Below are 53,058 nucleotides of genomic sequence, written 5' to 3'. Positions count from 1 at the left end.
CTCGGTGATCGGCATCTCCACGTCGTGCTTCCTGGCCAGTTCGAGCACGGACTCGCAGGACTTGACGCCCTCGGCGGTCTGCTTGGTGGCGGCGATGACCTCGGCGAGCGTCATGCCGCGGCCGAGGTTCTCGCCGAACGTGCGGTTGCGCGACAGCGGCGAGGTGCAGGTGGCCACCAGGTCGCCCATCCCGGCCAGTCCGGCGAAGGTGTGCGGGTCGGCCCCGAGCGCCGCGCCCAGCCGGGAGATCTCGGCCAGTCCCCTGGTCATCAGCATGGCGCCGACGTTGTCGCCCATCCCCATGCCCGCGGCCACGCCGACGGCCAGCGCGATCACGTTCTTGACCGCGCCGCCCAGCTCGACGCCGACCACGTCGGTGTTGGTGTAGGGGCGGAACCACGGCGGCAGGTGGCAGACGTCCTGCAGCCGCGCGGCGACGCCCTCGTCCGCACTGGCCACGACCGTGGCGGCGGGCTGGCGCTGGGCGATCTCCTTGGCCAGGTTGGGGCCCGAGACGACGGCGACCCGGTCCTCGGGCACCCCCGCCACCTCGCGGATGACCTCGCTCATCCGCTTGGTCGTGCCGAGCTCGATGCCCTTCATCAGGCTGACCAGGACCGCGTCGCGCGGGATGTGCTCGCGCCAGGCGGCCAGGTTGGGCCGCAGCGACTGGGACGGCACGGCGAGCACCACGAAGTCGGCGCCGTCGAGCGCCTCGGCCGGGTCGGTCGTCGCGCGCAGCGAGGTGGGCAGCGCCACACCGGGCAGGTAGTCGAGGTTGGTGTGGCTGCGCTCGATCCCCGCGACCAGCTCCGGCCGGCGGCCCCACAGCACGGTCCGGTTGCCGGCCTCGGCCAGGATCATCGCGAACGTGGTGCCCCACGAACCGGTGCCGAACACGGCCACCTTCGTCATGCCGTCACCGCCCGGCTGGGTCGTAGGGAGCCTCAGGGGCCTTCTGCCCGCGCAGCTCGGCGAGCTGCGCGGTGATCGCCATCATGATGTCGTGGGTGGCCGCGCGCAACACCTCGGCCTCCGGCGGCTTGCCGGTGTACGCCGACAGGTCGACCGGCGGCCCCACCATCACGCGGAACGTCTTGCGCGGGAACAGCCTGAGCCGTTTGTCCCCATAAGGCAGCAGCTCTTGCGCGCCCCAGTGGGCCACCGGGATCACCGGCGCGCCACTCGCCAGGGCCAGCCGCGCCGCGCCCGTCTTGCCGACCATGGGCCACAGGTCGGGATCCCTGGTGCAGGTGCCCTCGGGGTAGAAGAAGATCGCGGCGCCGTCCTTCAGCCGCGCCGACGACTCGTTCAGCGACTTGGCCGCATCGTTGCTGCCCCGCTCGACCGGGATGGCCCGCAGCGAGCGGACGGCGTGGCCGAGGAGTGGCACCTTGAACAGCACGGACTTGGCCAGGATGACCGGCCAGCGCCCGTTGTTGTAGAGGAAGTGCGACAGCAGGACGGGGTCGGTCCAGGAGAGGTGGTTCGCCGCGATGATCACGCCGCCGGTGCGGGGGATGCGCTCGCCCCTGCGCCAGTCCTTCTTGATCAGGAGCCATGACAGTGGTTTCACGATCACTACGGCCAGGGTCTCCCAGAAACGCGATGGGCGCGTGGGGCGGCTCATGATCTCCTCCTACGGTCTGCGCCCCAAGTCTCCCGGTTGGCCGCATGGGATGTCGAGGCGCGATGCTTAACCCTATGAGCATCCGCTGGTCACTGGTCATTCCGGTGAAGACGCTGGTCGCGGCCAAGACGCGGCTGGCGGCCGCCACGGGCCCCCACCGCACCCGGCTGGCCGTCGCCGTCGCCTGCGACACCGTCGCGGCGGCGCTCTCCTGCCCGCTGGTGGCCCGGGTAATCGTGGTGACCGCCGACCCTGCCGCCGCCGGGCCGCTGACCGCGCTGGGCGCCGAGGTGGTGCACGACCCCGACCGCGGCCTCAACACCGCCCTGCGCACGGGCGCGGCGCACGCCGTGCGGCTCGCGCCCGGCGACGCGGCCGGCGCCCTGCAGGCCGACCTGCCCGCGCTGCGCCCGGCGGAGCTGACCACCGCGCTGGCCTGCGCCGCGGAGTTCGACCAGTCCTTCGTGCCCGACGCGCTCGATGTCGGCACCACCTTCTACGGGGTACGGCCGGGCCGCCCGTTCACGCCGCGCTTCGGCGGGGAGTCACGGGCCAAGCACCTGGCGGGCGGCGCCAAGGAGCTGTGCCCGGAGGGCATCGACTCGGTCAGGCGCGACGTGGACACCCCCGACGACCTGCGTGCCGCCATCGCCCTGGGGCTGGGGCGGCACACCGCCGCGGTGGTCGCCGACTTGTGGCCGCCTTCGTGACGCCCTCGCCGCGCCGGCCCGCACCGTTTACGCTGGTCCGCATGCAGGCGACGGTACGCAGTTTCGATCCGGTGACGCGTTCCGGCTCGGTCTTCCTCGATGACGGGACCGTGCTGGAGTTCGGTACGCCCGCCTTCGACGCGGGGCCGCTGCGGCTGCTGCGCTCTGGGCAGCGGGTCCGCCTCGCGATGACGGATGACGAGATCACCTACATAACGCTGTCGACCTTTCCGCTGCCCGCATAAGGAAACGCCCGGCCCCACGAAGGGGACCGGGCGCCCGGCTGCCTCTTTGCCTACTTCTTCTTCGCGAGCTTCTTGCCGCCGACGTTCACCAGTTCCTTGAAGTCCGAGCCCGGACGGAACTTGGGTCCCCAGCTCTCCGCGACCCGGATTTCGGCACCCGTTGACGGATTGCGAGCGCTCCTGGCCGGCTTGTGGACCATCTCGAAAGCGCCGAAGCCGGTGATCGAGACCTTGTCCCCGCTGGCGACCGCCTTCTGGACGGCGTCGATGATCGCGTTCACGGCCTCCGTGGCCGTTTTCCTGTCGCCCACCCGATCTGCGATGGCATCGACGAGTTCTCGCTTGTTCATAAAGTTCTGCTCCCCCAGTTACGGCTCGGGGTTCCAGCTCATGAATCTTACGTAGAAACCCCTTACGCGCTCGAAAGTAGGCGGGATCGCGAGGGAACTCAATCACCGAGCGTGTTTTCGGGTGCGCGTGGCGTGTCGAAATCGCTGTCGAGCGCGGCGAGAAACGCCTCGAGGCGGGCGGCGGCCCTTTCCGGATCCCGCTTGGCCAGATCGCAGATCGCGACGTAACGGCGGGCCAGCCGTTCCTTTTCGGCGGCGGGCAGCATGCGGACGCGGCGGTGCGCTTCGCGCAGCCGCCGCGCCAGTGCGTCGTCTTCTAGACGGTCGTCGGCAGCCATGGCTGCCGACCATTCTCGTACGCCGCCACATCCTCGGCATGACGCAGGGTCAGCCCGATGTCGTCGAGGCCCTCCATGAGGCGCCAGCGGGTGTAGTCGTCGATCTCGAAACCGACGACCTCATCGGCCCAGCGGACCTGGCGATCGGCGAGGTCGACGGTCACCCGCAGCCCCGGCTCGGCCTCGATGGCCGCCTGCAGGGCCTCGACCTTCTCGCCCGGCAGGATGACGGGGAGCAGGCCCATCTTGGTGGAGTTGTTGCGGAAGATGTCGCCGAACCTGGCGGCGATCACGACGCGGAAGCCGTACTGCTGCAAGGCCCACACGGCGTGCTCACGCGAGGAGCCGGTGCCGAAGTCGGGACCCGAGACGAGGATCGAGGCGCCGTCGTAGGACGGGTCGTTGAGCACGAACGTCGGGTCCTCGCGCCAGGCGGCGAACAGGCCCTTCTCGAACCCGGTCCGGCTGACCTGCTTGAGCCAGACGGCCGGGATGATCTGGTCGGTGTCGACATTGCTGCGGCGCAGCGGCACCGCCGTACCGGTGTGGGTGGTGAAGGCGTCCATCGGAAGGCTCTCCTAAACGAGGTCGGCGGGGGCGGTCAGATGGCCGGTGACGGCGGTCGCGGCGGCGACCTGCGGCGACACCAGGTGGGTGCGGCCACCCTTGCCCTGACGGCCCTCGAAGTTGCGGTTGGAGGTGGAGGCGCTGCGCTCGCCCGGCTGGAGCGTGTCGGGGTTCATGCCGAGGCACATCGAGCAGCCCGCCTCGCGCCACTCGGCGCCGGCGGCCCTGAACACCTCGTGCAGGCCCTCCTGCTCGGCCTGGGCCTTGACCATCATCGAGCCCGGCACGATCAGCGTGCGGGTGGTGACCTGGCGGCCGCGCAGGATCTCGGCGGCGGCGCGCAGGTCCTCGATGCGGCCGTTGGTGCACGAGCCGACGAAGACCGTGTCGACCTGGATCTCGCGCAGCGGCGTGCCCGCCGTGAGACCCATGTACGCCAGCGCCCGCTCGGCCGCCGACCGCGCGGTCGGGTCGGCGAAGTCATCGGGGCTGGGCACGGACGCGTCCAGCGGCAGGCCCTGGCCCGGGTTGGTGCCCCAGGTGACGTACGGCGTGAGCGTGGTGGCGTCGATCTCGACCACCTGGTCGAACACGGCGTCGTCGTCGGTGCGCAGCGACTTCCAGTATTCGACGGCCTGGTCCCACGCCTCGCCGGTCGGCGCGTGCCGGCGGCCCTTGAGGTAGGCGAACGTGGTCTCGTCGGGCGCGATCAGGCCCGCGCGGGCGCCGGCCTCGATCGACATGTTGCAGACCGTCATCCGGCCCTCCATGGAGAGCTTGCGGATGGCCTCGCCGCGGTATTCGACGATGTAACCCTGGCCGCCGCCAGTGCCGATCTTGGCGATGATGGCCAGGATCAGGTCCTTGGCCGTGACGCCGACGGGCAGCTCGCCCGAGACCTCGATGGCCATCGTCTTCGGCCGGTAGGCCGGCAGCGTCTGGGTGGCCAGCACGTGCTCGACCTCGGAGGTGCCGATGCCGAACGCGATGCCGCCGAACGCGCCGTGCGTGGAGGTGTGGGAGTCACCGCACACGATCGTCATGCCCGGCTGGGTCAGGCCGAACTGCGGGCCGATGATGTGGACCACGCCCTGGCCCGCGTCACCCATAGGGTAGAGCCGGATCCCGAACTCGGCGGCGTTCTTGCGCAGCGTCTCGACCTGGGTCTTGGACACCGGGTCGGTGATCGGGCCGAGCACGGTCGGCACGTTGTGGTCTTCGGTGGCGATGGTGAGATCAGGCCTGCGCACGGGCCGGCCGGCGAGACGGAGACCGTCGAACGCCTGCGGGCTGGTCACCTCGTGAATGAGGTGCAGGTCGATGTAGAGGAGGTCGGGTTCGCCGTCGGCGCGGCGCACGACATGCTGCTCCCAGACCTTCTCCGCCAATGTGCGGGCCATGATCTCCTCCTGGTTGATTCCGACTTGCCTTCTCATATGTCGAGACGGCAGTATCGGTGTATGGACAACTCTAGCGGAGTCGGCGTACTGGACAAGGCCGTTCTGGTACTCAATGCCCTCGAAGCGGGTCCCGCTTCGCTGGCTCAGCTCGTCCAGGCCACCGGCCTGGCCAGACCTACGGCCCACCGGCTCGCCGTCGCACTCGAGCATCACCGCATCGTGACTCGTGACACACAGGGCAGGTTCGTGCTCGGCCCGCGGCTTTCCGAGTTGTCCACGGCGGCGGGCGAGGACCGGCTGCTCGCGGTGGCCGCGCCCGTGTTGATGCAACTGCGCGACCTGACCGGCGAGAGCGCGCAGCTCTACCGGCGCCAGGGCGACGAGCGGGTCTGCGTCGCCGCGGCCGAACGGGCCAGCGGGTTGCGCGACACCGTGCCCGTGGGCTCGGCGTTGCCGATGACGGCGGGTTCCGCCGCCCAGATCCTGCTGGCGTGGGAGGAGCCCGACCGCCTGCACCGGGGACTGCGCGGCGCCAAGTTCACCGCGGCCACGCTGGCGTCGGTGCGGCGCAGGGGCTGGGCGCACAGCGTCGGCGAGCGCGAGCAAGGAGTGGCCAGCGTTTCCGCGCCGATAAGGGGCAGCGGCGGCAAGGTCATCGCGGCGGTCTCGGTTTCGGGACCCATCGAACGACTGACGCGAGCCCCTGGCCGACTGCACGCCGTGCCCGTGATGGCAGCGGCTGAGCGCATCACCGAGGCCATGCGTCGCACGTCATGATCAGCAAAAGCGCTTATTTGGGGAGCCGAGTGCCTCGCGGGCGCACTAGCCTGAGTGCGTGACAGATCGCATCGAGGTAGCCGCCACTGAGCTGCGACCCCTGCTCGAAGAGTTCATCATCTGGGCGCGTGCCAACGCGCCCGAGAGCGACCCCGAGCTCGTGGGACCAGCGGCGCTGTGGCACCGCCTCGCCTTCTCCCAGGATCTCGGCACGTGGAAGCGTGCCGACCTGCGCAACCTGCTGCTCGACCGCATGCCCAAGGTCGTGGAGGACCCCGACGCCGCCGCCGACGGAATGCTCCCCGCCGTCGACGCGTACCTGACGTTCCTCTCCCAGACCGGACGGCTCACCGAGGGTTCGGACTCCCTCTCCGACCTGCAGGCCGAGCTCGACGACGTCGAGGACGACTTCGTCGAGCTGATGGAGGACCTCCTGGACGACGACGCCGAAGGTGACGACGACGAGGAGGAGGAGATCGGCGACCTGGGCGACTTCGAGCCGTTCGCCGACGCGCTGGCCGACCTCGACACGATCAGGCTGCGCCCCGACTCCGAGCTGGCCGCGGCCGCCCGCGCCGTGCCGCTGATCGCCCAGGCCCGCGACCTGGCTCTGTGGGTGGGTTCGGGACGCCGGGTGGGGGAAGACACCCTGCTCTCCGACGACGAGGTGGCCGAGGCGCTGGCCGCCGTCGGGCTGCCCAGGCCGGAGACCGACGGCTCGCTCGCCGAGGCCGTCCCACAGCTGTGGAACGTCTGGAACCTCGCCGTCGACCTGGAGTTCCTGGAGCCGGGTGACGCCAACACCGTGGGCGTCCAGGACGACACGTCCGAGTGGCCGTTCGACGACGACGAGGACGTGCTCGACGCCTGGATGCTCGGCCTGCACTCGGTCGACTACGGCGACCCCGAACTGCCCGACGAGGACCTCACCATGGCCCTGGCGGGCCTCACGCGGGGCGTGCTGGTCCGGCTGCTCCTCGGGGGCGGCTCCCGCGACCTCGACGAGCTCGGCCAGGAGCTGTCCGAGGCCGCCGCCGAGCTCGACGAGCTGGGCGCCGACGCCTGGGAGGCGGCGGGCGACCCGCTCGCCGGGGCGATCGCCTGGCTGACCGGCTACGGCATGGTGGAGGTCGGCGGCCGGACGGTCAGCCTCACGCCGCTCGGCACCGAGGGCGTCGTCCACCTGGTCGACGACTCCGACATCGAGGTCGACGCGCGCCCGGCCATCGATTCGATGAGCGCCCACGAGCTGCTCGCGCTCAGCGCCGAGCTGCCGGAGGAGGAGGCCGACGCCGAGTTCGCCGACTGGATGCGGCTGCGCGAGCCGGGCAAGGCGGCCGAGGAGCTGCTGGAGGCCGCCGCCCAGGACGAGTCCGACGCGCTCATCCGGGTGCAGGCGGCCAGCGTGGTCGGCACGCTCGGCGAGGCGGCCATCCCCGCCTGGCAGGAAGCCCTGAAGCAGTCGTCGCTGCGCCCGTACGCGGCCACGCACCTGAGCCAGCTTGAGGTGCCGGACGCGCCGGAGCCGACGCAGGACGACACCCACTGGCTGATCCTCGACATGTGGACGATCTCGGCCGGGCTCGGCAGGTCGGAGTTCGTCGGCAGCCTGCGGGACATCGGGCCCGAGCTGCTCAACAACCTGCTCGAGGTGATCTGGAAGATCCCGCACGCGCACGTCGAGGAGCTGCTCGACCTGATCTCGCAGGTCCACCCCGACAAGCAGGTCGCCAAGGCGGCGCGGCGGGCGCTGTTCAAGGCCCGCTCCAACTCCTAGGCAGTCGTACGAATGGCGCCGCTCCAGCAGCTGGAGCGGCGCCATTCGCGTGCTTCCCGGTGGGGCCAATAAAAAAAGCCCTCGGCGCTATGCGCGACCGAGAGCGGTGAACAAATGTAGTCCCGACCGGATTCGAACCGGCGCTACCGCCTTGAGAGGGCGGCGTCCTGGGCCACTAGACGACGGGACCTTCGTGAGCTTGTGTGACAGTGGTAGTCCCGACCGGATTCGAACCGGCGCTACCGCCTTGAGAGGGCGGCGTCCTGGGCCACTAGACGACGGGACCCTGTCCACAAGCGATCGTGCCGGGTTCCCCCGGCAACGCAGGTAACTCTACCGCACCCTAGGAGCACCTCCAAACCACTATCAGGCCAGCAGATCGGGCCTATGGCGGCGCACCCAGTCGCCCATCGGGCCGCGTTCCCAGAGCGGGTCGATGGCGCCGAGCGGGATGCCGAGCCGCTGGAGGCCGGTCCGCGGATCGACGGGCACCCCGGCGAGCTGCGCCCGCATCCAGCGGGGCACGCGCGGCGGCACCTCTCGGGTGCCCCAGCCGATCAGCCCGGCGGACCGCAGAGCGCCGGCACGCACCCGGACGCCGCCGAGGCGCCCGATCGTACGGGGACTGGCCATCCGGCTCTCCACGACGTCAATCCGCTCCATCCGGGCCCACTCCAGCCGGAGGCGGAAGCCGTAGGCGTCCGCCAGCTCCACGCCCTGCGGGGAGAAACGTACGACGGTGCCCGCCACCATCCGGCGGTGCTTGACCGCCAGCACGCCGACGAGCGCGCCGACGCCGAGGAGGCCGATCAGCACTCCGGCGATCGAACTGCCCGTCAGGATGGCGCCGAGCAGCAGGCACACCGGGAAGAAGAGCACGAGGGGCATCAGGAGCGGGGCCACGAAGGCGGGGAACGATCCCCGCCGGATCCGGAACTCATCCATAAGCAAAAAACGGATGTCTCTGCGAGACATCCGTTGAACGCTGGGGTACCAGGACTCGAACCTAGACTAACTGAACCAGAATCAGTCGTGCTGCCAATTACACCATACCCCACCGGCCCGAACCCCGTGGGGCGCGTTAAGGCGACGTCCGAAAGAATAGCCCAGTTGGGGTGCAAGACCAAAACGATTGCCGAACCGTCTTCCTCCGGGGGGCGGGAGGGGTCCGATCGTGCCAAGCTGAGGGGGACAAAGCACCACGTGGAGGAGCCCAAGCGTTGCCAGAGAACCCCTTCTTCGCCCCCAGCAACCTGCCGTACCAACTGCCGCCTTTCGAGGAGATCCGCGAGGAGCACTACCTCCCGGCGTTCGAGCGCGGGATGGCGGAGGGGCTGGCCGAGGTGGAAGCGATCGCGGACAGCACCGAGTCGCCCACCTTCGACAACACGATCGCCGCGCTGGAGCGTTCCGGACGCGTCCTGGAGCGCGTGTCCACGGCCTTCTTCAGCATCGTGTCCTCCAACTCCACCGACGGCGTCCTGGAGCTGGAGAAGCAGATCTCGCCCGCGCTGGCCAAGCACAGTGACGCCATCCGGCTCAACCGCGCGCTCTGGGCCCGCATCAAGCAGGTGGCCACCGACGACCCCGAGGAGTCGTGGCTGCTGGAGAAATACCGCGAGGACTTCGTCAGGGCCGGCGCCGACCTGTCGGAGGCCGAGCAGGGCGAGCTCAGGCGGCTCAACGAGGAGCTGTCCCGGCTGTCCACCGAGTTCGCCCAGAACCTGCTGAAGGCGCTGAGCGAGTCCGCGCTGGTCGTCGACGACGCCAAGGACCTCGACGGCTTCGACGAGGCCACGATCCAGTCGCTGGAGAAGGACGGGCGCTACGTCCTGCCGCTGCTCAACTACACCAACCAGCCGGGGCTGGCCCAGCTCACCGACCGTGACGTGCGCCGCAGGCTCTACACGCTGAGCGTGGAGCGGGCGCCGCGCAACTTCGAGCTGGCGATCAGGATGGCGACGCTGCGGGCCGAGCGGGCCGCGCTGCTGGGCTTCCCCAGCCACGCCGCCTACACGGTCGCCGACCAGACGGCCAAGACCGTGGAGGCGGTCGAGGCCATGCTGGGGCAGCTCGTCGGGCCGGCCGTACGCAACGCCAAGAAGGAGGCGGAGGCGCTCGCCGAGCAGGCCGGGTTCGCGATCGAGCCGTGGGACTGGTCCTACTACTCGGAGAAGGTGCGCCAGGCCCGCTACGACTTCGACGCCGCGGCGATGCGGCCCTACTTCGAGCTGTGGCGCGTCTTCCGGGACGGCGTGTTCCACGCGGCGACCCGGCTCTACGGCGTCACGTTCACCGAGCGGCCCGATCTGAAGGGCTACCACGAGGACGTACGCGTCTACGAGGTGTTCAACGAGGACGGCGGCGCGCTCGGCCTGTTCCTGCTCGACCCGTACGCCCGGCCCAACAAGCGCGGCGGCGCCTGGATGAACAACCTGGTCGACCAGTCGGGCCTGTTCGGTGAGCAGCCGGTGGTGATGAACAACCTCAACATCACCAAACCGGCCTCCGGGCCGACGCTGCTGACGTACGACGAGGTCAACACGGCCTTCCACGAGTTCGGGCACGCGCTGCACGGATTGTTCTCCGAGGTGCGCTTCCCCCGCGTGTCGGGCACCAGCGTGCCGCGTGACTTCGTCGAGTATCCGTCCCAGGTCAACGAGATGTGGGCGACCTGGCCGGAGATCCTGGCCAACTACGCCAAGCACCACGAGACGGGCGAGCCGATGCCCGCCGAGCTGGTGGAGAAGATGAAGGCCGCGGAGAAGTTCAACCAGGGCTTCATGACGGTCGAATACCTGGCCGCCACGCTCCTCGACTGGGCCTGGCACAAGCTGGCCGCGGGCGAGGCGGTGGCCGACGCCGAGGCGTTCGAGTCCGCGGCCCTGGAGACGGCCGGGATCGCCCTCCCGACGGTCCGGCCGCGCTACCGGACCAACTACTTCGCGCACATCTTCGCGGGGGGCTACAGCGCCGGCTACTACTCCTACATCTGGAGCGAGGTGCTCGACGCCGAGAGCGTCGAGTGGTTCAAGGAGAACGGCGGGCTGGAGCGGGCGAACGGCGACCACTTCCGCCGCGAGCTGCTGTCCAAGGGCGGGAGCCTCGACTCGCTGACCGCCTTCCGCAACTTCCGCGGTCGCGAGCCGAGCATCCAACCGCTCCTGGAGCGCCGCGGCCTGCTCTGACGCTCGCACGACGGCTCAGGGGTGCGACGGACGCCGTCGTACCCCTGAGCGCGGCGGCGGTCAGCCCTGGAGCCGGGTCAGTGCGGCGCGGATCCGCTCCTCGGTCCGCTCGCGGCCCAGCACCTCGATCGACTCGAACAGCGGCAGACCCACCGTCCGGCCCGTAATAGCAACGCGCACGGGCGCCTGGGCCTTGCCGAGCTTGAGGCCGTGGGCGGCGCCGACCTGCTCCAGCGCCTCCTTGAGGGACTCCGGGTCCCAGCTGACGCTCGCCAGCCGCTCCAGGTAGCCGCTGAGGATCTCCACCGGGGAGTTCTTCATCGCCTTGTCCCAGGAAGCCGCGTCGAACACGGGCTCGTCCAGGAAGAGGAAGTCGACGTTCTGCCTGATCTCGGCCAGCACGGCGATGCGGGTCTGCGCGAGCGCCGCGACCTTGCTGAACATCTCCCGGTCCCAGTCGTCCTCGAGGTAGGGAGAGCAGCGCTCCTCGAAGGTCTCGACGGGCAGGGCGCGGATGTACTCGCCGTTGAAGGCCCGCAGCTTCTTCTCGTCGAAGAAGGCGCTGGCGGAGTTGACATCCGCCAGCTTGAACAGCGGCACCATCTCCGCCCACGGCATGATCTCGCGGTCGTCGCCGGGCCCCCAGCCGAGCAGCATGAGGTAGTTGACCATGGCCTCGGCCAGGTAGCCGTCGGCGCGGTAGTCCTCCAGCGCCACCTTGTCGCGGCGCTTGGACAGCTTCTTGCGCTGCTCGTTGACGATCACCGGCAGGTGCGCCCAGACCGGCGGGTTGGCGCCGAGCGCGGGCCACAGGAGCTGCTGCTTGGCCGCGTTGCCCAGGTGCTCCTCACCGCGGACCACGTGGGTGATGCCCTGGGTGATGTCGTCGACCGCGTTGGCCAGCACGTAGAGCGGCGAGCCGTCGGTGCGGGCGATGACGAAGTCCTCCTGGGCGTCGTTGGGGAACTCCACCCGGCCCCTGATGACGTCCTCGACGACGGTGACACCCTCGTCGGAGGTACGGAAACGGACGGCGCCCTCGGTCAGACCCCGGTCACGGCAGAAACCGTCATAGCCCTTGTGCTCGGAGCCGGTGCGGGCGACGAGCGCCTCGCGGGTGCAGTCGCAGAAGTAGGCCTTGCCGTCGGCGAGCAGCTTGGCCACGGCCTCGCGGTGCTGCGGCTCGTAGGCCGACTGGAAGTAGGGGCCCTCGAACACCGGGTTGGTGCCGTTGATGCCGATCCAGTCGAGCGCCGAGATGATGCCCTCGGTCCACTCGGGGCGGTTGCGCGTCGCGTCGGTGTCCTCGACGCGGAGCACGAAGCGGCCGCCGGACTGCTCGGCCAGCGCCCAGTTGAACAGCGCCGTGCGGGCGCCGCCGACGTGGAACATACCGGTAGGCGACGGGGCGAAACGCACCCGTAGATCAGTCACGGGAGACCACCTTGTTCGTCAGAGTGCCGATGCCTTCGATGCCGACGCTGACCTCGTCACCGACCTCGACCGGGCCGACGCCCGCCGGGGTGCCGGTGAGGATCACGTCGCCGGGGATCAGCGTCATGACCGCGCTGACGTAGGCGACCAGCGCGGGGATGTCGTGGATGAGCTGGTTGGTGCGGCCGCTCTGCCGCACCTCTCCGTTGACCGTCGTCGTGAGCGCCAGGTCGGAGGGGTCGAGGTCGGTCTGGATCCACGGCCCGAGCGGGCAGAAGGTGTCGAAGCCCTTGGCCCTGGTGAACTGGACGTCCTTCTTCTGCAGGTCGCGGGCGGTGACGTCGTTGGCGCAGGTGTAGCCGAAGATGACGTCCTTGGCCCGCTCGACCGGCACCTCGCGGCAGAGCCTGCCGATCACCACGGCCAGCTCGCCTTCGTAGTCGACGCGGTGGGACAGCGTCGTCGGGTAGGCGATCGGCTCGCCGTGGCCGATCACAGAGGTGGACGGCTTGATGAAGATGAGCGGCTCGTCGGGGACCTCGTTGCCCAGCTCGCGGGCGTGCTCGGCGTAGTTTCTGCCGATGGCCACCACTTTGCTGGGCAGCATCGGGGCCAGCAGCCGGACTTGGGACAGCGGGAAGCGCTCGCCGGTGAACTGAACGTCCCCGAACGGGTGGCCGGAGATCGCGGACACGAACTCCTCACCTGGCCCACCCTCGACCACGCCGAACGACACGCCTTCGCCTGTGGAGAACCTCGCTATACGCACCTGACAAGGCTATCGCCGCCGTCCCGCGCTCTGCCCGCCTAATAAATCGGTCACAAACGTACCTAAAGTCCGTTTTGCCACGCATCGTCAGTCGGCTGGAGGTTACGGGGGCCTTAAGAGCACATCGAGTGCGGGAGGTGACGGACCGTGGCTGACACGGTAGTCAATCAGCAGGGCACCGTACCGCGGGCCAGGACGATGGAGGACAGCCCGGCCGGCTCGCTGGTGACCGACAAGGGCACCACCACCATCGACGACGCGGTCGTAGCGAAGATCGCCGGACTCGCGGCACGCGAGGTGCCGGGCGTCTACGACATGGGAGCCGGAGCCGCGAGAGCGTTCAGCACCATGCGCGGCATGGTCGGCGCCGACAAGAGCTTCGCCCAGGGCGTCTCGGTAGAGGTGGGCGAACGGCAGGCCGCCGCGGACCTCGACCTGGTCGCCGAGTACGGCATCGCGATCCCCGAACTGGCCGCGGCCGTGCGCAGGAACGTCATCAACGCGATCGAGCGCATGTGCGGGCTCGAGGTCACCGAGGTGAACATCAGGGTCGACGACGTCCACCTCCCCATGCGGGACACACCCGCCAAGGAGATCGGCGGTACGAGCGGCACGGGCGACACGGGTGGCACGGAGCGGGAGCCCAGAGTCCGATGACCGGTGCCCGGGCGAGCGGCGCTCCGCCGACCGGCCCTCAGGTGTCCGCTGCTCGGACAGCGGGCCCTCAGGCGACTGGCGCCCAACCGCCTGAAGCCCAGGCGGATGACGCCCAGGTGACCGAGGTCCGGCTGATCGGCGAGCGGGTCGTCGCCTGTGCGGGAGTGGCCGGGCTGTCGGGTGGTCTCATCGAGACGGTGGCGACCTATCTGCCCGGCGAGCGCCTCACGGGCGTGTCCGCGGACGACCGCGAGGTGAACATCGCCATCGTGGCGCGCCTCGGCCGCCCCCTCCCCGAAACGGCCGAAGAGGTACGGCGGGCGGTGGCCGACCTGGCCGGCGACCGACTGGTGAACATCCGGATCGACGACGTGGTGCCCGAAGAGGAGGCCTCATGAACAACATCTCGTGGCTGCCCGTGATCGGCATGTCGGTAGGCATGGTGCTGGGCATAGTCGGAGCATTCGGCGGGCTCGGCGCCTTCCTGCTCGTGGTCGTACTGGGCGCGGTCGGTCTCCTGGTGGGCCGCATCATGGAGGGCGGCGAGGTGAACCTGTCGAACCTCACCGTGAGGCGCAGATGACCACCGATCTGCCCGCGTCCGAGACGGCGGTCGTGGCGGTACCGGAGCAGCGCCCCGCTCCGGTACCGCCCGAGCGGCGTGGCCGTACCGAGGTCGCGGACCGCGTGGCGGGCAAGATCGCCGGCCATGCCGCGCGTGAAGTTGCCGGGGTACGCGAGGTGAGCGAGCGCGGCGGGCTGCGCAGGACGCGCCCGGCGAGCGCCGCGGTGCGCGGCGGCGACGTCGAGATCGGGCTGACCGTGTCCGTGGCCTACCCGGTGCCGCTGCGCGCGGTGGCCGGCCAGATCAGGAACCACGTGGCGGCCAGGGTCGCCGCGCTGACGGGCCTGCGGGTGTCCCGCGTGGACGTCACGATGACCGAGTTCACGATGACCGACTTCACGTCCCCGCAAACGGCCACGTGGGAGGAACCGCGCGAAACAGCGGGGCAAGCCCCGCAAGGCTCCTCGTGGGAGGCGACACGCGAGGTTTCGCGAGCGGCGCAGCAGGAGGGACCGCGCGAAACGCCGGGACAAGCGCCGCGAGAGTCCTCACCGGAGGCGACACGCGAGGTTTCGCGAGAGACATCCCAGGACGCACCGCGAGAGACCTCGCGAGAGGCACCGCAGGAGGGCACGCGGGGGGTTTCGTCATGAGTACCGGTGCCGACCGAGCGGGCAAGCCGGTGACGAGCCTTGCCGACGAGGCGACAGACGCCCCGCTGGCCGGGGAAGGCGGCTGGATGACAGACGGCCGCACAGTGACCGGCGCCTCCGGCCGGGCGGCTGATCGTGCGGCGGTGCGGGCGTTCCGGCCGCGGCGGACCGTGCCCGCCGTCGTGGTGGCCGCGCTGCTCACCGTGCTGGGCGCGGTGGTCGCCGCCGAGACGGTCTCGGCGCTGGCCGGACGACCGCTGCGGTGGGTGGCCATAGATCGGCTGCTGATCTGGGCGGCGACGACTCCGTGGAACGACCCGCTGTTCCTGCTCGGCACCGCGCTGGTCACGCTGATCGGGCTGGCGCTGGTGGCGACCGCGCTGGTGCCCGGAAGACCAAGATTTGTCCCGGTACATACCGGAGACGCGGACCTGATCATCGGCATGCGGCGCAAGAGCTTCGCCAGGGCACTGGCGCACGCCGCCGAAGGGGTTCCGGGCGTGCACTCGGCCCGCGCCTCGGTCCACGGCCACACCGCCTCCGTCACCGCGACCACCTCCGGGTGGGATCGGGAGCGGTTCGGTGAGGCCGTACGGGCGATGGTGCTGTCGAGGCTCGCGGCGCTGAACCCCGTCGAGCCCTACCAGGTGAAGGTCAACGTGAGGGAGCGCAAGTGAACCGCAGAACCAGCCGCGGCAACCGGTGGGGCCTGGCCCTGACCGGCATCGTGCTCGCGGTACTCGGCGGCTGCGCGCTGGCGCGTGGCCTGGGGGCGTTCGGGCGATACGCTGCGGGAACGGCGATCGCGGACGCTCCCGTGCGATTTTTCCTCGTGGCCTGGAGCCCGTGGATCTGGTGGGCCGTCGCGCTGGTGGCCGTGATCGTGGCGCTGCTCGGCCTGCGCTGGCTGTTCGTTCAGGGGCGCCGGGACAGCCGCGACTCGCTGCGGATGGAGACCGGTCCCGGGGGCGTCACCGACGTCACCGCGAAGGGCATGGCCGCCGCGGTCGCGGCGGACGTCGCGACCAGCCCGGCCGTGCTGAACGCCGGGGCCGACCTGGGGGGTTCCGGCAACCGGCTGATGGTACGGCTGCGCGTGGTGGCCGACGAGCAGGCGTCGATGAGCGAGCTCAGGGACCACCTGGCGGGCGTGGCGATCCCGCACATGCGCAGCGCGCTGGAGGCGGAACGCGTGCCGGCGGTGGCCCGCGTGACCCTGGAACCCGCCCCGGCCTCGCACCGCGTCGTCCATTGAGGCGCTAGGCGTCCAGCGGGTTGCGCGCGATGCGGTCCGTGATGCCCGCCCGGACGAACTGGCCCGCGAGGCTGGACGGCTTGCGCGTGCCCTGGTCCGTCACGCAGGCCGCGAACTCCTTGGCGATCTCCAGCCGAGGGTGGCGGGCGAGCACCTCCTGCCGCAGTTCCGGGGGGATCTCCTCGGTACGGCGGCCCGAGATGTCCATGCCGGTCGAGAGCTCCAGCAGGTGCCCCTCGGGGTCCTCCGCCAGCGGCACCTCGTCCCACATGTGGCGGATGATCACCTCGGCGGCCCGTACCCTGCGCTCGACCGGCCACCCGGCTCCGGCGGCGAACGCCCAGGCCACGTGCCCGCCCGCCTCCTCGAACGGCACCGTGTGGCTGTCGAACTCCGCGGTCAGCCCGATGTCGTGCAGCATCGACGACACGTAGAGAAGTTCGGCGTCGAACGCGATCTCGTGCAGCCCCGCGTAGGCCGCCGCCCACAGGTAGGCACGGACGGAGTGGTTGAGCAGCGAGGGCGAGTGGTACCTGGTCGCCACCTCAAGGGCACCCCGGCAGACGGCGCTGTCCGGGATCACGATGTCGTCGAGTCTCATGCGTCCAGGATGTCGTGAATTGACCGGTCCGGAAACCGAGCCGCATCGAGCGGCTAACGATACGGCACCCAACTTGACCAGTTGATCGAGATTCGGTCAGCATGTTCCGCCCCCATCTTTTTGGCCCGGAAGGAACCGGCGTGCGCCGCCTTGCGATCCCCCTTGCTCTCATGCTCGTTTCAAGCGGGCTGGTGAGCACAGCGCACGCCGACACGTCGGTGAAGCGCACCGCGCAATGCCAGGGCGACTGGCTGCCCGGCACGCCCACGGCGGACGAGGTCATGCGGGGTGAGCTGCCCTTGGTCGAGCAGCCTCCGGTGAAGATCGGTACGAAGGTCAACTGGGCCATGAGCCCGTACCACAACCGTTCGTGGGAGTTCGTCTTCCAGTCGCTGCGCTGGATGGGCACGCTGGTCGTCGCGTACGAGAACAGCGGCGAGGAGCGCTACCTCGACCGGGCGAAGGAGATCACCAAGGACTGGGTCGACCACAACAGGCGCGGCGCCCGCGGCACCCCGTCGTACGCCTGGAAGGACCACCCCGTCTCGCTCCGCTCCCAGGCGCTGGTCTGCCTGAGCATGCACGTGAAGGAGGCCTGGCTGAAGCAGACGCTGGCCGAGCACGCCAAGCTCCTGTCCGACTCGCGGCTCTACAAGAAGGGCCACAACCACGGGATCGACCAGGACATCGCGCTCATGGGCATCGGCTGCCGCTACGGCCGCAAGGACTGGACGGGCCTGGCCGTCAAGCGGCTGACCGGCACGGTCAAGCTCGACGTCGACTCCCAGGGCGCACTCATGGAGCAGGCGCCGCGCTACGCCGTCTACGTGCACAGCAGGCTCATGGTCGCGATGACCAACATCAAGGACTGCGGCCGCAAGGTGCCCGGCGAGATCTCCAGGCGGGCCGACGCGCTCAAGGCGTTCGTCGCCCACTCCACCCAGCCCAACGGCTTCATGGTGCCGATCGGCGACGGCAGCGCCGTCGTCGAGCCCAAGATGGAGACCGGCACGCCCAAGGAGAACGTCAAGGTCTACAAGGCCGGCTACGTGTACGGCCGGACGGACTGGGGCAAGCCCGAATCCGCCTTCTACTCGATCAGGTTCGGCCCCGGCCTGAAGTTCCACGGCCATGAGGACCACCTGGGCGTGACCTACTACGCGCAGGGCCGCGACATCCTGGTCGACGGCGGCTTCAACTCCTACGAGAAGAGCTCCTACCGCTACTGGACGCTCTCCCCCGAGGCGCACAACGTGCCGTCCGTGGTGGGCGCGCGCTTCCGCCCGCGCACGGCCAGCAAGCTCGTCAAGACGTCGTACGGCAAGGACCGGCAGGCCTTCCGGCTGACGGACAAGGCCTACGGCGCGAGCCGTACCCGATCGGTGCTGGTGAACCACGGCCAGGACGTGATGGCGGTGCTCGACACCGCGTCCGGCGGCAAGAAGGTCACGAACCTCTGGCGGTTCGCCCCGTCGCTCAAGGTGATCTCCAACGGCGGCGGCCGGGTCGTGCTGGGCGACGGGAAGTTCCGGGTCACGCTGGTCCAGCTCGCGGGGTGCAAGCCGGTGGGCGGGCAGAAGGTGCAGCGGGGCGGGAAGCTGGGCTGGGTGTCGCCGACGTACCTGTCGAAGGAGCCGACGAACGTGGTCGTCTCCCCTGCGGCCAAGTCGCTGCTGACCGTCATCGTGCCCGACACCGACTCGCCGAAGGTGTCCTGCTCGGGAGGGAAGGTCAAGGTCCAGGGCCTGACCTTCCCCGCCGGCCTGCTCTAGCCTGCCTCGTGGCCCGCGCGGAGCAGGCCGTACGTCACCGCCTGCTCCAGCGCCTGCCAGGAGGCGTCGATGATGTTCTCGGCGACGCCGACCGTGGACCACTCGGCCGTGTCGTCGCTGGAGGTGATGAGCACGCGGGTGATGGCGTCGGTGCCGTGGGTGCCTTCGAGTATGCGCACCTTGTAGTCGATGAGCTCCAGCCGGGCCAGCTCGGGGTAGAGCTTCTCCAGCGCCAGGCGTACCGCCCGGTCGAGGGCGTTGACCGGGCCGTTGCCCTCGCCGGTGGCGACGATGCGCTCGCCCTTGGCGTGCAGCTTGACCGTGGCCTCGCTGACCAGCTCGCCGCCCTTGGCCCGCTCGACGATCACCCGCCACGACTCGACCTCGAAGTGGCGCGTGCGCTCGCCGTGGACGGTGTCGCGCAGCAGCAGCTCGAAGGAGGCGTCGGCGGCCTCGAACGTGAAGCCCTTCGACTCCAGGTCCTTGACCCGGTCGACCAGCGTCTTGGTGGCCTCGGGGGTGAGTTCGTAGCCCAGCTCGCGGCCCTTGAGCTCGACCGAGGCGCGGCCGGCCATGTCGGAGACCAGCATGCGCATGTCGTTGCCGACCTGGGCGGGGTCGATGTGCTGGTAGAGGTTCGGGTCGACCTTGATGGCGCTGGCGTGCAGCCCGGCCTTGTGCGCGAACGCCGACATGCCGACGTAGGGCGCGTGGGAGTTGGGCGTGACGTTGGTGACCTCGGTGATCGCGTGGGCGATGCGCGTCATGTCGGCCAGCGACTCCTGCGGCACCAGGTCGAAGCCCCGCTTGAGCTGGAGGTTCGCGACCACGGTGAACAGGTTGGCGTTGCCGGACCGCTCGCCGTACCCGTTGGCGCAGCCCTGCACGTGCGTGGCGCCGGCCTTGACGGCGGCGAGCGTGTTGGCGACCGCGCAGCCGGTGTCGTCGTGGCAGTGGATGCCGACGCGGGCGCTGGTCTGGACGGCGGCGTGGACGATGTCGGCCAGCTCGTCGGGGAGCATGCCGCCGTTGGTGTCGCACAGGGCGATGACGTCGGCGCCCGCCTCGGCAGCGGTGCGCAGGACCTCCAGCGCGTAGGCTGGGTTGGACTTGTAACCGTCGAAGAAGTGCTCGGCGTCGAGGAAGACTCGCTGTCCCCCCGCACGAAGGTGGGAGACCGTGTCGCGGATCATCGCGAGGTTCTCCTGGAGAGTCGTGCGGAGGGCCAGCTCCACGTGCCGGTCGTGGCTCTTGGCGACAAGGGTCACGACCGGCGCGCCGGATTCGCGCAAGGCGGCCACCAACGGGTCGTCGGCTGCCTTCACACCTGCTCGGCGGGTCGCACCGAACGCGGCGAGTTGCGCGTGCTTCAGGTCGAGCTCTGTTTGAGCGCGCCTGAAGAACTCTGTGTCCTTGGGGTTGGCTCCTGGCCAGCCCCCTTCGATGAAGCCGACGCCCAGGCCGTCCAGCTGTCGCGCGACGGCGAGTTTGTCGGCGACGGTGAGGGTGAGGCCCTCCTGCTGTGCGCCGTCACGCAGCGTCGTGTCATACACGTGAAAGCGGTCGTCGGCCATGGTGTCGTCTCCCTGGAAAACAAAAAGACCCCTCACGGACGTGAGAGGTCTGCGCGCTGGCGGTGTCCCTTTGTCAGCCAGCGCGCCTGCTGATAATGAGCAGACCGTAGAACATGGTGCTTGCGAGTCTGCCACACCTATCCACTGGTCGGCACACCGGTCTCAACCTTTGGGACGTTTCTGGGGCCGTTGTTTCAGACGGTGACGCCTGTGCCTCCGGTGATGGCCCGCTCCAGGGAGGCCGGGTCAAAAGCCTCGTTGCCCAGCTGCTCGCCGTCGAGGAGCAGGGTCGGCGTCCCGTCGATCTTTATCTTCGCGCTCTCCCGCAGGTGCTCGTCGGCGTACGACTGCGAGGTCACGCACTGGTCGACGGACGCGCCGACCTTCCTGGCCGCCTCGGCCAGGTCCTGGACCTTGAACCCCGACGCCATCCCGTGCGGCGAGGGCTGCATGGCGTACAGCTCGTCCCTGAACGCCAGCCAGCTCTCCTCCGGTACGCAGCGGGCAGCGGCGGCGGCGCGGACGGAGTTGGACCGCATGGGCTCGTCCTCGAAGACCGTCACCGGATGGAAGACGACCTTGACCTTGCCCTCCTTGGCCAGCCGCTCGATCGTCGCGTTGACCCTGGTGTGCAGCTCCTTGCAGACGGGGCAGTCGAAGTCCTCGTACAGGTCGAGCACAGGGGCGTCGCCGCCCCTGTCCGCGAGCACCATGGAACCGTCGGGTTGCCGGGTCAGCCGCACTCCCTGCGCCGACGAACTGCCTGGCTCGGAGAACGCCACGACAGTCAGCAGCACGACGAGCGCCACGCCCGCGGCCACGACGGCCGCCAACCTCTTGTTCATTTTGCCCGCCCTTAGCTCATTGATCGCCGAGACCTTACCCGAAGAGGGCGGGCGGACGTCGTTCAGCCTCCGGGCGAGCCGTTGCCGTTGCCGTTGCCGTTGCCGTTGTGATGGTGGTTGCCGTTCCCGTTGCCGTACGCGCGCATGAACGTGCGGACCCCGGCGGCGATGGAGGCGTCGAGTTCGTCGTCCCGCATCGTCACGTCACCGATGGTCCAGCCGACCTGGGCGTCATAGGTGATCAACGCCAGGAAGTCGCGCGCCGCCTGGTCGGGATCGGCCAGGGAGAGCTTTCCGGCCAGCGCCAGCCGGGCGAACCTGGCGGCCAGGGACCCCGCGAGCTGGTCCTGACCACGTAACCGCCACTGCCTGGCGATCTCGGGACGCCGGGATCCCTCTGCCTGGACGAGTGTGCGCAGAGCTCGCGCCCGCTCGTCCATGAGACAGCCACGCATGAGATCACCGGCGAACGTCGTGAGCTCCGCCATGAGGTTCGCCGGACGATCGGGAAAAGTCTCGATCATGGCGAATTGCTGGGCATTGACCCGATCGAAGTTCTCGTCGATCAGGGACTCGAACAAGCACTGCTTGTCGCCCAGATGGTTGTAGATGGTCTGTTTGGATACCGCCGCTTCAGCGGCGATGGTTTCGATGCTCGCACCCGAGTAACCGTCCCGGACGAACACCCTCATTGCAGCGGTCATGATCGCTTCTCGTTTGGCGATACGCCCGCGCGGAGCAGCCTTCCCGGTTGCCCCTAGGCCCCTCGCCGAGGTCACCGTTTCACCCACCCCGTAAGGGTACCCGTTTGACTTATCGGACGTTTTATGTCTTTAAACATGGGGGATTATGTATTTCCGCATTGCGGCCTGCCGACCGTCCTGAGCCGCTCCGATGCCCGTTGGGAATAACAATCATGAAATCTGAATTTCTCGACCCCACCGTGGCCCGCTACATCGTGGACCACTCCAGCCGGCCCGACCCCCTGCTGGAGCAACTGATCGCCGAGACGCTCGCGGCGACGGGTGACAGCGCGGGCATGCAGATCACAGCCGACCAGGGCGTGTTCCTCACGATGATCACGCAGCTCACCGCCCCGGAGGTGGTGGTGGAGGTGGGCACGTTCACCGGATACTCGTCGCTGTCCATCGCCAGGGGCCTGTCCGGCGGCACGCTGCACTGCTTCGACGTCAGCGACGAGTGGACCTCCATCGCCCGCCGCTACTGGGAGAAGGCCGGTGTGGGCGACCGCGTCACCCTCACCCTGGGCCCGGCGCTGGAGACGCTCGCCGCCTTCCACCAGCCCATCGACCTGGCCTTCCTCGACGCCGACAAGGGGAACTACCCGGCGTACTACGAGCTGCTGATCGACCGGCTGCGGCCGGGCGGCCTGCTCATGGTGGACAACACGCTGTGGAGCGGGCGGGTGGCCGACCCGGCCGAGTCGGATCCGGGGACCGTGGGGATGCGTGAGTTCAACGACCTGGTGCGGGAGGACCCCCGGGTCACCGTGGTCATCCTGCCGATCGCCGACGGACTCACCATGATCCGCCGGAACTAGGAGTCGTTCCAGCCACGGCCGGAGGCTCCCAGCGTCCGGCCATCAGCTTTCGGGGCGCCGCATCAGCCCGTCCAGGGTGAGGTCGAGGAGGCGTTCGGCCTGCTCACGCTGCTCGGGCTCGGCCGAGGTGAGGGCGATGCCGGCGAGCGCGGCGAACATATCGGTCGCGCTGATGTCGGACCGGATCTCGCCGGCGGCCGCGCAGGCGTCCATGAGCGAGGAGAGGGCGGCCCCAATCAGCTCGCGGCTGCGGGCGTAGGGGTTGGTTCCCGAGGCGACGACGGCTCGCAGGGCGTCGGCCATGCCCAGCTTGGCGGTGGCGTAGTCGATGAAGCGGCGCGTCCACGCGCGTAGCGCCGCACGTGGCGGCAGGGTCGCCAGGAGCTCGGGGACGGCGTCGCACAACCGGGCCACCTCGTTGCGGTAGGCCGCCTCGATCAGGATCTCCCGGGTCGGGAAGTTGCGGTAGAGCGTGCCGGTGCCCACACCCGCTTCCTTGGCGATGCGCTCGAAGTGCGCGTCCAGCCCCTCTTCGGTGAACACACGCACCGCCGCGCTCAGGATCTTGTCCCGGTTGCGCTGCGCGTCAGCCCTCAGCGGACGTTCTGCGTCGCGGGCCATCAGCGGCTCTCCCCTCTCCATTTGCTAAGTGGAGGCGCCGCCACTTAGGGTGGGACGAAGTGGCGGCGCCTCCACTTTCACTGTAGAGCACTCTCTGGAAGGACTGCCAATCATGTCGGGTATCGAAGGCTCGGGTATCGAAGGCAAGGTCGTAGCGATCACGGGCGCCAGCAGCGGCATCGGCGAGGCGATCGCGCTGCTGCTCGCCGAACGCGGCGCGAAAGTCGTCCTCGGGGCACGCCGTACGGAGCGCCTTGAGGCGCTGGCCGCCCGCATCGAAAAGGCCGGCGGTGCGGCAGCCTGGGCCCGTACGGACGTGAAGCGACGCGAGGACCTGGCCGGCCTCGTCGGACTGGCCCGTGATCGCTTCGGCAAGATCGACGTGCTCATCAGCAATGCCGGGATCGGTCTGATCTCCCGCCTGGACGACCTCCGCGTCGAGGACTGGGAGGAGATGATCGACGTCAACTTCAAAGGCGTCCTGTACGGCATCGCCGCGGCCCTGCCCGTCTTCCGGGAGCAGGGTTTCGGGCACTTCGTCAACATCCTTTCCACCTCGGGCCTGCGCATCGTTCCGCTCCAGTCGGTGTACGCCGGGACGAAGAACGCCGTACGCGCCGTCTCCGAGGGCCTGCGCCAGGAGGCCGGCGACAGCCTGCGCGTGACCGTCGTCTCGCCGGGCGTCATCAAAACGGACTTCGCCGAGCGCATGAGCCCGGAGGTGAAGGCCCAGATCCTCGACACGATGAGCACGATCGCCATCTCACCGGACGCGGTGGCCCGCGCCGTCGCCTTCGCCATCGAGCAGCCGGACGGCGTCGACGTCGGGGACATCGTCGTCCGCCCCACGGCCCAGGCCTAAAGCCCGTACCTGAACCAATGTTCAAGTACGGGCTAGGCTCGGAGCGTGCCCGAAGCGATCGCCCAGGAACTGACCATCGGTGAGCTGTCCGAGCGCAGCGGCGTGCCCGCGTCCGCGCTGCGCTTCTACGAGCGGCAGGGGCTCATCGACAGCCGCCGGACCACCGGCAACCAGCGTCGCTATCACCGCACCACGCTGCGGCGGGTGGCGTTCATCCGGGCGTCCCAGAGCGTCGGCATACCGCTGTCGGTGATCGGCGGTGTGCTGGACCTGCTGCCGGAGGGCGTCCCGCCGACGCGGGAGTTCTGGATCCGGGCGTCCGAGTGCTGGAGCGAGGAGATCAACGCGCGCATCGAGCGGATGGAACGGATGCGCGACCGGTTCACGGAGTGCATCGGGTGCGGGTGCCTGTCGTTCGAGCAGTGCGCACTGGTCAATCCCGGCGACGCCCTCGCCCAGCAGGGCCCGGGCCCGCGTCGCCTGCTGGAGCCTTGATCAGGAGCTCGACGGGATCCCGAGGTCGGCGAGCAGCCGGGCGGTAGCCTCGCGCAGCTTCGGCGCGTCGGCCGGATCGACCGGCCCGGTAATCTCCTTGCGGCCCTTGAAGGCGCTCACCGGTGCGGCGGGCGGCTGGTCGACCAGGTCGACGATGGGGGCGATCGCCTTGGCGGGCGGAGTGGCGGCCAGCTTTCCCAGCAGACCCATGATCGCCCTGGTCGGCCGGTTGAAGTCCCCCGCGAAGCTGGTCTCGACGTACCCCGGGTTGTACAGGACGTACGTGAGCTCGGGAAAGCACGTCGCGATGAGTTCGTTGGCCCGCCTGGCCTGCCGGTTCGCCTTGAGCGAGGTGAACCCCGACCGCAGCCCGAGATCGTCCCACTGGATCGCGTCCCGGGGCGCTCCCGGCACAGAGACGTTCACCACGATGGGTCGTGGCGCGGCCCGCAACCGATCGGCCAGGCCGTGCGTGAGGATGTAGCGGCTCAGGTAGAACAGCGCGAAGGTGTGCTCGACGCCTTCGGCCGTCTCGTGACGGCGGGTGCTGACGTACGCCGCGCACATGATCAGCCCGTCCACGCGCGGGAATTCGGCGGCGATCTCGGCGGCGACGCGTTCGCTCTCGCGCGCCAGCGCCAGATCGGCCCGCAGGAAACGCAGCCGCCCGGCGGCCGTTGCGGCTTCGGCACGGATCGCGTCCGCTTTGGCGGCGCTACGGCCGATGATGACGACGGTCTCACCGGCACGCAGGTAGTGCAGGGCCAGGGCCCGGCCGATACCGTCCGTGCCGCCGGAGATGACGATGGTTCTCATATGGATGACCCCGATGGTTACTTTTTGTGGGTAGCCATATGCTTTGTCACCATAGCCGCTAAGCACAAGACGGCACATTGATGTCAGAAACCCACAAGGATGTAACTAATGGACACGTCATCCGTGTCGTGGCCCCCGTTCCCCATGGACGGCTCGGACGATTCGGACGAGGAGATCTGCCGCCAGGTGCTGCGGATCCTCTCCCTGGTCGGCGACAAGTGGAGCCTGCTGATCATCGGCACCCTCCGCGAGCGCACGCTGCGCTTCGGGGAACTGCAACGCGCCGTCACCGGCATCTCCCAGCGCATGCTCACGCTGACCCTCCGCCAACTCGAACGTGACGGCCTGGTCTCCCGAACGGTCCACGCGAGCGTCCCGCCACGCGTGGACTACGCCCTCACCGAACTCGGCGGCACGTTGCTCGCCCCCGTCACCGCCCTGGGCAGCTGGGCGGCCACGCACCGCCGGACCATTCACGACAACCGCCGCCGGTACGAAGCCGACCACCCACCGACCGCTCCCGGGAGCGGGGCGGCGTTCTGAAGATCATCGGTAAGGTGTCGCGCAAAAGGAGGCGTAATTTGTCGCGATTAGCCTTGCTGATCTGGGTGGCCGCCCTGACCGCCGCGGCCTATCCCACCTGGGACACCTGGCGTCCTCAAGCCGAGGAGACCGGGGTGTTCTACGGCTGCTTCGGCAACTACGGGGACGAATCGCCATCGCTGATCCAGCCGCTGCGTGGCGATCTCGCCACGATGACGGAACTCGCGACGACGTGGGCCGTTCCCGCGCTGGTCGTGCTCGCCGCTCTCGGCCGCTGGCACTCGGCCGCGGCGGGCCGTCGGGCGGCGGCGGTCCTCACCTTCATCGCGGTCGTCAGACCGCTCACTCCCGTGTACGCCGGGGACGACCCATGTGGGGGAGGGCTTCCCCTGTTCAGCCTGGGCTGGTTCAAGGCCGTGGCCTGCTCGTGGGGATCGTACGAGCTGGCCCTCCTGACAGCCGCCCTGCTGGTGCTCCTCGCGACGCACGCGTTCGGCCCCGCCGAGGAGCCGATTGTCACCGCGTCCTCTACGCCTGCGTGGCGCCGGGGGCTGACGCTCCTGATCGACTACTTGGCCGTGACCGCGCTGCTCACCCTCGCCATCCGGGTGACCGGGGGCTGGTCGACCGAGCTGACGAGCGGCCTGCTGCAGTGGGTCAGTCTCGATCAGGTACTTAACGACCCCGCCCGGCTGCTGTTCTACCCGGCGATGGCCCTCTACATCCTGGTCAGGTGGCGCTTCACTCGCCGTCCCGCCTTGGCGCGATGAAGGCGGGGCTTCAGGAGGTGGCGGTTGAGCGCTGCTTCAGTACGGCCAGGGCCCACTCGCCCCACCGGTGGTTCTCGCGTTCGAAGGCCAGGCCGCGCATCAGGGTCAGGTAGGGGCCGATGCGGTCGGCGTGCGCGAGGTGCTCCTCCTCGCTGCGGCCGTTCAGCAACCGGGCCCGTAGCCGTTCGTATCGAGCGATCTTGGCTTCGGCCCAGTCCATGCGTTCCTCGATGGCGGCGCGCACGGCCTCGGTGTCGCCGGCGTCCACGGCCTGGACCTTGACCATCAGCTCGTCGCGGATCGCGCCCGGGCGGGGTGGCGTGGCGGTGAATGCGCGCAGCACACGGTGTCCGGCCTCGGTCAGGGAGAACAGTCGCTTGTTGGGGCGGCGTTCCTGCTCGACGACACGCGCCTGGACCAGGCCCTCGGCCCGCATCCTGTCCAGCTCCCGGTACAGCTGCTGGGGCGTGGCCATCCAGAAGTTGGCCACCGACGCGTCGAACCCCTTGGCCAGGTCGTATCCGGACGCTTCGCCCTCCAGGAGCGCGGCCATCACCGCGTGACGCAACGACATCTGCCAACGATATCGCCGGAGTGATTAACCATCCCGTTTCCTAGTCAACAATATGACTATCGGCGGCCCCGGCCTTGGCGCGTCTGTCGTCGAACGGAAGCACATAGGCTGGCGGGATGATCTACGTCAAGACGCCCCTTACCCGTGAGATCCGCGAAGCCGTGGCTCTGACCTGGGGCGTCACGGGAGAGGGTGAGCGGTTGCACGGCGGCGAGGAATCCGCCGCCTACCGCCTCGACGGGCACGTCATCCGCGTCGGCCCAGCGTGGCGTACCGCCGGCGAGTCGGAGTGGTGCCACGCGATCGCCCGGCACGCCGCCGCCGGCCTCCCCGAGGCTGTCGCCCCACTGCCGGCTGCCGAAGGGACGACGGTCATCGTCGTGGGCGGGCGCCCGATCTCCTGCTGGCCCTATGTCGAGGGCTCCTGGCCGGACTCCGACATACCAGCCCAACGCGAAGCCGGTGCCCGTCTGCTGGCCAGGCTGCACAGGTCCCTGGCCGACTTCCGCCCCGGCCCGCGCCCGGTGCCCGCCTTCCAGGAGTCCGGCCTGTACGGCGATCCACCCCAGGACGCCGCCGAACTGGACGACCCCGACCTGGACCGCTGGCTGGCCGCCTTCCACGCCGAGCACCCCGTGCGTCACCCCCTGCACGGCGACTACTACACCGGCAACACACTGGCCAGGGACGGCCGGATAGTGGCGGTTCTCGATTGGGACGAGACCTTCGTCGGCGCCCCTGAGCTGGAGCTGGCCGCCGCCGCCCTGGAATGGGGCGACGACCTGGCCGGGCCGAGCGAGGAGTTCATGGCCGCCTACCACCAGGCGGGCGGCACGGCCGCCCGCCTGGACGAGGGGTCACTCGCTCAGCTCGTCAGGCACAAACTCCGCAGGGAGCATGCCTACTTCCACAAGGCCGTCCGCTCGGGGGTGACGCACGACGAGGCGGACGTCGAATACCACCGCACCCGGGTAGAGCTGTTCCACCGGCTGCGCCCCTGATCGTCGGCTGTCAGCGCAGAACCAGGAGGTCAAGCCAATTGGCTCTGGGTTCCGTGCTGGAAGTCCGCACGGCGCGACGGAGCTGCTCCTTCCCCCGCTGGAACTCCTCCTCGGTGAGGCCCCGCATGATGGTGGCGGAGCGGCGGAAGACATCCACCTGGGCGAGGAACTCGGCAAGGCTGAACATTGTCTCGGGGACCGGCTCAAGCGCGTCGAGGTGGAATCCCGCGGCGGCGAACGCCTGGCACGTCTGCTCAAAGGAGGGAAAGGTGTCGGTCGTCCGGACGGTCTCGGGAAAGAACTCCCAGGGAAAGGTGCGCGTCGTATAGGGCCGGTCCGGATATCCCTGCCGGATCAGAACGGGAGCGCCCGGGCGCAGAACGCGGCGGATTTCCCGTGCGGCGGCTTCCATGTCGGGGATGTGGTGGATCATGAGGGACATCCAGGCGCCGTCCGCCGAGCCGTCTGGGAGCGGGAGTGCGCCGGCGTCGCCCTCCAGCACCTGGATGCCCGAGCGGCGCGGAATCTGGGCCCGCATCGCCGCCGACGGTTCGACCGCGAGGACGCTGAGGCCGAACCAATCGCTGAATGCGGTGGCGAACGCGCCGGTCCCCGCGCCGATGTCGATCACGGCCATCCCGGGCGACGGGCTGAGGTGACGTCGTATCGCTTCACGCCATTCTTCGAGCCCGTCCTGGGGAATCTCACGGACCGCCTTGTACGCTGCCGCGGTCTGGTCGTCGTAGGCGATTCTGGCCATGTCGCGCCTCCTGATTCACACTGCTTCGAGATCGCGCCGCTTGGTTGTCATTCGACTGCGACCCGTTTCTGCCGTATTCCGGTGGCACCCGTCATAGGGGTCGTAGATCTGTCAGTCAGCCCTTTTGGCCTGCCTCTCCGCTGCGGCGCGGAGCCGCCGACGATCACCGTGCCGGGCGGCAGGTGCTCGCGAAGTTCGTCCATGTGTGATCCGAACGGGCCGCTCTCCCTGCCAGGACGATCCGCCGGTGCCGCGCTGGTCCAGGCACAAGTCGTCGACGACGCCGTCGCCCAACTCGATCATGGTCGCGAGTGTAATGCGATCAAGGTCCAATAAGAAGATCCCTAACGGACACTCGCCAGACTGGGAGCGGGAAGCCGATTCCCGAGGCCAGGGCCTATATGACCCCTGCTCCACTGGACGTCGTTGCACGTTGGAGCTACTGTCAAGCGCGCATAGTCAACTAATTGAGTAGGGGTAGGCATGCATGCTTTCCGTCAGGCCGTCGAGGCCCATGACATGGCCGCGATCGAGGCGCTGCTCGCCGAGAACGTCGTGTTCACCAGCCCGATCGCGTACCAGCCGTATCCGGGCAAGGCGCTCACCGCGGCGATCCTCCGTGGCGTCTCGCGGGTGTTCGAGGACTTCCACTACGTCCGGGAGATCGCCGACGCGGACGGCCGTGACCTCGCGTTGGTGTTCCAGGCGAAGGTGAACGGCAAGCAGGTCCACGGCTGCGACTTCCTGCACTTCGACGACGACGGCCTCATCGACGACCTGACGGTCATGGTGCGGCCCCTGTCAGGGGCGAACGCCCTGGCCGAGGCGATGGGCGCGCAGTTCGAGCAGATCAAGCAGGAGGCGTTCGGCGCGTGAAGGTACCGCCACGCTGAGGACGGACATTTCGCTCAGGTGGCGCCGATAGTGCCGGCCAGGAGGGTGTCGATGAGCGTGTCCCGTGGAGGCCAGGGGACGTAAGGGCGGGCCGCTCGCAGCGTGATGATCCCGTGGAGGGCGGCCCACAGGCACACCGTGGCCGCGTAGGGGTCCGTACGGGGCAGGCGGCCGGCCTCGATGCAGTCCTTGATGATCTCATGGACGGACTCGAGGACGGCGACGCCGGGTAGCTGGTCGTCGGAGATCGCGCGGGGCAGTTCAGGCACGCTGGGCACCGTGAACATCACGCGATAGACGTCAGGGTGATCGTCGGCGAACTCGCAATAGGCCGCCGCGACCGCGCGTAGCCGGGCCACAGGGTCGGTGTGCCGGGCGACGGCCTGGTCGATGTGGTTGATCAGCTCGACGAAGTGCCGCTGATAGACGGCCAGCAGGAGCGACATCTTGTCAGGGAAGTGCAGATAGACGCTGGTCGCAGCAATCCCGACCTCCCGGGCGACAGCCCGCAAGGACAGCGATTCGTGAGTGGCGCCGTCCTCCAGCAGGCGGTTGGCCGCAGTGACCAGATCCTGCCGCAGGCGGTCGCCTGAACCCCGCGGATTACGGGTGTGACGTGGGGTGCCGTCGGGTCGTGATGCCATCGCCGTGCTCCATCTGCGCGATCGTTCGGACACTCGTCGAGAAGTCTTCAGAAGACCCCTTGACGCATGCCCCGCTCTCGCTAACACTACATGTAAGGCAACAACGTTGCGCTACAAGTTGCCTTACATGATAGGCCATCAGGGGACTGGAGCGCAGCGGGTGAGCGGGGACGGGCCGGGGTAGCGTCCGCCCCCTTCCCTGCCGAACGACCCAGAACCTCCGGCCTGTCCACATCCATCAAGTCCGCGTTTCCTCAGGAAACCAACAGGAAGAGAAAGGTGATCAACATGGCTGACAGATCAGTGTGGGGCTGTGTCGGCAGCAACGGTTCGACGATCTACTCGGGGACCGGCTTCAAGGTGGATCGTGTCGCTACGGGTGTCTACACGATCCTCTTCGACGTGCCGTTCGCTAAGTGGCCGTCCGTCGTCGCGACGCAGATGTACCCCGGCACCATGAACAGCAACGGCGGAGACACACGGGACAACGCCGTCGTCATCGCCATCTCCACGGACCGCTTCCGCGTCACCACCGGTGGCAGCGACGGCAAGCAGTCGGACCGGGACTTCTCGTTCATCGCGATGGGCACCGCGTAGGCGCACCTGCCGGTTGTCCTCCCCCAGCCTGGGCGGGGGGCAACCGGCCTCGCCGCGCAAGGAACGTCTACGACAACAGACAGTCGCCGCGATTCTGGCCGGTGATCAGGGGAGGCGCCGTACGGTGTCGCTGACCTTGCCATCGTTCATCTCGGCGGAGAGCTTGAACGAACGGGACTTCACCTCGGCGGAGAACCAGCGGACGCCGCCCGGACCGCCCGCCGGTCCGAGCGGAAGCTCTGCCGAGGTGCCGTCCGAGTAGCTGATGCGCACCTTCCTCACCCCGGTCCCCGCGAAGCCGATGAGGACGTTGTCGCTGGGCAGGCCGAGCTCCCTCACGTCATGCATGATCGTCAGCGGCACCCGACCGTACTTCGGCTTCCACGGTTCGAAGGTCCCGCCGCCACCGTCCACGATCTCGGCCCGGCGGGAGAGCACGCGGAGCGCGGACGTGAAGGTTCCATCCTGTAGTCCGGCGCTCATGGCCCAGGCTCGTTCGGCGTTCCTGCCGTGCGTGACGACACGCAACGGACGGTTCTCATCGTCGACGGGCGGGAACAGCAGGTCCGGAGGGTACTCCAGGATCTGGCTACGCGCCCGCTCGACGGCTTCAGGACCGGCCGGGCGCAGATCTCGTACGAAGGCGTCCACCACCTCGTCAGCCAGCCCCAGCGCGGACACCTTGACGATCATGCCGTTCTCCCGCCAGAGCCGGACCTTGGGCTTCATGAGGGCCTGATCCTCGTGCACCCAGTCCATACGGAGCGATCCGCTGGACAGGAGGTCGCCACCCGCCAGGCCGGTGGTGCCGCGGATCTCCCGAGGCTCTCCCCTGACCGTGGTACCGGCGAGAACCTCCATGCCGGCATCGCCGGGCAGCTGACTGACGGAGACTCTGGCCCGCGCCCGCCGGTTGGTCCAGATCTGCTCCGTTCCGCCGAGTTCCAGGTGCCAGCCGCTGACGGGCAGCGAACCGGTCTTGACGAGGTCCAGCCCCTGCGGCAGATGCGCGGCGTCGATCCGGGGGCGCCGCAGATCCTCTGCCACTCCGTTGGCCGCCCTGGTCAGCTCGGCGTCCGACAAGCCGTGGCCCAGCACCGCGAACGACTCGAACTCCTGGCTCGCCTTGACCGGCCAGGCGATCCAGCGGTGCTGTCCCGATCCGCCCATGGTCGCCTCGTGCTTGTCCAGCTTGACCGGCTTCCCACGGTACGGCTGCTCCCAGTCGTACGGCGGATCCCAGTCCTCCGACTCTGTCACCAGGACGGCCAGCGTCCTGTCGCCGGGCGTGTCACCCTCCGCGTACGCCGTGACCGGATCCTGCTCGGCGTCCGATGCGACCAACTGCTCCAGATAGAGGCCTCCTGGCCGCTCCGGCAGAAGCAGCACCGCGGAGGCCGCCACGGGGCTGCCGCATCCAACGCCCAGGACGATGAGAGCAGCCGCCAGGACCACGCGTAAGGATCTCATTCATGCTTTGACGCGATCTTCCGCGCGCGAGTTCCCCACATGCAGTTCGGAGGACAAGGCCGGGCTTTCCATTTGCCACCGGAACGCGCAAAGCGCCCGCCAGACGGCACAATGATCGTGTGACGGATGCGATCCAGGCCGAGCGTATGCCGGCCGTCGTACGAGCCGGCCAGTTCATCATGACCCTTGAGATGGCCTTCAGCCTCGTGGGGCTCGCCATCATGATCGGTACCGTCGCTTTCGCCTTCAGCGGCGCGTTCGTCCTACTGATGCTCTACACCGTCGTGATCACAGCGCTCATGGGTTGGCTGCTCTCCCGCTGGCCCTCCCGAAGGAAGCCAGTGCGCTGGGGCGTCATCGGCGTCGAAGTGGTCGCGGCCGGTGGTTACCTCATCATGAACGCGATCGACGGCGACCTCAGCTGGATCAGGCTGATCGCCCCCAGCACGCTCTTCCCGATCGCGGTCGTCGCCACTCTGCTGACACCTTCGGCAACACGCTGGTTCGACCGCTGACCTGGCGCCGATCGCCGCGACGGCCGCGAGCGTGGCCCGTCGCGGCGGGCGCATCACTACGGCTGGCCGGGCCGATCACTCGCCGCCAGCCCCGTGGCCCCTGCCTGAAGCCCCAGCACGGCCTGGGCGACCAGCTCGGGCTGCTCGGCGATCATGTTGTGGCTGGCGGCCAGTTCGAGCACGCGCAGGTGCGGCCGGTCGGCGGTGAGGGTCAGCAGGTCCCGGCGGATTCCCGCGCGCAGTGCCGGCATGAGCTCGCCGACGCGGCCCGGCAGGCCGGGCAGGTTCTGGGTGGCCAGGACGAACAGGGCGGGACAGCGGATGCCGGCCACCGCCGCGACGCTGTCCTGGAAGTGCGGGTCGTACCTGATCTGCCCGGCCAGCGCGGCGTCCGGACGCAGGTGGACACCCCGGTCCGTGGTGCGCAGTGCACGCTGGGGATACATCGCGGCGTGAGCTTCGGGCAGCGGCTGGGCCATCGCGGCGGCTTGGGCGTCGAAGACGGCTTTCAGTTCCGCCAGGAGCGTGGTCAGCTCCTCTTCCCCGATGCCGATGTAGTGCCGCGGTGCGGTCTCGGCCGAGCGCAGGCCGTCGAGGTTGACGATCCCCGGGCTGTCCGGGTGACGCAACGCCCACCGCACCGCGATCATGCCGCCGAGGGAATGGCCGACCACCTGGGGAGCGTCCAGGCCGAAGTGGTCGATCACCGCCTCCACATCGTCCAGGACCTCCTCCCAATCCCATGTTCCGTCGCCGGACAGCCCGTGGCCGCGCAGGTCCATTGCGATGACCCGGTGTGCGCCGGTCAACAGCGGCGCGACCGCGTCCCAGTGCTGGAGGGTGCCGCCCAGGCCGTGGAGCAGCAGCACGGGAGCCCGGTGGCCGCCGTGGTCACGGACTGCCAGAGGGACCGGACGGTTGCTGATGATCACGTCTTGTGGTGCCACGGGGTGCTCTCCTGAGGTCGGTTGAGCCGGTCGCGGATGGAGGAGGTGGTGACGCCGCCGTCGGGATGCTTGTCGAGCTTGCCGCGTTTGACCAGGTCGTGGACGCCCTGCCGGGTGATGCCGAGCATCGCCCCCGCAGTGGAGTAAGACACCGTCACGGCCGCGGGATGGCCGGCCGCACGGGCCACAGCCCGTCCCAACGCGGTACGCCACCACGACTCGGGCGGGTCGAAGGGGCCGTCGCCGGGGAACAGTGCGCCAATGAGCCGGGCCGCGGTCATAGTGGCGCCTTCCCGGTCGGCGCCGAGCAGCTGGGCGGCCCAGACCTCGGCCTCCACGCGCAGCCGTGCCCTGATCGGGTGGAGAAGCTCGTCGGAGGTCAGCAGGATCTCCAACGGGTCGAGGACCCGTGTCTCCAGCAGCCGGACCAGCTCGGCCACCAACTCGACATGGTCTTTCGTGGTCGTCACTTGACAGACCATAGCAAGTACTTGCTGTTGTACGTCAAGTAGTTTCGGCCAGCCACTACTGACGCCCAGCTTCGCGACGTGGCAGCGTCGGCGGCAGTCAGCGCCGTCGTCGTCACCTCCGTCACCCTCAGCGTGACCCTGCTGCTCCGCCCTCCGGGAGGAGACCCGAGCCGAGCCACGAATCCTCTCGCGGACGGCGCCACGAGCTCACCGGTCACCGAGCCCCAGGGGAACCAGGCACAGGGTTCCTCCACGAGGTCTCCCACGAGTTCCCCCACCGAGCCCTCGCCGTCCCCGGCCAAGCGTCGCCCGGGTGGCCAAAGAGGCACGCTGCTGCGCCGCCTGCCGAACCTGCGGCTCGCCGTACCGCTGGAGGAGATCCGGTTCCGTAACGACATGAGCATCTACGGCGTCCACGAACTGCCCGTCACCTGGGAGTAGCGTGGTCGTTGCGGCCTTTTCGGGGTCGCCGGATTTTGTCGGCGGTAAGCGCCGGGAGCGGTGCCGAAGTGCCGTTTGAAGGCGGTGGCGAACGCGTACTCCGAGCCATAGCCGACCTTCCGTGCCACCGTCTCCAGCGGCTCATCGGACGCACGGAGCGTCTGAGCCGCCGCGTTCATCCGTACCCAGGTGAGATAGCTGAGTGGCGGCCGGCCGACGAGCGCGGTGAAGCGGCGGGCGAACGCGGATCGCGACAGCCCCGCCTCCGCGCCGAGATCGTGGACCGTCCACGGTCGGCCAGGATCGTTGTTGATGCGGCACAGCACGTGACTGATCGCCCGATCGTTCAATGCCGGTCCCCAGCCGACCATGGCGCCATGCTCCCCGTACCAGGCGCGTAGCGCGAACAGCAGCAGTGCGTCGAGCAGTGAGCCGATCGCCGACTCCGTACCGATGCCCGGCTTGTCCAGCTCCGTGGACAGAAGGTCGATGACATGGCGCAACGGCGGCTCGTGGCCCAACTGGGCCGGCAGGTGGATGAGGTCCGGCAGGTCATTGACGATCGGATGGCAGCGGTATTCGTCAACGGGGAACACTCCGCTCAGCACCACTGCGGAGACCGGCCTGCCTGAGAGTCCCAGTGACACGGTCCGCGGTTCGAGCTGGAATTCCTCTCCCCTCGTGAGTGGAACGTCTTCCGGCTCCGCATCGGGACCGCCGGCCAACTCGTGAGCGTGCCCGTTGGGGAGCAGCACGACATCGCCCATGCTCAGCGCGACGGGATCGCCCGCATGAGGCATCAAGGTGCAGACCCCCCGCAGCACCACGTGGAACGCCACGCCTGCGACGGGCTGGAGCCGGCCTCCCCACGGAGCATGCCCCGCGATGCGGGCGAACCGGGGCCGGCCTGAGCGCATGGAATCGATCACCTGACTCAGCACGTCCATCGACGCAAGGTACATGAGTCCTTCGTCAGGCGGCAGTCGAGGACGATGACGCATCTACGGGGGATCCTGACGCATGGATCATCTCGGCAACCCTTACGTACGCTGGCTGCCGCCGGCGTCGGACGCCGGCCCGGAACATGAAGCGAAGGGCAATCTAATGATCAATGTTGGCATCATCGTCGCGAGCACCCGTCCCGGACGCGTCGGCGACGCGGTGGGCCGCTGGGTTCTCGACGGGGCGGAGCGGCAGGGCGGTGCGCGGTTCGAGCTGGTGGATCTCATGGACTACGACCTGCCGCAGCTCGATGAGCCGGTGCCCGCGTTGATGGAGACGGACTACAGCCGGCCGCATACCCGCCGCTGGGCCGAGAAGGTCGCCTCGCTGGACGCCTTCGTCTTCGTCACTCCCGAGTACAACCACAGCTTTCCCGGCGTTCTGAAGAACGCGCTCGACTTCGTCTATCACGAGTGGGGGAACAAGGCGGCGGGCTTCGTCGGATATGGCATGGAAGGCGCGGCCCGGGCCATCCAGCACCTGCGTAGCACCATGGCCGCACTCGGAATCGCCGACGTCCGCCACCACGTGGCGCTGCAGATGCACCACGACTTCATCGACTTCAAGGAACTCAAGCCACGGTCACACCAGGACGACGCCGTAAGCGCCATGCTGGCGGACGTCATCGCCTGGGGCCGGGTGTTGAGACCCCTGCGCGACAGTTGACCGTCGACGAACGGCTGGTCCCGATTTCTGGGACGAGAAGACGCGCCGCATATGACGAGTGGCGTCACTCAGAACTGCAGTTCTGACCAGTCGATCACCATAGGGACCGAGTTGCTGACGCTGAGAACGTCGCCGGACTCGTCGTCATTCGGCATCTCCTCGCCACTGTCCACAACCTCAGCGCCCCGGCTGGCCCTCCACCTGCGACAATCGAGGCCAGCGTAAAGCCCAACCGACATTTGACGGCGCAAAAACCGGCAGACCACGGGCTACTACCGACGTCCGAGACGACGGACGTGGCGCTGGGCAGAGCGCCTGGGGGCCTGGGCGGGACTGAGGATGCGCGGTCAACGACGAGGGCCGCACTCTGTGTGTCACCCGCGCCGGGATTCGAGGCTCCGGACCTCAGCAACGCCCTCACCAGCCCCCTGGGCGACGCACGGCAGGCGCCGCCCTCGTGGCCGGTCCTCTAGACCCTCATGGTCCAACCCGCCAACCCGGCGAAGCGTTCGGAACCCCACCTGGCACAACCGGCGACGACGCCCCCAACACCCGCTGGTTCCACCAACGAATCCGCTTCACTCGGCGATGACAAAATTCACCATCTCCGACTACCCCGACAGGTGGGCCAGCAGCATATCCAGCGGCTGCGGCACGCGATCGAGATCGAGTGCCGCGACGAGCGGGCCAGCGTAGCGGATCTTGCGGCCACTGCCTGATCCCATGAACCGGCGCAGTTGGTCGTGAGTGGCGCTCCCGCGCCATGCCAGTTGCTTCTGGAGCGTACGAAATGAGCTGAGCTCGCCCTCGGCATCGACAACGCGCTCAACCGTGGCGGTGCCGAGGGCGCGGATCAGCTCGTCTTCCAGGTCAGCGACGCACACGAAGAATCCGAGCGCCTCCAGATCGCTTCGGCTGAGATCGGATCCAAGGCCGGCGCGCTCAAGAGCCTTCCGGAAGTCGCCTTCCTCCCCGACGTCGCACAGGCCGGCCAGCCGGAGATTGCGACCGTGAGGGCCGAACCTGCCGAGATATGTCCCGATGTTCGTGGCACCGCCCATCGCCACCAGGGAGATGCCTTCGGCCGCCAGGTTCCGGCCACGGCGCTCGGCCAACGCTTCGATGGCCGACTTGTCACTGGCTCCCTCGACCAGGACCACGGTCTGCGTGTCGCTCACGAGCCCAGCCTTGCATCGAACCTAGAGAGGTTCATCCCCTTTTACGCGTTGAAATTCCTCCTTTCATCCTCGCCGGTGCAGCAGCGCCATAGCGATGGCGACTTGGGCCGGTTCGAGCGCGACCTTGGCGTCTTCGATATCCCACAGTGCGTTCTGCAGCACGCGGCCGAGACTCCAGCCGAGTGCTCGCCCCCGCTCCAGGCCAAGGACCTCGGTCAGCAGGTCGAAGCGGCGCAGCACCGCGCGAGCCACATCGCCGGTGGCCTCGACCTCCTCCCACCGGTTGTCCAGCGCCGGCAACAACTCGAACCCCGGGTCCCCGGCCAGCGGTTCAGGGTCAATGGCCAGCCAGGGTTCCCGTTCTCCGGCCAGCACGTTGTCATAGTGCAGGTCCCAATGCAGCAGACAGTTGCCAGACTCACCGACCAGCTCAGCCACGGCGGACGCGCAGGTGCGCACCAACCGCTGCTCGCCGGGGTCGCGCAGCGCCGTCACCGCCTGCGGGACCTGGTCGAGCATGGCCGCGGCGACATCGGACAGCCGTCGCAGATCCCTTGGGGCAGGTACCGAGGTCAGGCGGGCCATCAGCTCGCCCAGGATCTGCATGGCCGCATCATCGTCGGCCACTGAGGACAGAGACCGGGCCGCGTCCAGGCGTTCCAGTAACTGAGTGCCGCTGTTCTCGTCATAGTCCAGCAGGCGCACAATGCCGTTGCCGCCCCACGCCCGCAGCCCGGTGGCGGCGCCGGCGGTCTCCTCCCGGAGCTGCTGGAACTTAAGGACGGCGGGTGTCCCGTCGGCCTGAAGCACAGGCAGGACCAGCGAGGCCATGCCGTACGCGGCCGGGCCGTCGGGCCGCAGCTCCCAGCGGTCCAGGAACTCGCCGCCGAGGCGAGGCAGATCGGCGATCCAAGCGCGCGCCTCGGCGCCGTTCGCACCATAAGACGCGGCGAACAGATCAGGAACGTCGATGGAGGTCGACGTGTTCATGAAAGGCATCTCCTTCGTGGGTCCAGGTCGATCTGCGACGAACGAAGGAGATCACGGAGGCGCCCGATTACCGGGCAGGCGTCAAAGCATGCCCCTACCCTACCCGGACACGCCACCGCTGATGATCACGCCGCCCACGAGCCGGTAGACGTCAATCTACCCAGGTCAACTACTCCTTAAGGGGGAACTACACCCATCGCCGTAAGCGGGTGTGCACACCCGTTGACCGTTTTCCACATCCGCTGAAGGTCCACGATGAGCCTCCCGTCTCCCCCATGAGCCGACTCTGGCGAAGCATTCGGGAAGGCGGTCCCAGGGGAGCGAGGTCCTCCAGGGGGCGGGCCGTAAGCAGCCTCCTCGGCGAGGCGCTTCCCGGTCGCGGTCTTGAGGGCGGCAAGAGAGCTGTCGATCCACGGCTGCGCGTTCTGGTGCCCCTGCTCGCGATACTCAACGGCTTGCAGGAGACATTCGAGCTTGTCGGCGTCGCGCCGCCAGGGGGATGGCAGACTGCGACCATGCGGCCACCCCGAGCGAGATTTTTCAACACCGCCGGCCCATGCGGCCCCCAGCAGCACTACATGCTGCCCCCCACACAGCGGCTCCCGCAGGCGCGAGAGCTCATCGAGATGGACCGTTACTTCGTGCTGCACGCGCCCCGGCAGACCGGGAAGACGACCGCGCTGCGCACCCTGGCGTCCGAGCTCACCGCCGACGGTGATGTCACCGCCCTGATGTTCTCCTGCGAGCGCGCCAAGTCGGCCGGTGACGACTACGCCGCCGCGGAGTCACTCCTGCTGGATTCCCTCCGCGAGGCCGCCAAGTGGTCGGGATGGCCAGAGGAGCTGCTGCCGCCGGATCCCTGGCCGCAGGTCACGCCGGGCTGCCGGTTCGGTTCGGCGCTGACCGAATGGTGTCACCGCAGCCCGCGCCGGACCGTGCTGTTCCTCGACGAGATCGACGCCCTGCAGGGCAACAGCCTGGTCAGCATCCTCAGCCAGCTCCGCGACGGTCACAACACGCGGCCGGGGGGCCAGCCGTTCCCCGCGTCCGTGGTGCTGTGCGGACTACGCGACCTGCGAGACTACAAGGTCGCCTCAGGCGGCGAACCCGGCCGGTCCAACCCGGCCAGCCCGTTCAACATCGTCGAGTCACTACGCCTGGGCGACTTCACCGCCGACGAAATCGCCGAGCTGTACGACCAACACACGCAGGCCACCGGCCAGGAGTTCACCAAGGACGCGGTGGACCGGGTCTTCGAACTCACACAGGGACAACCGTGGCTGGTCAACGCCCTCGCCTATGAGATCACCATTCAGATGAAAGTGACCAGTGCCATCACCGCCGGGCAGGTGGAAGACGCCAAGGAGCGGCTGATCCGGAAGCGCGCCCCCCATCTGGACGCGCTGGTCGCCCGGCTGCGCGAGCCCCGGGTCAAGCGGGTGATCGAGCCCATCCTTGCCGGGGACTTCCCCGACGTCGACCTCACCTTCTCCGACGACCTGTCCTACGTCTGCGATCTGGGCCTGGTCAAGCAGAAACCCCCGCTGGAGGTGGCGAACCCGATCTACCGGGAAGTCATCCTGCGGGTCCTGGGCGACCCGTCGGAACAGTACGTGATGGCCGATCCGCACAGCTTCGTGCTGCCCAACGGCCGTTTCGACCTGCCGCGACTGCTGGAGGAGTTCGTCGTGTTCTGGCGCGAGCACGGCGAGGTACTCATCCGACAGGAGGGCTACCACCAGGCCGCCTGCCAGATCATCCTCATGGCCTTCCTGCACCGCCTGGTCAACGGCGGAGGCCAGCTCGACCGGGAGTACGCCGCCGGCACCAAACGCCTGGACGTACTGGTCCGGTGGCCCTACACCGGCCCCGAAGGCGAACGGCTCACGCAGCGCGAGGCCATGGAGCTCAAGGTCTGGCGAGCAGGCGAGAACGACCCGATGCCCGACGGCCTCATGCAACTAGACCGGTACCTGGACCGCCTCACCCTCACCACCGGCGCGCTGGTGATCTTCAACCGGCGCCCCGAAGCCCCACCATGGAAGGAACGAGGCGCTTTCGAGCAGGCGACCACACCGTCCGGCCGTCAGGTCACCGTTCTGCGGGTGTGACGGGTGCCTTGCCTTCCGGCTCGCACGCGATTTGATCAACACGCAGCGAGCGTTTGAAGCAGGGTGGTCTTACCTGACTTCCTCGGCCCATTGACGATCACCACTCGGAAGGCGTCGAGGAACTCCTCGGCATGGCCGGTCACCTGGCGTGAAACCAACTCGGACATGGCAGCTCCCTCCTGCGCCGATCCAGACCAGCGTAGAGCCCAACCGACATTCGATGTCCTGGTCAATCAGTCGCCGTCAAGGACGCGGGTCATCCACTCCAACGTCCCCGTGCGGAGAGCCTCCTCGGCGAGGCGCTTCCCGGTCGCGGTCTTGAGCGCGGCAAGAGAGCTGTCGATCCACGGCTGCATGTTCTGGTGCCCCTGCTCGCGATATTCAACGGCTTGGAGGAGACATTCCAGTTTGTCGGCGTCGCGTGCACAGATTGCTTCGAGGCTGACCTTCTCCTCGTACTCACCGACCGCATCGCTCACCATGCCCAACACGGGCTCCGGCACGCCCCGCATCTGATCGGCCGTGACTTCCTCGTTCGGGGCCGCCCTGAGGTAGCGCTTGCCGATGTACGGGATGTCGGTGATGCGGGTCTCCTGGGTGTCGTGGAACAGGCTCATGAACGCGGCCCGTTCGGGGTTGCCCCCCTCGAGTGCGGCGATCACGCTGGCGATGATCGCCGCACGGAACGAGTGGTCGGCAATGCTCTCCGGGTCACGCACGCCCGCCACGAGCCATCCGGTGCGCTTGTAGCGCTTGAGCAGCCCGATCTCGTACAGCAGGTCCGTCAGCCCAACCAGGTCGTCCGCCATGAAGGCCCCCTTTTCAGCTGTGGTACATCATGCGCTGAACGGCCATGCCACGAGGTCGGTGAATGGGCGCGTGATCACCCAGGTCGCCAGCGGGTGATCGTCAGCCGTGGCGTCACCGGGATTGGCGCTTAGCACGTAGCCGATGAACCGATCCGCTTCCAAGGCGGTGTCCAGTTGAAGAAGCAGACGTGGTTGCGCGCCGAGGCACAAGAGGGAGTGACGCAACCCTAGATAGGTGCCGGTAGAGGTCGCCATCAACGGCCGGCGTCCGGACTCCCATCCCTGGACGGTCGTGATGTCCACGCTCAACCGTTCGGCGAACCGCTCCTGCGTCAACCCTGCCGACTCTCGGATGACCTTGAGCATATGACCGGACACGCGTCCCTCGCGCCCTCGATCGGCATAACCACGACCAGTGGTCAGGGCTCTGGAACCAGGGGGATTCATGAGGTGGTCACCGCCGCCGGTAACTCGTACTTCCGGTCACTTCTATGTCATCAGCGCCGCACCTAGCGTCTTCACCAGCGTACAGCGTAGCCATTGCAGCACCCAGAGTAACTGGACCCTACTGGTGAGAGTAAATGGAATCGCGACTCGGAACGCAGCTCGGCATGGAACATCTCGCCTGTCCTGCATACCCGCCCCTGTGGATCACCTCCGCCGAACAATTGAAGCGCGAGTTGGCAGATCTAAATATCACGGCCGATGTTCACGACGGCTATCGCCTCGCCCTGGTATCTGTCTGGGCCGGGCTGGTGGTGTGGTGCGATGGCGCGTGGTTCTGGTGGCGATCGGGCTGGGACGACCGCCGCAAGCGGGTCGTGTATGCCCGTCATCCCGCGACTGAGCCACCACGGGCCGCACGGCGGGTCGCCTTCCGCTACACCGACCTACGTGAAAAACATCAGTCGTCGGAGGTGACCGCCGATCCCGCATGCGCTGATCCGGGACCACCGGGCAAGGCCGCACCGTGACGGCGCCACCGCGTACGTCAGGGGCTCGGGCTAGGATCGTGGACCTGGTGCACAGTCCCGCTCGAACCCGTGCCTCTGGCGCATAGTTGATCGGCCGCCGAGGAACCGTGGTCAGCATCCTGCGCAACGGAACCTTGGCCCTGCTCGAACTAGACGTTGAGGACGAAGGGCTGACGGGCAGGGTGCGGCGCTGGCCGGTGCACTGGGATGACTTGGTCGTGGACACCATGGAACCTTGTCCAGACGATCCCGCCGACGGCTACCGGCTTGGGTTGTCAGATGTGGGCCGGGAGGCTGTGCAGCATGCCACACTGCTTGGCACGAAGATCAGCTTGTGCGGGAAGTCGGTGTATCCCCTGCCGGTCTGCGGTTGGTCGATGCGGTTCTCACCCACGGCTGCCCGTGCCTGCCCGGCCTGTATCCGCCTGATAAACGCCGATACCCAGTCGGTGAGCCAACCAGCCGAGGGCAAGAAGGAAGACCAGACGACACTGACTGACCGCAGATAGCAGCCCCGTGGCCAATACGCCAGAGTTACCGTTTCCGCATCGGCTGAAGGACCACCATGGGCCTCCAGCCAAGTTTCCGTTTTCCCCATGGCCCAACCTGCCAACTTCTGGCGAAGCGTTCGGGAAGGCAGTCCGAGCGGAGCGAGGGCCTCCAGGGGGCGGGCGGTAGCCCGCCTGGGAGAACGTCCGGAGCGAAGCGGAGGGCCTTGCAGTGCGCGTAAGCGCCAAAGGAAGAACGTCGAGCTTCCAGGGCGCGAAGCGCCGATTGCGAGCCCTTTGTGGAAGGGCGGGCGTCAAACGGCCAACCACCCAAACGGGTAAGGGGTGGGTTGGAGAAGGACGCCCGGAGCGAAGCGGAGGCCCTTTTCGGGGGGTTAGAAAAGGGGACCGTTTAGCTGATCTTGTGGATCCAGCTGTGGGTGTCGGGGCGGGAGCCGTACTGGATTCCCACCAGTTCCTCACGGATCCGCATCGTCACTTCCCCAGGGGTGCCGTCTCCCACCGTCCATGCCCGGTCCGAGCCCTTGACCGAGCCGACCGGTGTGACCACCGCCGCCGTCCCGCAGGCGAACACCTCCGTGAGTTCTCCCGACTCGCAGCCCGCCTGCCACTCGTCCGTCGAGATCAGGCGCTCTGAAGCCTCCAGGCCGAGGTCGGCGGCGAGGGACAGGATGGAGTCGCGGGTGATGCCGGGCAGCAGGGTGCCGGTCAGTGCGGGGGTGACCAGTTTGTCGCCGAAGACGAAGAACAGGTTCATTCCGCCCATCTCCTCGACGTACCGGTGCTCGTGCGCGTCCAGCCACACCACCTGGTCGCAGCCCTGCTCGACGGCCTGCCGCTGGGCGACGAAGGCGGCGGCGTAGTTGCCGCCGCACTTGGCGAAGCCGGTGCCGCCGGGCGCGGCGCGGGTGTACTCGGTGGAGAGCCAGACGGAGACGGGCTGGACGCCGCCGGTGAAGTAGGAGGCTGCCGGGGAGGCGATGACCATGTACCGGTATGAGCGGGACGGGTAGTTGACGCCGAGGCCGACCTGGGTCGCGATGATGAACGGGCGCAGGTAGAGGCTGTGGCCCTCGGCGGTGGGGACCCAGTCCTTGTCGGTCTGGACGAGGAGTTCGAGTGACTCGACGAACGCCTCTTCCGGAAGCGCGGGCATCGCCATGCGCTCGGCCGAGGTGTTGAAGCGGGCGGCGTTGGCGTACGGGCGGAAGGTCACGATCGAGCCGTTGACCTGCCGGTACGCCTTGAGCCCCTCGAACAGCTCCTGCGCGTAGTGGAACACCGAGGTGGCCGGGTCGAGCGAGAGCGGCCCGTACGGCTCGAGGCGGGCGTCGTGCCAGCCCTCGCCCTCGGTGTAGTCGATCGAGATCATGTGGTCGGTGAAGGTCTGCCCGAACCCGGGGTTCGCCAGTACCTGCTCCCGCTCGGCCGCAGTGCGAGCGTGGTCGGATAGCTGCACGTCGAAGCTGAGCTTCTGAGCGATGGTCATGACGGAGGTCCTTCTCTCTACGGTTCTGGACAGACTCTACGGCTCTGGACATTCACTGCTTAGAGCAGCCTGTACTTCCTATTGTCTCGCTATTTGGGATTGCAAGCGGCTAATGGGGTGCTTTAGCCGTTCAGACGCGAAAAAGCGCCTCGCGGTCCTTGTGCGGACCGCCAGGCGCTTGGGGAGCTGGGCGGCCCTAGCTCGATACTCGCGCGGTGATGTCGTCACCGATCTCGTGTGTCGTACGGCCGGCCCAACCGGCCAGGCGCTCGACGATGTCGTCGGCGACGGCCTGCTCGACCCTGGCCGCCTCGGCGGACAGGCCGAGGTGCTCCAGGAGCATGGCGACCGACAGGATCGTCGCGGTCGGGTCGGCCTTGCCCTGCCCGGCGATGTCGGGGGCGCTGCCGTGCACCGGCTCGAACATGCTGGGCGCGGTGCGCTCGGGGTTGATGTTGCCGCTGGCCGCCAGGCCGATGCCGCCGGCGATCGCCGCGCCGAGGTCGGTGATGATGTCGCCGAAGAGGTTGTCGGTGACGATGACGTCGAACCGCTCGGGCTGGCTCACGAAGAACATCGAGGCCGCGTCGATGTGGCTGTAGTCGGTGGTGACCTCGGGGTATTCATCCGCCACGCGGTTGACCGTGCGCTGCCAGAGGTCGCCGGCGTAGGTGAGGACGTTCGTCTTGTGGACGAGCGTCAGCTTCTTGCGCGGGCGGGACTGGGCCTTCTCGAAGGCGTAGCGGACCACGCGCTCGACACCGTAGGCGGTGTTGAGCGACTCCTGGGTCGCGATCTCATGCGGCGTGCCACGGCGCATGACGCCGCCGGTGCCGGCGTAGAGGCCCTCGGTGCCCTCGCGGACGACGACCATGTCGATGTTCTCGGTCGGTGTGTCGGCCAGCCGGGTCTCGACGCCGGGGAAGAGCTTGACCGGGCGCAGGTTGACGTAGTGGTCGAAGGCGAAGCGGAGGCGGAGCAGCAGGTCGCGCTCCAGGATGCCGGGCGGCACGCTGGGGTCGCCCACGGCGCCGAGCAGGATCGCGTCATAGCCGCGCAGCTCTTCGAGCACGGCGTCGGGCAGTGTCTCGCCCGTGCGGTGATAGCGTGCGGCACCCAGGTCGTAGTGGGTGGCCTCGAACTTGGTCCCGACGGCCTCCAGGACCTTCAGCCCTTCAGCGACGACCTCGGCGCCGATGCCGTCTCCGGGGATGACGGCCAGGCGAATATTCCGCGACTCCATGTGCGTACCTTACCCGCTCGTCTCGACTGTCGAGCATCCTATCTCACTTCTTGGACAAGAGAGTCAGCCTCGCCTGGCGTCGAAGATGAGGTCCCAGGCCCTGGTTCTGGCATGGGCCACCGCGCCCAGCAGCACTCCACTGTCCCCCAGAGCGCTGGCCACCACCACCGGCCGCAGGGGGCCCAGTTCCGCGATCCGGTCCTCTATCGCCGCGCCGAGAAGGTCCAGGTTGCGGCCCACTCCACCGCTCAGGACGATGACCTCCGGATCCAGGACCGCCGCCACCGCCACCAGGAGACCGCCGATGCGGCGGCCTTCCGCCTCCACCACCGAGCGGGCCGCCGGGTCGCCGTCCGCCGCCACCGCGAAGACGTCCTTGGCCGTCTCCAGGTCCAGCCCGGCCGCCCTGGCCGCGCGGACCACGCCGGGGGCGGCGGTCACCGTCTCCGTGGCGCCGTGGGCCAGGGCGTCGTCGGTGGGGGGCGAGTCCGTGGGGACGTAGGAGACCTCTCCCGCCGCTCCCCTGGCACCTACATAGAGCTCGCCGTTGATGACGATGCCCATGCCGACGCCCGTACCGATGGAGACCAGGGCGAAGTTGGACTTGCCGCGTCCCTCCCCGTACGTGTGCTCGCCGACCGCCGCCAGGTTGATGTCGTTCTCGATGATCAGCTCGACGTCGAGGGCCGACCGGAGACGACCCGCCAGGTCAGGCGGGCCCGGGAGGTTGGGCGCGAAGTCCAGGCGGCCCTGGGCCGGGTCGTAGACGCCGGGCGAGCCGACCACCGCGCAGGCGATCGCGGACCAGTCCAGCTCCGCCTCCCTGGCCGCGGCGTGGCACAGCTCGCCCACGAGGATCGCCAGCTCGGCCGAGTCGCGGGCGGTGTTGCGCCCGTCGCAGCGGCCCGCGAACGTACCGCGCAGGTCCGCCACGGCGACGCGGATCCAGTCGCGGCCGATGTCGATGCCCGCCACGTGGGTGGAGGCCGCGTTCATGTCATAGAGCGAGGTCACCGGGCCGGGACGGCCCGACACCTCGCCGACCAGGTGCACCAGCCCGTCTTCCTCCAGGCCGGCCAGCGCCGCCGAGACCGTCGGCTTCGACAGTCCGGTGACTTTGGCCAGATCGGCCCGTGACGCCGGGCCGTTCGCGTGGAGCTGGTCGAGCAGCCGACGCTCGTTCAGCACCCGCAGCAGCCGCGGATTACCCAGCCCACCCCGCATCTTCACCCTCCTCGCGCCAAACTCTAGCCAACTGCCCTGGTAGTAAACTAGCTTTCTTACCAAACAGCGGGGCGCGCCCACCCGAGAGGACGATGTGCGATGGACCGAGCATGGCGACTGATCCCGGCCGCGGCGGTCTTGTTGGCCGCTGCCGCCTGCGGTAACTCTGCCAACACCAACACCGACAAGGGCACCACCGCGAGCGCCGGGGGCGCCGCGAAGACGATCGCCCTCTTCCTGCCCGAATCCAAGACCACGCGATATGAGGCGTTCGACCGGCCGCTGTTCGAGGCGAAGGTCAAGGAGCTCTGCGCCGACTGCAAGATCCTCTACAGCAACGCCGAGCAGGACGCGGCCAAACAGCAGCAACAGGTCGAGGCGGCCCTCACCCAGGGCGCGAACGTCCTGGTGCTCGACGCGGTCGACGCCAACGCGGTAGCCCCGCTGGTCAACCAGGCCAAGCAGAAGAAGATCCCGGTGATCGCCTACGACCGGCTGATCTCCGGCATCGACTACGCGTACTACGTGTCGTTCAACAACGTCCGTGTCGGCGAGATGCAGGGCCAGGCCCTGCTCGACGCGATGAACGCCAAGGGGACGACGGCCAAGGGCCAGATCGTGGAGATCCACGGCGCCCCGACCGACCCCAGCTCGGCCGACTACAAGAAGGGCGCCAAGAGCGTCCTGGACGGCAAGGTCAAGGTCGGCAGGGAGTTCGACACGCCCGACTGGAGCCCCGACAAGGCCCAGCAGCAGATGGAGCAGGCGATCACCGCGATCGGCCGGGACAACATCGTGGGCGTGCTGTCGGCCAACGACGGCATGGCGGGCGGCGCGATCGCCGCCATGAAGCGCGCGGGCTACAAGGAGCTGCCGCCGATCACCGGGCAGGACGCCGAGCTGGCCGCCGTGCAACGCATCCTCACTGGCGAGCAGTACATGACCATATATCTGGACATCAGGGCTGAGGCGGAGAAGTCCGCCGAGCTGGCCGTGGCCGTGGCCAAGGGTGAGCAGCCCGCCGCGACCAGCAAGGTCAACAACGGCACCGTCGACATCCCGGCCTTCCTCCTCGACCCCATCGCCGTCACCGCGGACAAGGTCAAGGACACGATCGTGAAGGACAAGTTCTACACGGCCGACCAGATCTGCACCGCCGAGGTCAAGGCGGCCTGCGCCAAGGCTGGCATTCAGTAAATGCTCTCCGCGACAGGCATCTCCAAGCGCTACGGCGCGGTCCAGGCCCTCGACGGCGCGAGCCTCAACCTGCGCCCCGGCGAGGTCACCGCCCTCATGGGCGACAACGGCGCCGGCAAGTCCACGCTGGTCAAGACCATCTCGGGGGTGGTCGTCCCCGACGAGGGCACGATCACGGTCGACGGCACACCGGTCAAAATCACCAACCCGCACGACGCGCAGGCGCTCGGCGTCTCGACCGTCTACCAGGATCTCGCGCTCTGCGAGAACCTGGACGTGGTGGCCAACCTGTTCCTCGGAACGGAACGCCGCCGCTGGACGCTCCTGCACCACATAGAGATGGAACGCGCCACCCGCGAGCTGCTCGAACAGCTCGACGTCCGCATCCGGGACATCAGGGTGCCGGTCGCCATGCTGTCGGGCGGTCAGCGCCAGTCCGTGGCGATCGCCAGGGCGCTGATCGGCGAACCGCGCCTGGTCATCCTGGACGAGCCCACCGCCGCGCTCGGCGTGGAGCAGACGGCCCAGGTGCTCGCGCTGATCGGGCGGCTGCGCGAACGCGGGCTCGCGGTCCTGGTCATCTCACACAACCTGGCCGACGTACGGGAGGTGAGCGACCGCGTGGTCGTGCTGCGCCTGGGACGCAACGCCGGTGAGTTCGGTACGGCCGACACCACGCAGGAGGAGATCGTGGCCGCGATCACGGGGGCAGGACGATGACCGACACACTGGCGCGCAAGCCCTACACGCCGAAGGTCGCGGTCGAGCGGCTGCGACAGGGCGACGTCGGCGCGTGGCCGGTCGTCGGCGGGCTGGTGGCGATCGCGATCGTCTTCAGCGCGCTCAACGACCGCTTCCTCGCACCCGAGAACCTGACGAACCTGGCCCTCCAGATGGCCGCGACCGGCACGATCTCGCTGGGCATCATCATGGTGCTGCTGCTCGGCGAGATCGACCTGTCGGCGGGCTCGGTCAGCGGCCTCTGCGCGACGATCATGACGATCATGCACGTCAAGCAGGGCTGGAGCGCGCTGCCGGCCATCCTGATCGCGCTGGCAGCTGGGGCCGGGATCGGGCTGATCCACGGGCTGATGTTCACCAAGCTCCGGATGCCGTCGTTCGTGGTCACGTTGGCCGGGCTGATGGGCTGGCTCGGGCTGCTGCTCTTCCTGCTGCGGCAGGGCGGCACGATCAACCTGCCGTTCACCGGGTTCATCTCGAAGCTGAGCGACACCTGGCTGCCGTCCTGGCTGTCGTGGCTGCTGGTGGCGGGCCTGGTGCTCGTCTCGGGCGGCGCGGCGCTGCTCACCCGGCGCCTCAGGCTGGCCGCCGGGCTGCCCGTCACTCCTCTGTGGTGGCTGCTGGTCAGGACGGGCGGGCTGGGCGTACTGCTCGTGGCGGGCGTGCTCATCATGTCGGCCGACCGGGGCGTGCCGCTCCTGCTGATCATCTTCGGCGCGCTGGTCGTGGTGTTCGATCTCGTGCTCCGGCATACCGCGTTCGGCAGGCATGTGTACGCCGTGGGGGGCAACGCGGAGGCGGCGAGACGGGCCGGGATCAACGTGACACGGATCAGGATCCTGGCGTTCATGCTGGCCTCCACGCTGGCGGCGGCCGGGGGCATCCTGGCGGCCAGCCGGCTGTCGGCGGTCAACCAGCAGTCCGGCGGCAGCGACATCCTGCTCATGGCGATCGCCGCGGCGGTCATCGGCGGCACCTCGCTGTTCGGCGGCCGTGGGCGCGCCTATGACGCGCTGCTCGGGGTGCTGGTCATCCAGTCGATCACCAGCGGCATGTACCTGCTGAGCGTCGACTCCTCCGTACGGTTCATGGTCACGGCCGCGGTGCTGGCCCTGGCCGTGGCGATCGACTCGCTGGCCCGCCGGGGGGCCGCCCAGTGAGCCGGGTGCTGGGCATCGACGTGGGTGGCACGAAGGTCGCCGTCGGCGTGTCCAGCTCCGACGGACCGGAGATCGCCGAACGGATCCGGCTCGACACCGGCGCCGGCACGCTCGAACGGGCGCTCGCGGCGGCCAGGGACCTGGACGGCACGCCGGCCGCGGTGGGCTTCTCGACGTGCGGCGTCATCCGCGACGGCCGGGTCTTCCTGGCGCCCAACGTGCCCGGCTGGGAAGGGCTGGAGCTGCCCAGGCTTCTACGGGAGGAGTACGGCGCGATCCCGGTGGCGATCGACAACGACGTGAAGGCGGCAGCGGCGGCCGAACTGCGCTGGGGAGCGCTCCGCGGCGTGTCGGCGGGCGTCTACCTGAACCTGGGCACCGGCCTGGCGGCGGCGCTGGTGGTGAACGGCCAGGTGGTCTCCGGGGCGCACGGCGCGGCGGGCGAGATCGGCTACCTGCAGGCCATCCCGGGCGAGCCCGCCTTCGCCGACGGGCACGTACCCCTGGAGGAGCGGGTCTCCGGAGCCGCGCTCGCGGCCCGGGGCACGGCCCTGCTCGGCCGCGAGACCACGGCGGCCGACCTGCTCGCCCTCTTCGCCACCACCGACGCCACCGACGCCACCGACGGCGCTCCCGCCGGACCCGATGTGGCGGGGCTGGTGGACGAGGCGCTCGCGCTGCTGGCCATGAGCGTGGCGAACCTGTGCGCGACGTTCGACCCCGAGTGCCTGGTGGTCGGCGGCGGCATGATGGGCGCGGCGGATCTGATCATGCCGCGCCTGACGGCCGAGCTGCGCCGGGCCGTACCCTTCCCGCCCGAGGTGCGCCCGGCGCGGTTCACCGACGACGCCCCGCTGCTCGGCGCGCTGGCACTCGCCCACGCCGCTTCACAGTCTTCATGAGTTTGTGAAATAGGTGTAGCTTAAGGAGCATGGCTACCGAGAAGGTGCAGCTGGCCGCCGAGAAGGCCACGCTCCTCGCCACCCTGTACGGCAGGGCACTGGACGCCCGATCACCGCGCCCCATCCTCGACGACCGCCTGGCGGCGGCGACCGTCGCGCGCATCGACCACGACTTCCGCCAGACCGGCATGGACCGCCGCAACGCCGGCTCGGTCGCGCTCAGAGCCCGCTTCCTGGACGGCTGGGCCAGGGAGTTCCTCTCCCGGCATGCCGAAGCGACCGTGCTGCACCTGGGCTGCGGTCTCGACACGCGGGTCTACCGCCTGGCGCCGCCACCGGGCGTCGACTGGTACGACGTGGACTATCCCGACGTCATCGACCTGCGCCGGCGGCTGTATCCGGAGGAGCACAGGACGATCGGCACGTCGGTCACCGACCTCGGCTGGCTGGACCAGGTGCCCGCGGGCAAGCCGGTGCTGGTCGTCGCCGAGGGGTTGTTCTACTACCTCGATCCGCCGGGTGGCCGGGCGCTGGTCAGGGCGATCGTCGACCGGTTCCCCGGCGGCCAGTTCGTCTTCGACGCGGTGAGCCCCTTCGGGCTGCGCCTGCAGGCGATCAACAGACCGCTCAGGAAGGCCGAGGCCACGATGCGCTGGGGCATCGACGGGCCGGACGACCTGCTGTCGATCAGCCCGAAGCTGCGCCTCGTCACCGCCCTGAGCGCTTTCGACCTGCCCGGCTACGGCCGCCTTTCGGCGTCACACCGGATCTCGGCCGGGATCGCCAAGGTCATGCCACGGCTCGGGAGGGCGGCGGTCTTCTACCGGCTGGAGTTCTGAGGGGCGCCGCCGTTGTCCCTGCGGTCCAGGGCGGTCTGCAGAGCCTCGGTCGCCTCGTCCTCGGTCTCGTCGGTGGCGTTCCAGGCATACATCTCGTACATGGGCGTCTCATCTCATTTCGCGGGGCGTCGTGGTGGTGAAGTCGGATCCCGGTCACGAATCCGACCGGGCCTGATCTCGTGGGGTCCGGATCGCGGACCGGACGAAGGGGCTTACCGGCCGACGCAACGCCGCACACCGCGGCGAGTCGTCGACCTGCCCTAACAGGCCCCGCCGCGGCAGGTAAGAAGTACGAGAACCTGGCGCATCTTTCGAAAGAATACCTGGCGGTAGTTTGGCTGTCTCGTTGGACGTCCTACTATCTCGCATCTTGAGACAGAAAAACGGCTGCCGCGAGAGCGGCAGCCGTTTGTCCTGGAACGGGGTGGGTCAGTCCTCCAGGTCGACCGAGCGGCCGCTGTCGGCACCGATCTCGGCGATGATCTGCTCGATCACGTCGGCCGGGATGGCCGAGTCGACCGTCAGCGCGATCAGCGCGTTGCCGCCCTTGGCGTCGCGGGCCACCTGCATCGAGGCGATGTTGACGCCGTGCTCGCCGAGGAGGCGGCCGACGACGCCGACGATGCCGGGCCGGTCGGCGTAGGTGAAGAACGACAGGTGCGCGGTCGGCTCGATCTCCATCTCGTAGCCGTTGACCTCGACGATCTTCGTGATCTGGCGCGGGCCGGACAGCGTGCCCGAGACCGAGACGCGGCGGCCGTCGGCGAGCACACCGCGCACGGTGACCACGTTGCGCCAGTCGGGGCTGTCGGAGCTGGTCACCAGGTTGACGGAGATCCCGCGGTCCTTGGCCAGGAGCGGCGCGTTCACGTACGTGACCGAGTCCTCGACCACGTCGGTGAAGATGCCCTTGAGCGCGGCCAGCTCAAGGACCCG

62 protein-coding genes, 3 tRNA genes and 1 pseudogene (2 of these 66 running past the window's edge) are annotated in these 53,058 nt (G+C 68.6%); 31 read left to right on the top strand and 35 right to left on the bottom strand.

The genetic code is table 11. From position 1 onward, the window contains the following. A protein-coding gene (locus ACGFNP_RS41310) for an NAD(P)H-dependent glycerol-3-phosphate dehydrogenase (RefSeq protein WP_214636947.1) crosses the window boundary here: on the bottom strand, window positions 1-915 show its 5' portion. Its footprint begins 96 nt before the window's first position; only the first 915 of its 1,011 coding nucleotides appear in the window; the start codon lies at window positions 913-915; its stop codon lies off the left edge, out of view. A 4-nt stretch (window positions 916-919) separates the two neighbouring features. Continuing rightward, window positions 920-1,630 carry a lysophospholipid acyltransferase family protein gene (locus ACGFNP_RS41305; RefSeq protein WP_358323140.1) on the bottom strand — a complete coding sequence of 237 codons (711 nt, stop codon included), beginning with the start codon at window positions 1,628-1,630 and terminating at the stop codon, window positions 920-922. A 74-nt stretch (window positions 1,631-1,704) separates the two neighbouring features. On the opposite strand from ACGFNP_RS41305, the gene cofC reads away from it, so the two are divergent. Next, on the top strand, window positions 1,705-2,340 hold the full coding sequence (cofC, locus tag ACGFNP_RS41300; protein ID WP_393328204.1) for a 2-phospho-L-lactate guanylyltransferase: 636 nt from the start codon (window positions 1,705-1,707) through the stop codon (window positions 2,338-2,340). A gap of 41 nt (window positions 2,341-2,381) precedes the next feature. Continuing rightward, window positions 2,382-2,585, top strand: coding sequence for a hypothetical protein (locus ACGFNP_RS41295; RefSeq protein ID WP_358021370.1), 204 nt, complete (start codon window positions 2,382-2,384; stop codon window positions 2,583-2,585). Between the two features lie 50 nt (window positions 2,586-2,635). On the opposite strand, the gene ACGFNP_RS41290 is transcribed toward ACGFNP_RS41295, so the two are convergent. From ACGFNP_RS41290 to leuC, 4 genes are all read right to left on the bottom strand, one after another. After that, window positions 2,636-2,935, bottom strand: a complete 300-nt coding sequence (locus tag ACGFNP_RS41290) for an HU family DNA-binding protein (RefSeq protein ID WP_214636943.1) — start codon at window positions 2,933-2,935, stop codon at window positions 2,636-2,638. Window positions 2,936-3,033: 98 nt separating this feature from the next. Continuing rightward, window positions 3,034-3,273, bottom strand: a complete 240-nt coding sequence (locus ACGFNP_RS41285) for a hypothetical protein (RefSeq protein ID WP_214636942.1) — start codon at window positions 3,271-3,273, stop codon at window positions 3,034-3,036. Further along, window positions 3,252-3,839: a 3-isopropylmalate dehydratase small subunit gene (gene leuD / locus ACGFNP_RS41280; protein ID WP_393328200.1), complete on the bottom strand. Its 588-nt coding sequence runs from the start codon at window positions 3,837-3,839 to the stop codon at window positions 3,252-3,254. Before leuD ends, ACGFNP_RS41285 begins: the two co-directional genes overlap by 22 nt. 12 nt (window positions 3,840-3,851) lie before the next feature. Continuing rightward, window positions 3,852-5,240, bottom strand: coding sequence for a 3-isopropylmalate dehydratase large subunit (gene leuC, locus ACGFNP_RS41275; protein WP_393328197.1), 1,389 nt, complete (start codon window positions 5,238-5,240; stop codon window positions 3,852-3,854). Between the two features lie 60 nt (window positions 5,241-5,300). Between leuC and ACGFNP_RS41270 the strand changes: the two genes are divergently transcribed. Both ACGFNP_RS41270 and ACGFNP_RS41265 read left to right on the top strand, forming a co-directional pair. After that, window positions 5,301-6,017, top strand: a complete 717-nt coding sequence (locus tag ACGFNP_RS41270) for an IclR family transcriptional regulator (RefSeq protein ID WP_214636939.1) — start codon at window positions 5,301-5,303, stop codon at window positions 6,015-6,017. A gap of 58 nt (window positions 6,018-6,075) precedes the next feature. After that, complete coding sequence (locus tag ACGFNP_RS41265; RefSeq protein ID WP_393328194.1) at window positions 6,076-7,794, top strand: hypothetical protein; 1,719 nt, start codon at window positions 6,076-6,078, stop codon at window positions 7,792-7,794. 117 nt (window positions 7,795-7,911) lie between these two features. Here ACGFNP_RS41265 and ACGFNP_RS41260 read toward each other — a convergent pair. From ACGFNP_RS41260 to ACGFNP_RS41245, 4 genes are all read right to left on the bottom strand, one after another. Next, window positions 7,912-7,984: transfer RNA gene (locus ACGFNP_RS41260), tRNA-Glu, on the bottom strand. Between the two features lie 20 nt (window positions 7,985-8,004). Continuing rightward, window positions 8,005-8,080: transfer RNA gene (locus ACGFNP_RS41255), tRNA-Glu, on the bottom strand. 80 nt (window positions 8,081-8,160) lie between these two features. Further along, on the bottom strand, window positions 8,161-8,739 hold the full coding sequence (locus ACGFNP_RS41250; RefSeq protein ID WP_393328191.1) for a hypothetical protein: 579 nt from the start codon (window positions 8,737-8,739) through the stop codon (window positions 8,161-8,163). Between the two features lie 40 nt (window positions 8,740-8,779). Continuing rightward, window positions 8,780-8,851: transfer RNA gene (locus ACGFNP_RS41245), tRNA-Gln, on the bottom strand. 163 nt (window positions 8,852-9,014) lie between these two features. On the opposite strand from ACGFNP_RS41245, the gene ACGFNP_RS41240 reads away from it, so the two are divergent. After that, on the top strand, window positions 9,015-10,982 hold the full coding sequence (locus ACGFNP_RS41240) for a M3 family metallopeptidase (RefSeq protein WP_393328188.1): 1,968 nt from the start codon (window positions 9,015-9,017) through the stop codon (window positions 10,980-10,982). Between the two features lie 60 nt (window positions 10,983-11,042). Here the strand turns inward: ACGFNP_RS41240 and gltX are convergent, their stop codons facing one another. Next, complete coding sequence (gene gltX / locus ACGFNP_RS41235) at window positions 11,043-12,416, bottom strand: glutamate--tRNA ligase (protein WP_358323153.1); 1,374 nt, start codon at window positions 12,414-12,416, stop codon at window positions 11,043-11,045. Next, window positions 12,409-13,185, bottom strand: a complete 777-nt coding sequence (locus tag ACGFNP_RS41230; protein WP_358323154.1) for a fumarylacetoacetate hydrolase family protein — start codon at window positions 13,183-13,185, stop codon at window positions 12,409-12,411. Before ACGFNP_RS41230 ends, gltX begins: the two co-directional genes overlap by 8 nt. 198 nt (window positions 13,186-13,383) lie before the next feature. Between ACGFNP_RS41230 and ACGFNP_RS41225 the strand changes: the two genes are divergently transcribed. From ACGFNP_RS41225 to ACGFNP_RS41200, 6 genes are all read left to right on the top strand, one after another. After that, complete coding sequence (locus tag ACGFNP_RS41225) at window positions 13,384-13,842, top strand: Asp23/Gls24 family envelope stress response protein (protein WP_358323591.1); 459 nt, start codon at window positions 13,384-13,386, stop codon at window positions 13,840-13,842. A 116-nt stretch (window positions 13,843-13,958) separates the two neighbouring features. Then, the gene (locus ACGFNP_RS41220; protein WP_358323156.1) at window positions 13,959-14,240 is read left to right on the top strand and encodes a hypothetical protein; all 282 of its coding nucleotides are present in this window, start codon (window positions 13,959-13,961) and stop codon (window positions 14,238-14,240) included. Next, window positions 14,237-14,425, top strand: a complete 189-nt coding sequence (locus tag ACGFNP_RS41215; RefSeq protein WP_358323158.1) for a hypothetical protein — start codon at window positions 14,237-14,239, stop codon at window positions 14,423-14,425. The genes ACGFNP_RS41220 and ACGFNP_RS41215 overlap by 4 nt, the downstream gene beginning before the upstream one ends. Further along, a complete protein-coding gene (locus ACGFNP_RS41210; protein ID WP_393328184.1) occupies window positions 14,422-15,060 on the top strand; it encodes an Asp23/Gls24 family envelope stress response protein in 639 nt (212 codons plus the stop codon). Before ACGFNP_RS41215 ends, ACGFNP_RS41210 begins: the two co-directional genes overlap by 4 nt. Continuing rightward, a complete protein-coding gene (locus ACGFNP_RS41205; RefSeq protein ID WP_393328181.1) occupies window positions 15,057-15,737 on the top strand; it encodes a DUF6286 domain-containing protein in 681 nt (226 codons plus the stop codon). Before ACGFNP_RS41210 ends, ACGFNP_RS41205 begins: the two co-directional genes overlap by 4 nt. Beyond that, the gene (locus ACGFNP_RS41200; RefSeq protein WP_393328178.1) at window positions 15,734-16,315 is read left to right on the top strand and encodes an alkaline shock response membrane anchor protein AmaP; all 582 of its coding nucleotides are present in this window, start codon (window positions 15,734-15,736) and stop codon (window positions 16,313-16,315) included. Before ACGFNP_RS41205 ends, ACGFNP_RS41200 begins: the two co-directional genes overlap by 4 nt. Before the next feature lie 4 nt (window positions 16,316-16,319). Here the strand turns inward: ACGFNP_RS41200 and ACGFNP_RS41195 are convergent, their stop codons facing one another. Beyond that, window positions 16,320-16,916, bottom strand: a complete 597-nt coding sequence (locus ACGFNP_RS41195; protein ID WP_393328175.1) for an HD domain-containing protein — start codon at window positions 16,914-16,916, stop codon at window positions 16,320-16,322. Window positions 16,917-17,086: 170 nt separating this feature from the next. On the opposite strand from ACGFNP_RS41195, the gene ACGFNP_RS41190 reads away from it, so the two are divergent. Further along, entirely contained in the window at window positions 17,087-18,688 is a 1,602-nt protein-coding gene (locus ACGFNP_RS41190; RefSeq protein ID WP_393328172.1) for a heparinase II/III family protein, read from the top strand. On the opposite strand, the gene cimA is transcribed toward ACGFNP_RS41190, so the two are convergent. The 3 genes from cimA to ACGFNP_RS41175 all read right to left on the bottom strand — a co-directional run bounded on the left by cimA (window position 18,685) and on the right by ACGFNP_RS41175 (window position 21,811). Next, window positions 18,685-20,262 (bottom strand): citramalate synthase, encoded by a 1,578-nt coding sequence (gene cimA / locus ACGFNP_RS41185; RefSeq protein ID WP_358323173.1) that lies wholly within the window; start codon window positions 20,260-20,262, stop codon window positions 18,685-18,687. The two genes, ACGFNP_RS41190 and cimA, sit on opposite strands and share 4 nt — an antisense overlap. Before the next feature lie 194 nt (window positions 20,263-20,456). Beyond that, window positions 20,457-21,107, bottom strand: a complete 651-nt coding sequence (locus ACGFNP_RS41180) for a thioredoxin domain-containing protein (RefSeq protein ID WP_358323175.1) — start codon at window positions 21,105-21,107, stop codon at window positions 20,457-20,459. 62 nt (window positions 21,108-21,169) lie between these two features. Continuing rightward, window positions 21,170-21,811 (bottom strand): TetR/AcrR family transcriptional regulator, encoded by a 642-nt coding sequence (locus tag ACGFNP_RS41175; protein WP_393328169.1) that lies wholly within the window; start codon window positions 21,809-21,811, stop codon window positions 21,170-21,172. A gap of 212 nt (window positions 21,812-22,023) precedes the next feature. On the opposite strand from ACGFNP_RS41175, the gene ACGFNP_RS41170 reads away from it, so the two are divergent. Then, a complete protein-coding gene (locus tag ACGFNP_RS41170; protein WP_358323179.1) occupies window positions 22,024-22,668 on the top strand; it encodes an O-methyltransferase in 645 nt (214 codons plus the stop codon). A gap of 42 nt (window positions 22,669-22,710) precedes the next feature. On the opposite strand, the gene ACGFNP_RS41165 is transcribed toward ACGFNP_RS41170, so the two are convergent. Further along, on the bottom strand, window positions 22,711-23,289 hold the full coding sequence (locus ACGFNP_RS41165; RefSeq protein WP_358323182.1) for a helix-turn-helix domain-containing protein: 579 nt from the start codon (window positions 23,287-23,289) through the stop codon (window positions 22,711-22,713). A gap of 112 nt (window positions 23,290-23,401) precedes the next feature. Between ACGFNP_RS41165 and ACGFNP_RS41160 the strand changes: the two genes are divergently transcribed. After that, window positions 23,402-24,151, top strand: a complete 750-nt coding sequence (locus tag ACGFNP_RS41160; RefSeq protein WP_358323183.1) for an SDR family oxidoreductase — start codon at window positions 23,402-23,404, stop codon at window positions 24,149-24,151. A 45-nt stretch (window positions 24,152-24,196) separates the two neighbouring features. Continuing rightward, entirely contained in the window at window positions 24,197-24,646 is a 450-nt protein-coding gene (soxR, locus tag ACGFNP_RS41155; protein ID WP_358323185.1) for a redox-sensitive transcriptional activator SoxR, read from the top strand. On the opposite strand, the gene ACGFNP_RS41150 is transcribed toward soxR, so the two are convergent. Beyond that, window positions 24,647-25,462 (bottom strand): SDR family NAD(P)-dependent oxidoreductase, encoded by an 816-nt coding sequence (locus ACGFNP_RS41150; protein ID WP_393328165.1) that lies wholly within the window; start codon window positions 25,460-25,462, stop codon window positions 24,647-24,649. A gap of 108 nt (window positions 25,463-25,570) precedes the next feature. Here ACGFNP_RS41150 and ACGFNP_RS41145 point away from each other — a divergent pair, with 108 nt between their 5' ends. Next, on the top strand, window positions 25,571-26,005 hold the full coding sequence (locus ACGFNP_RS41145) for a helix-turn-helix domain-containing protein (protein WP_358323188.1): 435 nt from the start codon (window positions 25,571-25,573) through the stop codon (window positions 26,003-26,005). Window positions 26,006-26,043: 38 nt separating this feature from the next. Then, a complete protein-coding gene (locus ACGFNP_RS41140; protein WP_358323190.1) occupies window positions 26,044-26,775 on the top strand; it encodes a hypothetical protein in 732 nt (243 codons plus the stop codon). A 10-nt stretch (window positions 26,776-26,785) separates the two neighbouring features. Here the strand turns inward: ACGFNP_RS41140 and ACGFNP_RS41135 are convergent, their stop codons facing one another. Beyond that, window positions 26,786-27,349 (bottom strand): PadR family transcriptional regulator, encoded by a 564-nt coding sequence (locus ACGFNP_RS41135; protein ID WP_358323193.1) that lies wholly within the window; start codon window positions 27,347-27,349, stop codon window positions 26,786-26,788. 116 nt (window positions 27,350-27,465) lie between these two features. Between ACGFNP_RS41135 and ACGFNP_RS41130 the strand changes: the two genes are divergently transcribed. Further along, on the top strand, window positions 27,466-28,350 hold the full coding sequence (locus tag ACGFNP_RS41130) for a phosphotransferase enzyme family protein (RefSeq protein WP_393328162.1): 885 nt from the start codon (window positions 27,466-27,468) through the stop codon (window positions 28,348-28,350). A gap of 10 nt (window positions 28,351-28,360) precedes the next feature. On the opposite strand, the gene ACGFNP_RS41125 is transcribed toward ACGFNP_RS41130, so the two are convergent. Beyond that, window positions 28,361-29,110 carry a class I SAM-dependent methyltransferase gene (locus ACGFNP_RS41125; RefSeq protein ID WP_393328159.1) on the bottom strand — a complete coding sequence of 250 codons (750 nt, stop codon included), beginning with the start codon at window positions 29,108-29,110 and terminating at the stop codon, window positions 28,361-28,363. Window positions 29,111-29,593: 483 nt separating this feature from the next. Between ACGFNP_RS41125 and ACGFNP_RS41120 the strand changes: the two genes are divergently transcribed. After that, complete coding sequence (locus ACGFNP_RS41120) at window positions 29,594-29,986, top strand: nuclear transport factor 2 family protein (protein WP_358323200.1); 393 nt, start codon at window positions 29,594-29,596, stop codon at window positions 29,984-29,986. 32 nt (window positions 29,987-30,018) lie between these two features. Here ACGFNP_RS41120 and ACGFNP_RS41115 read toward each other — a convergent pair whose 3' ends face one another. Further along, window positions 30,019-30,648 carry a TetR/AcrR family transcriptional regulator gene (locus ACGFNP_RS41115; protein ID WP_393328156.1) on the bottom strand — a complete coding sequence of 210 codons (630 nt, stop codon included), beginning with the start codon at window positions 30,646-30,648 and terminating at the stop codon, window positions 30,019-30,021. Window positions 30,649-30,936: 288 nt separating this feature from the next. Here ACGFNP_RS41115 and ACGFNP_RS41110 point away from each other — a divergent pair, with 288 nt between their 5' ends. Next, complete coding sequence (locus ACGFNP_RS41110; RefSeq protein ID WP_358323204.1) at window positions 30,937-31,245, top strand: hypothetical protein; 309 nt, start codon at window positions 30,937-30,939, stop codon at window positions 31,243-31,245. Window positions 31,246-31,350: 105 nt separating this feature from the next. Here ACGFNP_RS41110 and ACGFNP_RS41105 read toward each other — a convergent pair whose 3' ends face one another. Beyond that, window positions 31,351-32,715, bottom strand: coding sequence for a hypothetical protein (locus ACGFNP_RS41105; protein ID WP_393328152.1), 1,365 nt, complete (start codon window positions 32,713-32,715; stop codon window positions 31,351-31,353). Window positions 32,716-32,834: 119 nt separating this feature from the next. Here ACGFNP_RS41105 and ACGFNP_RS41100 point away from each other — a divergent pair, with 119 nt between their 5' ends. After that, on the top strand, window positions 32,835-33,230 hold the full coding sequence (locus ACGFNP_RS41100) for a hypothetical protein (RefSeq protein ID WP_358323210.1): 396 nt from the start codon (window positions 32,835-32,837) through the stop codon (window positions 33,228-33,230). A 56-nt stretch (window positions 33,231-33,286) separates the two neighbouring features. On the opposite strand, the gene ACGFNP_RS41095 is transcribed toward ACGFNP_RS41100, so the two are convergent. Beyond that, window positions 33,287-34,177 carry an alpha/beta hydrolase gene (locus ACGFNP_RS41095; RefSeq protein WP_358323213.1) on the bottom strand — a complete coding sequence of 297 codons (891 nt, stop codon included), beginning with the start codon at window positions 34,175-34,177 and terminating at the stop codon, window positions 33,287-33,289. After that, window positions 34,159-34,647 (bottom strand): hypothetical protein, encoded by a 489-nt coding sequence (locus tag ACGFNP_RS41090; RefSeq protein WP_393328149.1) that lies wholly within the window; start codon window positions 34,645-34,647, stop codon window positions 34,159-34,161. Before ACGFNP_RS41090 ends, ACGFNP_RS41095 begins: the two co-directional genes overlap by 19 nt. A 78-nt stretch (window positions 34,648-34,725) precedes the next feature. Between ACGFNP_RS41090 and ACGFNP_RS41085 the strand changes: the two genes are divergently transcribed. Beyond that, window positions 34,726-35,088: a hypothetical protein gene (locus ACGFNP_RS41085; RefSeq protein ID WP_393328146.1), complete on the top strand. Its 363-nt coding sequence runs from the start codon at window positions 34,726-34,728 to the stop codon at window positions 35,086-35,088. On the opposite strand, the gene ACGFNP_RS41080 is transcribed toward ACGFNP_RS41085, so the two are convergent. Beyond that, entirely contained in the window at window positions 35,052-36,035 is a 984-nt protein-coding gene (locus ACGFNP_RS41080) for an AraC family transcriptional regulator (protein ID WP_358323217.1), read from the bottom strand. The two genes, ACGFNP_RS41085 and ACGFNP_RS41080, sit on opposite strands and share 37 nt — an antisense overlap. A gap of 157 nt (window positions 36,036-36,192) precedes the next feature. Between ACGFNP_RS41080 and ACGFNP_RS41075 the strand changes: the two genes are divergently transcribed. Then, window positions 36,193-36,756 (top strand): NAD(P)H-dependent oxidoreductase, encoded by a 564-nt coding sequence (locus ACGFNP_RS41075; protein WP_358323219.1) that lies wholly within the window; start codon window positions 36,193-36,195, stop codon window positions 36,754-36,756. A 611-nt stretch (window positions 36,757-37,367) separates the two neighbouring features. Here the strand turns inward: ACGFNP_RS41075 and ACGFNP_RS41070 are convergent. The 3 genes and pseudogenes from ACGFNP_RS41070 to ACGFNP_RS41060 all read right to left on the bottom strand — a co-directional run. After that, a complete protein-coding gene (locus tag ACGFNP_RS41070; RefSeq protein WP_358323221.1) occupies window positions 37,368-37,934 on the bottom strand; it encodes a TOPRIM nucleotidyl transferase/hydrolase domain-containing protein in 567 nt (188 codons plus the stop codon). 63 nt (window positions 37,935-37,997) lie between these two features. Then, window positions 37,998-38,924, bottom strand: a complete 927-nt coding sequence (locus ACGFNP_RS41065) for an aminoglycoside phosphotransferase family protein (protein ID WP_393328141.1) — start codon at window positions 38,922-38,924, stop codon at window positions 37,998-38,000. A gap of 350 nt (window positions 38,925-39,274) precedes the next feature. After that, window positions 39,275-39,412, bottom strand: a pseudogene (locus tag ACGFNP_RS41060) (HAD family hydrolase); the annotation flags it as partial. Window positions 39,413-39,502: 90 nt separating this feature from the next. Here ACGFNP_RS41060 and ACGFNP_RS41055 point away from each other — a divergent pair. Next, the gene (locus ACGFNP_RS41055; RefSeq protein ID WP_393328138.1) at window positions 39,503-41,035 is read left to right on the top strand and encodes an AAA family ATPase; all 1,533 of its coding nucleotides are present in this window, start codon (window positions 39,503-39,505) and stop codon (window positions 41,033-41,035) included. A gap of 35 nt (window positions 41,036-41,070) precedes the next feature. Here the strand turns inward: ACGFNP_RS41055 and ACGFNP_RS41050 are convergent, their stop codons facing one another. The 3 genes from ACGFNP_RS41050 to ACGFNP_RS41040 all read right to left on the bottom strand — a co-directional run bounded on the left by ACGFNP_RS41050 (window position 41,071) and on the right by ACGFNP_RS41040 (window position 42,210). Then, complete coding sequence (locus tag ACGFNP_RS41050; RefSeq protein WP_393328135.1) at window positions 41,071-41,202, bottom strand: hypothetical protein; 132 nt, start codon at window positions 41,200-41,202, stop codon at window positions 41,071-41,073. A 66-nt stretch (window positions 41,203-41,268) separates the two neighbouring features. After that, entirely contained in the window at window positions 41,269-41,844 is a 576-nt protein-coding gene (locus ACGFNP_RS41045) for an HD domain-containing protein (RefSeq protein ID WP_358323232.1), read from the bottom strand. Between the two features lie 27 nt (window positions 41,845-41,871). Then, entirely contained in the window at window positions 41,872-42,210 is a 339-nt protein-coding gene (locus tag ACGFNP_RS41040; RefSeq protein ID WP_393328132.1) for a helix-turn-helix domain-containing protein, read from the bottom strand. 215 nt (window positions 42,211-42,425) lie between these two features. Between ACGFNP_RS41040 and ACGFNP_RS41035 the strand changes: the two genes are divergently transcribed. Together ACGFNP_RS41035 and ACGFNP_RS41030 are read left to right on the top strand one after the other, a co-directional pair. Continuing rightward, window positions 42,426-42,818 carry a hypothetical protein gene (locus ACGFNP_RS41035; protein WP_358323236.1) on the top strand — a complete coding sequence of 131 codons (393 nt, stop codon included), beginning with the start codon at window positions 42,426-42,428 and terminating at the stop codon, window positions 42,816-42,818. Between the two features lie 107 nt (window positions 42,819-42,925). Continuing rightward, on the top strand, window positions 42,926-43,327 hold the full coding sequence (locus ACGFNP_RS41030) for a hypothetical protein (protein ID WP_393328129.1): 402 nt from the start codon (window positions 42,926-42,928) through the stop codon (window positions 43,325-43,327). 391 nt (window positions 43,328-43,718) lie between these two features. Here ACGFNP_RS41030 and ACGFNP_RS41025 read toward each other — a convergent pair whose 3' ends face one another. From ACGFNP_RS41025 to ACGFNP_RS41015, 3 genes are all read right to left on the bottom strand, one after another. Next, window positions 43,719-44,816: a branched-chain amino acid aminotransferase gene (locus ACGFNP_RS41025; RefSeq protein WP_393328126.1), complete on the bottom strand. Its 1,098-nt coding sequence runs from the start codon at window positions 44,814-44,816 to the stop codon at window positions 43,719-43,721. 196 nt (window positions 44,817-45,012) lie between these two features. After that, the gene (locus tag ACGFNP_RS41020; protein WP_393328123.1) at window positions 45,013-46,059 is read right to left on the bottom strand and encodes a 3-isopropylmalate dehydrogenase; all 1,047 of its coding nucleotides are present in this window, start codon (window positions 46,057-46,059) and stop codon (window positions 45,013-45,015) included. Window positions 46,060-46,122: 63 nt separating this feature from the next. Further along, window positions 46,123-47,283 (bottom strand): ROK family transcriptional regulator, encoded by a 1,161-nt coding sequence (locus ACGFNP_RS41015; protein ID WP_393328121.1) that lies wholly within the window; start codon window positions 47,281-47,283, stop codon window positions 46,123-46,125. A gap of 99 nt (window positions 47,284-47,382) precedes the next feature. Here ACGFNP_RS41015 and ACGFNP_RS41010 point away from each other — a divergent pair, with 99 nt between their 5' ends. From ACGFNP_RS41010 to ACGFNP_RS40990, 5 genes are read left to right on the top strand one after another with little or no spacing between them, the layout of a single operon-like run. Continuing rightward, window positions 47,383-48,480: a sugar ABC transporter substrate-binding protein gene (locus ACGFNP_RS41010; protein ID WP_393328119.1), complete on the top strand. Its 1,098-nt coding sequence runs from the start codon at window positions 47,383-47,385 to the stop codon at window positions 48,478-48,480. Next, entirely contained in the window at window positions 48,481-49,200 is a 720-nt protein-coding gene (locus tag ACGFNP_RS41005; RefSeq protein WP_358323252.1) for an ATP-binding cassette domain-containing protein, read from the top strand. Beyond that, the gene (locus tag ACGFNP_RS41000; RefSeq protein ID WP_393328116.1) at window positions 49,197-50,381 is read left to right on the top strand and encodes a sugar ABC transporter permease; all 1,185 of its coding nucleotides are present in this window, start codon (window positions 49,197-49,199) and stop codon (window positions 50,379-50,381) included. The genes ACGFNP_RS41005 and ACGFNP_RS41000 overlap by 4 nt, the downstream gene beginning before the upstream one ends. Then, window positions 50,378-51,283 (top strand): ROK family protein, encoded by a 906-nt coding sequence (locus ACGFNP_RS40995; protein WP_393328114.1) that lies wholly within the window; start codon window positions 50,378-50,380, stop codon window positions 51,281-51,283. The genes ACGFNP_RS41000 and ACGFNP_RS40995 overlap by 4 nt, the downstream gene beginning before the upstream one ends. A 29-nt stretch (window positions 51,284-51,312) precedes the next feature. After that, on the top strand, window positions 51,313-52,122 hold the full coding sequence (locus tag ACGFNP_RS40990; RefSeq protein ID WP_358323260.1) for a class I SAM-dependent methyltransferase: 810 nt from the start codon (window positions 51,313-51,315) through the stop codon (window positions 52,120-52,122). Between the two features lie 429 nt (window positions 52,123-52,551). Here ACGFNP_RS40990 and serA read toward each other — a convergent pair whose 3' ends face one another. Then, on the bottom strand, window positions 52,552-53,058 hold the 3' end of the coding sequence (gene serA, locus ACGFNP_RS40985) for a phosphoglycerate dehydrogenase (RefSeq protein WP_358323263.1). The gene runs 1,083 nt beyond the window's last position; only the last 507 of its 1,590 coding nucleotides appear in the window; its start codon lies off the right edge, out of view — the gene reads right to left on this strand; it ends in the stop codon at window positions 52,552-52,554.

This window comes from Nonomuraea sp. NPDC049269 (genome assembly GCF_043197155.1).
Lineage (GTDB): Bacteria > Actinomycetota > Actinomycetes > Streptosporangiales > Streptosporangiaceae > Nonomuraea.
The sequence above is the reverse complement of the archived record's forward strand: the minus strand, read 5'-3'. Positions and strand labels throughout refer to the sequence as shown.

Coding starts and splice junctions, on each gene's coding strand:
- ACGFNP_RS41305 (WP_358323140.1), bottom strand. CDS start 1,630: ATGAGCCGCCCCACGCGCCCATCGCGTTTCTGGGAGACCCTGGCCGTA.
- cofC (WP_393328204.1), top strand. CDS start 1,705: ATGAGCATCCGCTGGTCACTGGTCATTCCGGTGAAGACGCTGGTCGCG.
- ACGFNP_RS41295 (WP_358021370.1), top strand. CDS start 2,382: ATGCAGGCGACGGTACGCAGTTTCGATCCGGTGACGCGTTCCGGCTCG.
- ACGFNP_RS41290 (WP_214636943.1), bottom strand. CDS start 2,935: ATGAACAAGCGAGAACTCGTCGATGCCATCGCAGATCGGGTGGGCGAC.
- ACGFNP_RS41285 (WP_214636942.1), bottom strand. CDS start 3,273: ATGGCTGCCGACGACCGTCTAGAAGACGACGCACTGGCGCGGCGGCTG.
- leuD (WP_393328200.1), bottom strand. CDS start 3,839: ATGGACGCCTTCACCACCCACACCGGTACGGCGGTGCCGCTGCGCCGC.
- leuC (WP_393328197.1), bottom strand. CDS start 5,240: ATGGCCCGCACATTGGCGGAGAAGGTCTGGGAGCAGCATGTCGTGCGC.
- ACGFNP_RS41270 (WP_214636939.1), top strand. CDS start 5,301: ATGGACAACTCTAGCGGAGTCGGCGTACTGGACAAGGCCGTTCTGGTA.
- ACGFNP_RS41250 (WP_393328191.1), bottom strand. CDS start 8,739: ATGGATGAGTTCCGGATCCGGCGGGGATCGTTCCCCGCCTTCGTGGCC.
- ACGFNP_RS41225 (WP_358323591.1), top strand. CDS start 13,384: ATGGAGGACAGCCCGGCCGGCTCGCTGGTGACCGACAAGGGCACCACC.
- ACGFNP_RS41215 (WP_358323158.1), top strand. CDS start 14,237: ATGAACAACATCTCGTGGCTGCCCGTGATCGGCATGTCGGTAGGCATG.
- ACGFNP_RS41210 (WP_393328184.1), top strand. CDS start 14,422: ATGACCACCGATCTGCCCGCGTCCGAGACGGCGGTCGTGGCGGTACCG.
- ACGFNP_RS41205 (WP_393328181.1), top strand. CDS start 15,057: ATGAGTACCGGTGCCGACCGAGCGGGCAAGCCGGTGACGAGCCTTGCC.
- ACGFNP_RS41195 (WP_393328175.1), bottom strand. CDS start 16,916: ATGAGACTCGACGACATCGTGATCCCGGACAGCGCCGTCTGCCGGGGT.
- ACGFNP_RS41190 (WP_393328172.1), top strand. CDS start 17,087: ATGCTCGTTTCAAGCGGGCTGGTGAGCACAGCGCACGCCGACACGTCG.
- cimA (WP_358323173.1), bottom strand. CDS start 20,262: ATGGCCGACGACCGCTTTCACGTGTATGACACGACGCTGCGTGACGGC.
- ACGFNP_RS41180 (WP_358323175.1), bottom strand. CDS start 21,107: ATGAACAAGAGGTTGGCGGCCGTCGTGGCCGCGGGCGTGGCGCTCGTC.
- ACGFNP_RS41175 (WP_393328169.1), bottom strand. CDS start 21,811: ATGACCGCTGCAATGAGGGTGTTCGTCCGGGACGGTTACTCGGGTGCG.
- ACGFNP_RS41170 (WP_358323179.1), top strand. CDS start 22,024: ATGAAATCTGAATTTCTCGACCCCACCGTGGCCCGCTACATCGTGGAC.
- ACGFNP_RS41165 (WP_358323182.1), bottom strand. CDS start 23,289: ATGGCCCGCGACGCAGAACGTCCGCTGAGGGCTGACGCGCAGCGCAAC.
- ACGFNP_RS41160 (WP_358323183.1), top strand. CDS start 23,402: ATGTCGGGTATCGAAGGCTCGGGTATCGAAGGCAAGGTCGTAGCGATC.
- ACGFNP_RS41150 (WP_393328165.1), bottom strand. CDS start 25,462: ATGAGAACCATCGTCATCTCCGGCGGCACGGACGGTATCGGCCGGGCC.
- ACGFNP_RS41145 (WP_358323188.1), top strand. CDS start 25,571: ATGGACACGTCATCCGTGTCGTGGCCCCCGTTCCCCATGGACGGCTCG.
- ACGFNP_RS41135 (WP_358323193.1), bottom strand. CDS start 27,349: ATGTCGTTGCGTCACGCGGTGATGGCCGCGCTCCTGGAGGGCGAAGCG.
- ACGFNP_RS41130 (WP_393328162.1), top strand. CDS start 27,466: ATGATCTACGTCAAGACGCCCCTTACCCGTGAGATCCGCGAAGCCGTG.
- ACGFNP_RS41125 (WP_393328159.1), bottom strand. CDS start 29,110: ATGGCCAGAATCGCCTACGACGACCAGACCGCGGCAGCGTACAAGGCG.
- ACGFNP_RS41120 (WP_358323200.1), top strand. CDS start 29,594: ATGCATGCTTTCCGTCAGGCCGTCGAGGCCCATGACATGGCCGCGATC.
- ACGFNP_RS41115 (WP_393328156.1), bottom strand. CDS start 30,648: ATGGCATCACGACCCGACGGCACCCCACGTCACACCCGTAATCCGCGG.
- ACGFNP_RS41110 (WP_358323204.1), top strand. CDS start 30,937: ATGGCTGACAGATCAGTGTGGGGCTGTGTCGGCAGCAACGGTTCGACG.
- ACGFNP_RS41105 (WP_393328152.1), bottom strand. CDS start 32,715: ATGAGATCCTTACGCGTGGTCCTGGCGGCTGCTCTCATCGTCCTGGGC.
- ACGFNP_RS41080 (WP_358323217.1), bottom strand. CDS start 36,035: ATGGACGTGCTGAGTCAGGTGATCGATTCCATGCGCTCAGGCCGGCCC.
- ACGFNP_RS41075 (WP_358323219.1), top strand. CDS start 36,193: ATGATCAATGTTGGCATCATCGTCGCGAGCACCCGTCCCGGACGCGTC.
- ACGFNP_RS41065 (WP_393328141.1), bottom strand. CDS start 38,924: ATGAACACGTCGACCTCCATCGACGTTCCTGATCTGTTCGCCGCGTCT.
- ACGFNP_RS41055 (WP_393328138.1), top strand. CDS start 39,503: ATGCTGCCCCCCACACAGCGGCTCCCGCAGGCGCGAGAGCTCATCGAG.
- ACGFNP_RS41050 (WP_393328135.1), bottom strand. CDS start 41,202: ATGTCCGAGTTGGTTTCACGCCAGGTGACCGGCCATGCCGAGGAGTTC.
- ACGFNP_RS41045 (WP_358323232.1), bottom strand. CDS start 41,844: ATGGCGGACGACCTGGTTGGGCTGACGGACCTGCTGTACGAGATCGGG.
- ACGFNP_RS41040 (WP_393328132.1), bottom strand. CDS start 42,210: ATGCTCAAGGTCATCCGAGAGTCGGCAGGGTTGACGCAGGAGCGGTTC.
- ACGFNP_RS41035 (WP_358323236.1), top strand. CDS start 42,426: ATGGAATCGCGACTCGGAACGCAGCTCGGCATGGAACATCTCGCCTGT.
- ACGFNP_RS41025 (WP_393328126.1), bottom strand. CDS start 44,816: ATGACCATCGCTCAGAAGCTCAGCTTCGACGTGCAGCTATCCGACCAC.
- ACGFNP_RS41020 (WP_393328123.1), bottom strand. CDS start 46,059: ATGGAGTCGCGGAATATTCGCCTGGCCGTCATCCCCGGAGACGGCATC.
- ACGFNP_RS41015 (WP_393328121.1), bottom strand. CDS start 47,283: ATGCGGGGTGGGCTGGGTAATCCGCGGCTGCTGCGGGTGCTGAACGAG.
- ACGFNP_RS41010 (WP_393328119.1), top strand. CDS start 47,383: ATGGACCGAGCATGGCGACTGATCCCGGCCGCGGCGGTCTTGTTGGCC.
- ACGFNP_RS41005 (WP_358323252.1), top strand. CDS start 48,481: ATGCTCTCCGCGACAGGCATCTCCAAGCGCTACGGCGCGGTCCAGGCC.
- ACGFNP_RS41000 (WP_393328116.1), top strand. CDS start 49,197: ATGACCGACACACTGGCGCGCAAGCCCTACACGCCGAAGGTCGCGGTC.
- ACGFNP_RS40990 (WP_358323260.1), top strand. CDS start 51,313: ATGGCTACCGAGAAGGTGCAGCTGGCCGCCGAGAAGGCCACGCTCCTC.